This is a genomic window from Parageobacillus galactosidasius, assembly GCF_002217735.1.
Lineage (GTDB): Bacteria > Bacillota > Bacilli > Bacillales > Anoxybacillaceae > Parageobacillus_B > Parageobacillus_B toebii.
This window is the reverse complement of record NZ_NDYL01000001.1, coordinates 977,982-1,035,652: the sequence shown is the minus strand read 5'-3', so window position 1 is coordinate 1,035,652 and position 57,671 is coordinate 977,982. Positions and strand designations below refer to the sequence as shown.

54 protein-coding genes and 9 pseudogenes (1 of these 63 only partly in view) are annotated in these 57,671 nt (G+C 40.7%); 23 read left to right on the top strand and 40 right to left on the bottom strand.

Annotated elements, in window-relative coordinates; all coding sequences use genetic code 11:
- On the top strand, nt 1-150 hold the 3' portion of the coding sequence (locus B9L23_RS05470) for an IDEAL domain-containing protein (protein WP_089097025.1). Its footprint begins 78 nt before the window's first position; only the last 150 of its 228 coding nucleotides appear in the window; the start codon falls outside the window, past its left edge; its stop codon occupies nt 148-150.
- 186 nt (nt 151-336) lie between these two features.
- Nucleotides 337-1,485, top strand: a complete 1,149-nt coding sequence (locus B9L23_RS05465; RefSeq protein WP_089097024.1) for an aminotransferase A — start codon at nt 337-339, stop codon at nt 1,483-1,485.
- Between the two features lie 36 nt (nt 1,486-1,521).
- Here B9L23_RS05465 and B9L23_RS05460 read toward each other — a convergent pair whose 3' ends face one another.
- The 10 genes from B9L23_RS05460 to B9L23_RS05415 all read right to left on the bottom strand — a co-directional run bounded on the left by B9L23_RS05460 (nt 1,522) and on the right by B9L23_RS05415 (nt 11,836).
- Nucleotides 1,522-2,496 carry a quinone oxidoreductase family protein gene (locus B9L23_RS05460; RefSeq protein ID WP_089097023.1) on the bottom strand — a complete coding sequence of 325 codons (975 nt, stop codon included), beginning with the start codon at nt 2,494-2,496 and terminating at the stop codon, nt 1,522-1,524.
- A 27-nt stretch (nt 2,497-2,523) separates the two neighbouring features.
- Nucleotides 2,524-3,282 (bottom strand): 2-phosphosulfolactate phosphatase, encoded by a 759-nt coding sequence (locus tag B9L23_RS05455; protein ID WP_089097022.1) that lies wholly within the window; start codon nt 3,280-3,282, stop codon nt 2,524-2,526.
- A gap of 9 nt (nt 3,283-3,291) precedes the next feature.
- The gene (locus B9L23_RS05450) at nt 3,292-4,347 is read right to left on the bottom strand and encodes a phosphotransferase family protein (protein WP_062753566.1); all 1,056 of its coding nucleotides are present in this window, start codon (nt 4,345-4,347) and stop codon (nt 3,292-3,294) included.
- Nucleotides 4,348-4,467: 120 nt separating this feature from the next.
- Nucleotides 4,468-5,034 carry a TetR/AcrR family transcriptional regulator gene (locus B9L23_RS05445; protein ID WP_062753568.1) on the bottom strand — a complete coding sequence of 189 codons (567 nt, stop codon included), beginning with the start codon at nt 5,032-5,034 and terminating at the stop codon, nt 4,468-4,470.
- Between the two features lie 111 nt (nt 5,035-5,145).
- Nucleotides 5,146-6,765: a long-chain-fatty-acid--CoA ligase gene (locus B9L23_RS05440; RefSeq protein ID WP_089097021.1), complete on the bottom strand. Its 1,620-nt coding sequence runs from the start codon at nt 6,763-6,765 to the stop codon at nt 5,146-5,148.
- Nucleotides 6,766-6,783: 18 nt separating this feature from the next.
- Nucleotides 6,784-7,563, bottom strand: coding sequence for an SDR family oxidoreductase (locus B9L23_RS05435; protein ID WP_089097020.1), 780 nt, complete (start codon nt 7,561-7,563; stop codon nt 6,784-6,786).
- 17 nt (nt 7,564-7,580) lie between these two features.
- Nucleotides 7,581-8,786 carry an acyl-CoA dehydrogenase gene (locus tag B9L23_RS05430; RefSeq protein ID WP_062753571.1) on the bottom strand — a complete coding sequence of 402 codons (1,206 nt, stop codon included), beginning with the start codon at nt 8,784-8,786 and terminating at the stop codon, nt 7,581-7,583.
- A gap of 129 nt (nt 8,787-8,915) precedes the next feature.
- Nucleotides 8,916-9,782, bottom strand: coding sequence for an NAD(P)-dependent oxidoreductase (locus B9L23_RS05425; RefSeq protein WP_015863266.1), 867 nt, complete (start codon nt 9,780-9,782; stop codon nt 8,916-8,918).
- 136 nt (nt 9,783-9,918) lie between these two features.
- Entirely contained in the window at nt 9,919-10,704 is a 786-nt protein-coding gene (locus tag B9L23_RS05420; protein WP_015863265.1) for an SDR family oxidoreductase, read from the bottom strand.
- 571 nt (nt 10,705-11,275) lie between these two features.
- Nucleotides 11,276-11,836 carry a cupin domain-containing protein gene (locus B9L23_RS05415; protein WP_015863264.1) on the bottom strand — a complete coding sequence of 187 codons (561 nt, stop codon included), beginning with the start codon at nt 11,834-11,836 and terminating at the stop codon, nt 11,276-11,278.
- 405 nt (nt 11,837-12,241) lie between these two features.
- Here B9L23_RS05415 and B9L23_RS19905 point away from each other — a divergent pair, with 405 nt between their 5' ends.
- Complete coding sequence (locus B9L23_RS19905) at nt 12,242-12,427, top strand: hypothetical protein (RefSeq protein WP_245842362.1); 186 nt, start codon at nt 12,242-12,244, stop codon at nt 12,425-12,427.
- 130 nt (nt 12,428-12,557) lie between these two features.
- Here the strand turns inward: B9L23_RS19905 and B9L23_RS05410 are convergent, their stop codons facing one another.
- The 4 genes from B9L23_RS05410 to B9L23_RS05395 all read right to left on the bottom strand — a co-directional run bounded on the left by B9L23_RS05410 (nt 12,558) and on the right by B9L23_RS05395 (nt 16,856).
- The gene (locus B9L23_RS05410; RefSeq protein ID WP_169712518.1) at nt 12,558-13,367 is read right to left on the bottom strand and encodes an McrC family protein; all 810 of its coding nucleotides are present in this window, start codon (nt 13,365-13,367) and stop codon (nt 12,558-12,560) included.
- Nucleotides 13,368-13,386: 19 nt separating this feature from the next.
- Nucleotides 13,387-14,898: an McrB family protein gene (locus B9L23_RS05405; RefSeq protein WP_089097018.1), complete on the bottom strand. Its 1,512-nt coding sequence runs from the start codon at nt 14,896-14,898 to the stop codon at nt 13,387-13,389.
- Between the two features lie 195 nt (nt 14,899-15,093).
- On the bottom strand, nt 15,094-15,669 hold the full coding sequence (locus B9L23_RS05400) for a hypothetical protein (protein WP_245842293.1): 576 nt from the start codon (nt 15,667-15,669) through the stop codon (nt 15,094-15,096).
- Nucleotides 15,670-15,833: 164 nt separating this feature from the next.
- Nucleotides 15,834-16,856 (bottom strand): LacI family DNA-binding transcriptional regulator, encoded by a 1,023-nt coding sequence (locus B9L23_RS05395; RefSeq protein WP_089097017.1) that lies wholly within the window; start codon nt 16,854-16,856, stop codon nt 15,834-15,836.
- Nucleotides 16,857-17,212: 356 nt separating this feature from the next.
- Between B9L23_RS05395 and B9L23_RS21340 the strand changes: the two are divergent.
- A pseudogene (locus B9L23_RS21340) lies at nt 17,213-17,383 on the top strand (FlgD immunoglobulin-like domain containing protein); the annotation flags it as partial.
- Between the two features lie 42 nt (nt 17,384-17,425).
- Nucleotides 17,426-17,830: a LysM peptidoglycan-binding domain-containing protein gene (locus B9L23_RS05390; protein WP_281255483.1), complete on the top strand. Its 405-nt coding sequence runs from the start codon at nt 17,426-17,428 to the stop codon at nt 17,828-17,830.
- Between the two features lie 113 nt (nt 17,831-17,943).
- On the opposite strand, the gene B9L23_RS05385 is transcribed toward B9L23_RS05390, so the two are convergent.
- The 3 genes and pseudogenes from B9L23_RS05385 to B9L23_RS05375 form a co-directional block, all read right to left on the bottom strand.
- Nucleotides 17,944-18,816 (bottom strand): IS982 family transposase, encoded by an 873-nt coding sequence (locus B9L23_RS05385; protein ID WP_089097015.1) that lies wholly within the window; start codon nt 18,814-18,816, stop codon nt 17,944-17,946.
- Nucleotides 18,817-19,085: 269 nt separating this feature from the next.
- Entirely contained in the window at nt 19,086-19,538 is a 453-nt protein-coding gene (locus tag B9L23_RS05380; protein ID WP_089097014.1) for a 5-methylcytosine restriction system specificity protein McrC, read from the bottom strand.
- Nucleotides 19,539-19,647: 109 nt separating this feature from the next.
- Nucleotides 19,648-20,442, bottom strand: a pseudogene (locus B9L23_RS05375) (IS982 family transposase); the annotation flags it as partial.
- Between the two features lie 99 nt (nt 20,443-20,541).
- Here B9L23_RS05375 and B9L23_RS05370 point away from each other — a divergent pair.
- A pseudogene (locus B9L23_RS05370) lies at nt 20,542-20,739 on the top strand (helix-turn-helix domain-containing protein); the annotation flags it as partial.
- A 146-nt stretch (nt 20,740-20,885) separates the two neighbouring features.
- Here the strand turns inward: B9L23_RS05370 and B9L23_RS05365 are convergent.
- From B9L23_RS05365 to B9L23_RS05340, 7 genes and pseudogenes are all read right to left on the bottom strand, one after another.
- A pseudogene (locus B9L23_RS05365) lies at nt 20,886-21,239 on the bottom strand (UPF0236 family transposase-like protein); the annotation flags it as partial.
- Nucleotides 21,185-22,364 (bottom strand): annotated as a pseudogene (locus B9L23_RS05360) (ISLre2 family transposase); the annotation flags it as partial. The pseudogenes B9L23_RS05360 and B9L23_RS05365, both read right to left, overlap by 55 nt.
- Nucleotides 22,344-22,911, bottom strand: a pseudogene (locus B9L23_RS20720) (UPF0236 family transposase-like protein); the annotation flags it as partial. The pseudogenes B9L23_RS05360 and B9L23_RS20720, both read right to left, overlap by 21 nt.
- A 145-nt stretch (nt 22,912-23,056) precedes the next feature.
- On the bottom strand, nt 23,057-23,197 hold the full coding sequence (locus B9L23_RS20320) for a hypothetical protein (RefSeq protein WP_167357419.1): 141 nt from the start codon (nt 23,195-23,197) through the stop codon (nt 23,057-23,059).
- 73 nt (nt 23,198-23,270) lie between these two features.
- Nucleotides 23,271-25,373, bottom strand: coding sequence for a heavy metal translocating P-type ATPase (locus B9L23_RS05350; RefSeq protein WP_089097010.1), 2,103 nt, complete (start codon nt 25,371-25,373; stop codon nt 23,271-23,273).
- 18 nt (nt 25,374-25,391) lie between these two features.
- Nucleotides 25,392-25,715, bottom strand: a complete 324-nt coding sequence (locus tag B9L23_RS05345) for an ArsR/SmtB family transcription factor (protein WP_089097009.1) — start codon at nt 25,713-25,715, stop codon at nt 25,392-25,394.
- 90 nt (nt 25,716-25,805) lie between these two features.
- Nucleotides 25,806-26,546: a ZIP family metal transporter gene (locus B9L23_RS05340; protein ID WP_169712516.1), complete on the bottom strand. Its 741-nt coding sequence runs from the start codon at nt 26,544-26,546 to the stop codon at nt 25,806-25,808.
- A gap of 333 nt (nt 26,547-26,879) precedes the next feature.
- Between B9L23_RS05340 and B9L23_RS05335 the strand changes: the two genes are divergently transcribed.
- Entirely contained in the window at nt 26,880-27,371 is a 492-nt protein-coding gene (locus tag B9L23_RS05335; protein WP_089097007.1) for a PCYCGC motif-containing (lipo)protein, read from the top strand.
- 434 nt (nt 27,372-27,805) lie between these two features.
- Here the strand turns inward: B9L23_RS05335 and B9L23_RS05330 are convergent, their stop codons facing one another.
- Nucleotides 27,806-29,089 (bottom strand): cell wall-binding repeat-containing protein, encoded by a 1,284-nt coding sequence (locus B9L23_RS05330; protein ID WP_089097006.1) that lies wholly within the window; start codon nt 29,087-29,089, stop codon nt 27,806-27,808.
- A 239-nt stretch (nt 29,090-29,328) separates the two neighbouring features.
- On the opposite strand from B9L23_RS05330, the pseudogene B9L23_RS05325 reads away from it, so the two are divergent.
- From B9L23_RS05325 to B9L23_RS05315, 4 genes and pseudogenes are all read left to right on the top strand, one after another.
- Nucleotides 29,329-29,945: pseudogene (locus B9L23_RS05325) on the top strand (class I SAM-dependent methyltransferase).
- A gap of 303 nt (nt 29,946-30,248) precedes the next feature.
- The gene (locus B9L23_RS20315) at nt 30,249-30,530 is read left to right on the top strand and encodes a hypothetical protein (RefSeq protein ID WP_169712508.1); all 282 of its coding nucleotides are present in this window, start codon (nt 30,249-30,251) and stop codon (nt 30,528-30,530) included.
- 3 nt (nt 30,531-30,533) lie between these two features.
- Nucleotides 30,534-31,367 (top strand): copper resistance D family protein, encoded by an 834-nt coding sequence (locus B9L23_RS05320; protein WP_245842292.1) that lies wholly within the window; start codon nt 30,534-30,536, stop codon nt 31,365-31,367.
- Nucleotides 31,368-31,721: 354 nt separating this feature from the next.
- Nucleotides 31,722-32,105, top strand: a complete 384-nt coding sequence (locus B9L23_RS05315; protein WP_089097005.1) for a transposase — start codon at nt 31,722-31,724, stop codon at nt 32,103-32,105.
- A gap of 91 nt (nt 32,106-32,196) precedes the next feature.
- Here the strand turns inward: B9L23_RS05315 and B9L23_RS05310 are convergent, their stop codons facing one another.
- The 3 genes from B9L23_RS05310 to ctaG all read right to left on the bottom strand — a co-directional run bounded on the left by B9L23_RS05310 (nt 32,197) and on the right by ctaG (nt 34,887).
- Nucleotides 32,197-32,757, bottom strand: a complete 561-nt coding sequence (locus B9L23_RS05310; RefSeq protein WP_089097004.1) for an SCO family protein — start codon at nt 32,755-32,757, stop codon at nt 32,197-32,199.
- Nucleotides 32,758-33,005: 248 nt separating this feature from the next.
- The gene (locus B9L23_RS05305) at nt 33,006-33,386 is read right to left on the bottom strand and encodes a FixH family protein (protein WP_047819299.1); all 381 of its coding nucleotides are present in this window, start codon (nt 33,384-33,386) and stop codon (nt 33,006-33,008) included.
- Between the two features lie 598 nt (nt 33,387-33,984).
- Nucleotides 33,985-34,887, bottom strand: coding sequence for a cytochrome c oxidase assembly factor CtaG (ctaG, locus tag B9L23_RS05300; protein WP_089097003.1), 903 nt, complete (start codon nt 34,885-34,887; stop codon nt 33,985-33,987).
- Here ctaG and B9L23_RS21645 point away from each other — a divergent pair.
- Nucleotides 34,830-35,084 carry an ATP-binding protein gene (locus tag B9L23_RS21645; protein ID WP_425439777.1) on the top strand — a complete coding sequence of 85 codons (255 nt, stop codon included), beginning with the start codon at nt 34,830-34,832 and terminating at the stop codon, nt 35,082-35,084. The two genes, ctaG and B9L23_RS21645, sit on opposite strands and share 58 nt — an antisense overlap.
- 386 nt (nt 35,085-35,470) lie before the next feature.
- Here B9L23_RS21645 and B9L23_RS05295 read toward each other — a convergent pair.
- A pseudogene (locus tag B9L23_RS05295) lies at nt 35,471-36,316 on the bottom strand (HAD-IC family P-type ATPase); the annotation flags it as partial.
- Between B9L23_RS05295 and B9L23_RS21640 the strand changes: the two are divergent.
- A pseudogene (locus B9L23_RS21640) lies at nt 36,306-36,440 on the top strand (RNA-guided endonuclease TnpB family protein); the annotation flags it as partial. The pseudogenes B9L23_RS05295 and B9L23_RS21640 overlap by 11 nt on opposite strands.
- 115 nt (nt 36,441-36,555) lie before the next feature.
- Here the strand turns inward: B9L23_RS21640 and odhB are convergent.
- The 3 genes from odhB to B9L23_RS05280 form a co-directional block, all read right to left on the bottom strand.
- On the bottom strand, nt 36,556-37,815 hold the full coding sequence (gene odhB, locus B9L23_RS05290) for a 2-oxoglutarate dehydrogenase complex dihydrolipoyllysine-residue succinyltransferase (RefSeq protein ID WP_062677454.1): 1,260 nt from the start codon (nt 37,813-37,815) through the stop codon (nt 36,556-36,558).
- 25 nt (nt 37,816-37,840) lie between these two features.
- Nucleotides 37,841-40,699, bottom strand: coding sequence for a 2-oxoglutarate dehydrogenase E1 component (locus B9L23_RS05285; protein ID WP_089097002.1), 2,859 nt, complete (start codon nt 40,697-40,699; stop codon nt 37,841-37,843).
- A gap of 299 nt (nt 40,700-40,998) precedes the next feature.
- The gene (locus B9L23_RS05280) at nt 40,999-42,972 is read right to left on the bottom strand and encodes a methyl-accepting chemotaxis protein (RefSeq protein ID WP_089097001.1); all 1,974 of its coding nucleotides are present in this window, start codon (nt 42,970-42,972) and stop codon (nt 40,999-41,001) included.
- A 166-nt stretch (nt 42,973-43,138) separates the two neighbouring features.
- Here B9L23_RS05280 and B9L23_RS05275 point away from each other — a divergent pair, with 166 nt between their 5' ends.
- The 3 genes from B9L23_RS05275 to yyaC all read left to right on the top strand — a co-directional run bounded on the left by B9L23_RS05275 (nt 43,139) and on the right by yyaC (nt 44,728).
- Nucleotides 43,139-43,333 (top strand): YbxH family protein, encoded by a 195-nt coding sequence (locus tag B9L23_RS05275; RefSeq protein ID WP_062677478.1) that lies wholly within the window; start codon nt 43,139-43,141, stop codon nt 43,331-43,333.
- Nucleotides 43,334-43,429: 96 nt separating this feature from the next.
- Nucleotides 43,430-44,101, top strand: a complete 672-nt coding sequence (locus B9L23_RS05270) for a GNAT family N-acetyltransferase (protein WP_062753581.1) — start codon at nt 43,430-43,432, stop codon at nt 44,099-44,101.
- Nucleotides 44,102-44,170: 69 nt separating this feature from the next.
- The gene (yyaC, locus tag B9L23_RS05265) at nt 44,171-44,728 is read left to right on the top strand and encodes a spore protease YyaC (protein WP_015863259.1); all 558 of its coding nucleotides are present in this window, start codon (nt 44,171-44,173) and stop codon (nt 44,726-44,728) included.
- Between the two features lie 29 nt (nt 44,729-44,757).
- On the opposite strand, the gene ptsP is transcribed toward yyaC, so the two are convergent.
- The 4 genes from ptsP to glcT form a co-directional block, all read right to left on the bottom strand.
- On the bottom strand, nt 44,758-46,479 hold the full coding sequence (gene ptsP / locus B9L23_RS05260) for a phosphoenolpyruvate--protein phosphotransferase (RefSeq protein WP_015863258.1): 1,722 nt from the start codon (nt 46,477-46,479) through the stop codon (nt 44,758-44,760).
- Nucleotides 46,479-46,745: a phosphocarrier protein HPr gene (locus B9L23_RS05255; RefSeq protein WP_041269604.1), complete on the bottom strand. Its 267-nt coding sequence runs from the start codon at nt 46,743-46,745 to the stop codon at nt 46,479-46,481. The genes ptsP and B9L23_RS05255 overlap by 1 nt, the downstream gene beginning before the upstream one ends.
- Before the next feature lie 100 nt (nt 46,746-46,845).
- On the bottom strand, nt 46,846-48,873 hold the full coding sequence (ptsG, locus tag B9L23_RS05250; protein ID WP_081189163.1) for a glucose-specific PTS transporter subunit IIBC: 2,028 nt from the start codon (nt 48,871-48,873) through the stop codon (nt 46,846-46,848).
- A gap of 271 nt (nt 48,874-49,144) precedes the next feature.
- On the bottom strand, nt 49,145-50,002 hold the full coding sequence (gene glcT / locus B9L23_RS05245) for a glucose PTS transporter transcription antiterminator GlcT (RefSeq protein ID WP_081189162.1): 858 nt from the start codon (nt 50,000-50,002) through the stop codon (nt 49,145-49,147).
- Nucleotides 50,003-50,176: 174 nt separating this feature from the next.
- Between glcT and B9L23_RS05240 the strand changes: the two genes are divergently transcribed.
- The 5 genes from B9L23_RS05240 (at nt 50,177) to B9L23_RS05220 (ending at nt 53,104) form a co-directional block, all read left to right on the top strand.
- Nucleotides 50,177-50,983, top strand: coding sequence for a Cof-type HAD-IIB family hydrolase (locus tag B9L23_RS05240; protein ID WP_081189161.1), 807 nt, complete (start codon nt 50,177-50,179; stop codon nt 50,981-50,983).
- 92 nt (nt 50,984-51,075) lie between these two features.
- On the top strand, nt 51,076-51,837 hold the full coding sequence (locus B9L23_RS05235) for an alpha/beta fold hydrolase (RefSeq protein ID WP_081189160.1): 762 nt from the start codon (nt 51,076-51,078) through the stop codon (nt 51,835-51,837).
- Nucleotides 51,838-51,860: 23 nt separating this feature from the next.
- Nucleotides 51,861-52,076 (top strand): hypothetical protein, encoded by a 216-nt coding sequence (locus tag B9L23_RS05230; RefSeq protein ID WP_089097000.1) that lies wholly within the window; start codon nt 51,861-51,863, stop codon nt 52,074-52,076.
- Nucleotides 52,060-52,356: a hypothetical protein gene (locus B9L23_RS19880; protein WP_141103837.1), complete on the top strand. Its 297-nt coding sequence runs from the start codon at nt 52,060-52,062 to the stop codon at nt 52,354-52,356. The genes B9L23_RS05230 and B9L23_RS19880 overlap by 17 nt, the downstream gene beginning before the upstream one ends.
- Before the next feature lie 109 nt (nt 52,357-52,465).
- On the top strand, nt 52,466-53,104 hold the full coding sequence (locus B9L23_RS05220) for a nitroreductase family protein (RefSeq protein ID WP_015863251.1): 639 nt from the start codon (nt 52,466-52,468) through the stop codon (nt 53,102-53,104).
- Between the two features lie 55 nt (nt 53,105-53,159).
- Here B9L23_RS05220 and B9L23_RS05215 read toward each other — a convergent pair whose 3' ends face one another.
- The 4 genes from B9L23_RS05215 to B9L23_RS05200 all read right to left on the bottom strand — a co-directional run bounded on the left by B9L23_RS05215 (nt 53,160) and on the right by B9L23_RS05200 (nt 56,413).
- Complete coding sequence (locus B9L23_RS05215) at nt 53,160-54,422, bottom strand: ATP-binding protein (protein ID WP_089096999.1); 1,263 nt, start codon at nt 54,420-54,422, stop codon at nt 53,160-53,162.
- Nucleotides 54,423-54,522: 100 nt separating this feature from the next.
- Nucleotides 54,523-54,768 (bottom strand): YueH family protein, encoded by a 246-nt coding sequence (locus B9L23_RS05210; RefSeq protein ID WP_062677461.1) that lies wholly within the window; start codon nt 54,766-54,768, stop codon nt 54,523-54,525.
- A gap of 152 nt (nt 54,769-54,920) precedes the next feature.
- A complete protein-coding gene (locus B9L23_RS05205) occupies nt 54,921-55,670 on the bottom strand; it encodes a glucose 1-dehydrogenase (protein WP_062677462.1) in 750 nt (249 codons plus the stop codon).
- A gap of 119 nt (nt 55,671-55,789) precedes the next feature.
- Nucleotides 55,790-56,413 (bottom strand): hypothetical protein, encoded by a 624-nt coding sequence (locus tag B9L23_RS05200; RefSeq protein ID WP_062677463.1) that lies wholly within the window; start codon nt 56,411-56,413, stop codon nt 55,790-55,792.
- Between the two features lie 174 nt (nt 56,414-56,587).
- Between B9L23_RS05200 and B9L23_RS05195 the strand changes: the two genes are divergently transcribed.
- Both B9L23_RS05195 and B9L23_RS05190 read left to right on the top strand, forming a co-directional pair.
- Nucleotides 56,588-56,782 carry a hypothetical protein gene (locus tag B9L23_RS05195; protein ID WP_012749563.1) on the top strand — a complete coding sequence of 65 codons (195 nt, stop codon included), beginning with the start codon at nt 56,588-56,590 and terminating at the stop codon, nt 56,780-56,782.
- 179 nt (nt 56,783-56,961) lie between these two features.
- Nucleotides 56,962-57,555 carry a cell wall hydrolase gene (locus B9L23_RS05190; protein ID WP_062677465.1) on the top strand — a complete coding sequence of 198 codons (594 nt, stop codon included), beginning with the start codon at nt 56,962-56,964 and terminating at the stop codon, nt 57,553-57,555.
- Nucleotides 57,556-57,671 lie beyond the last annotated feature (116 nt).

The window sequence follows — 57,671 nt, the reverse complement described above, 5'->3', positions numbered from 1 at the left end:
GCGGAAAAAATATTACAACAAGCAATATTCCAGTTTCAAAAACAAAAACTGATGGAAAAGATTGACGAAGCGCTTATGACGCGAAATAAGCCACTCTTTTTAGAACTTTCCGCACAATATAATGAGCTTCTAAAAAAACATGGTGCTTAAGAGGAGAGAAAAATGTTCGAGTGTGAAACGTCTGAGTCATATGGTCAAATAATAAGGTGAGCCACTTCTTCCAAAATTTATTAAAGAAAAATGGAGGCGGCTCACTTTTATTTTTCCCCATTCTCATCCAATCGTCAAACATGATAAAATGTGATCAAACGATGATAACGGAAGGATGAGCAATCGGTGGAACATCTTATACATTCACGTGTAAAAAATATTGAAATATCCGGTATTCGTAGATTTTTTAACATGGTTGCCAACCGTCCCGATTTGATTTCACTAACGATTGGGCAGCCGGATTTTCCCACTCCTGAACATATAAAAGAAGCAGGAAAAGAGGCAATTACAGATAATTTTACAACGTATACGCATAACGCTGGTTTTCTTGAACTGCGCCAAGCTGCATGTGATTTTATTCTTGAAAAATACGGGTTATATTACGATTCTGACGAAGTAATTGTCACCGTTGGAGCAAGCCAAGCGCTTGACATTACATTTCGCACCATTTTAGAAGAAGAAACAGAAGTAATTTTGCCAGGTCCTGTTTATCCAGGATACGAACCGCTGATCCAATTATGTGGAGCAAAACCGGTATATGTCGATACACGGTCGAACGGATTTCGTCTATCTGCTGAATTAATTGCTCCTTACTTAAATGAACGGACTCGTTGTATCGTACTCCCATACCCTTCGAATCCTACCGGAGTCACTCTGTCCGAACAAGAACTTCAGAAAATCGCCGAGCTAGTAAAGGGGCGGCCAATTTGGATTGTCTCAGACGAAATTTATAGCGAACTCGTTTATAATGGCGAACACCATTCGATCGCAAAATGGTTGCGCGAACAAACAATCGTTATTAATGGATTGAGCAAATCCCACTCGATGACAGGATGGCGGATCGGATTCGTATTCGCTCCATCTTTCGTTACAAAACATATGATCAAAGTACACCAATACAGCGTCTCATGCACATCATCTGTGTCTCAAAAAGCTGCGCTTGCCGCCTTAACAGCAGGAAAAAATGACGCGGAAACGATGCGCTCCCAATACAAAGAACGAATGGAATATGCTTACCATCGTCTAATCAAAATGGGACTGGAAGTGGAAAAACCGAGCGGTGCCTTTTACTTATTTCCATCTATCGCCGCTTTCGGTCAATCGTCTTTCGATTTTGCGCTTGATGTTGTGAATAAAGCTGGTGTCGCGCTCGTTCCTGGCAGCGCCTTTTCCGAATATGGGGAAGGATATGTACGCCTTTCTTATGCTTATTCACTAGATACCCTTAAGAAAGGGCTAGATCGTCTAGAACGATATCTCAAAGAAAAACAGTGAGTACTTGTTGACCGTACTCACTGTTTTCTTCTTTCCCTATGGAACAAGGATGAGTTTTCCATGCGTTTTTCGTGATTGAAGAAGACGATGTACTTCAGCCGCTTGCTCGAGCGGATAAACACCGCCAATCGCCAATATCAGTTTTCCTGTTTGAACATAGGTCAATAATTCTTGCAAACTTTGTTGATACAACTCTGATTTTCTCATTATTTGCGGCAAAAAGAAGCCGATGACAGATAAATTTTTTCCCATCAGACGCGCTGGATTCATGCGTGTAAATTGACCGCTCGCCACACCATAAACGACAAGCCGTCCAAATGGAGCTAAACAATCGAGTGTCTGGTGAAAAATATCTCCTCCTGCCATCTCTAACGCCACATCTACTCCTTTTCCGTTCGTATATTCAAGAACCTCGTCCTTCCATCCTTCTTTGGTATAATCGATTGCTGCATCCGCTCCAAGCTGTTTAGCAAGTGCTCTTTTCTCTTCGGTGCTAGCCGTAGCGATAATGTTTCCGGCACGAAAAATTTTCGCAAGCTGAACAGCGAGCGTTCCAACTCCCCCTGCCGCAGCATGAATCAATACCGTCTCTCCTTCTTCTAAACGTCCCATCGTTTTTAAAATATGGTACGCGCTTAATCCTTGAACAGGAAGAGCAACTGCCTGCTGAAAATCAAGTTCATCGGGAATAGGAATCACTCCACGCTCATCTACGTTGACATATTCAGCATACCCACCTGATTCGATTAATGCAACGACACGCTGCCCGATATGAACAGAGGTAACATCTTCGCCGACTTCGCTCACGACTCCAGCCACTTCCGCTCCTGGTATAAACGGAAGCGGAGTCGGAACGACATAATGTCCTTCCCGACGTGCGGTGTCCGCATAGTTTACTCCAATCGCTTCCACTTTTATAAGCACGCGACGTCCGGTTGGAATCGGGCGTTCCATCTCAACCATTTCCAGCACTTCCGGATCTCCATATTTTGTAAATTGGACAACTTTCATCCCTCATTCTCCTTCCGTTAATATTCATTATGAGCACCTCGCTGCATCGTGAATTTCTCCTCCCGATGCCGTTTTTTGAAAAAATGGAATAACAGAGAGCACTCCTTGCTGATTAATATAATCAATGTCTGATTCAAGGCCATGGACCATCATCCATCTTCCGACTCGTGAAGAGGCAAGTACTGTTTTCCCCGCGTTTTCCGTCTTGTATTTTTCGTAAAAGAGCCACGCCGCCATGGCGCTATCGGACAAGTCGCGGGTAGAAACGCCGCATTGAAGCAGGCAAGAGATAAAATAACCAGCACCATAAAAATCTTCTAAACAAAATCTTCCTGATGAACCGGAGCAGATAGCGACAATCGTTTCCGATGCATGCCGTCGGCAAATATGCTCGCTAAGCGCCGGTCCGTTCAGCAAGCTACCGACGTAAAGATGATTGGCGTGCATCGCCTTGCGGATCGCCACCGTGCCATTCGTCGTGGATAAAATAATCGTTTTTCCCGGACAGAACTTTTGCAAAAAAAGCGGTGCCGTAGATCGAAAGCCATCAATCGTCCGGCCTTCGTACTCGCCGACAAGCTCATAGCTCCCGTTTGGAAGCAGGCTCGCTTTTTCCCGGGCTTCCTCGGCATTTCGCACTGGAATAACGGAAGCAGCGCCAAACGAAAGGGCGGCGGTAATCGTGGAAGTAGCGAGCAAAATATCGAACACAACCGCTATTTTTCCATCTGCTAAAGCTGTTTCATCAATATCTTCTTTGCGAAAGACGACATGTACTTTTGCCATGGATTCACCTCAGCGCATTGCTAGCTGCCATGCATGTTGGATGAGTGACTGAACAAATTTTCCAAAATTGCGGAAGCGTTCGTCATTCGTCTGCCCGCAGCGGTAGCGATAATAAATCTGCTGGGCGATGACAGCGAGTTTAAAATAAGCAAACGTTAAATAAAAGTGCATATTCGAAATATCCCGTCCGCTTTTTTCTGCGTATGCCCGAATAAATTCCTCGCGCGTATAAAAGCCAGGATAAACGGTAACCGGCGTTCTGCCAAATCCGTTTTTCAACTGCGGCGGATCGTCCTTTTCAATCCAGTAGCTCATCGCCACAGCCAGATCGGCAAGCGGATCGCCGACGGTGGACATTTCCCAGTCAAACAAGCCGGCCATTTGCGTGACATCATCTTCGGCAAACAACGCGTTGTTTAATTTATAATCATAGTGAATAATCGTCGCTTCGCTGTTTTCCGGAACGTGACTCACAAGCCATTTCGTCAGCGCTTCCACTTCTTTAATCTCATCCGTTTTCGCCCGCTCATAGCGCTGAATCCATCCATGTACTTGCCGTTCCATAAACCTTTTAGGCTTTACCATCTCGACAAGATGCGTTTTTGTATAATCAAGCTGATGTACTTGTACGAGCGTATCCACCATCGTTTCCGAGATTTTCCGACATAATTCTTCTGTCGGGACAATGTGCGCTGGAAACTCCGTATCTAGCACAATGCCATGGCGACGCTCCATCACAAAAAATGGACTGCCAATAATCGATTCATCCTCGCAAAATAATAACGGTTTCGGCGCCAGCGGGAAAATCGGATGAATTTCCGTCAGCCATGTGCTTTCCCGCTTCATATCATGCGCCTTCGGCGGAACGGGGCCAAACGGCGGCCGCCGCAAAACGGCTTCCCACTCTCCGCATGACAGCAAATACGTTAAATTGGAGCGTCCAGCGGAAAACTGTCTCACTTGCAGCGTGCCCTCCGGAAAATCCGGCAATGTTTTTCTCAAAAAATCGGTCAATTTTTCAACAGGCAGTTCTTCTCCTTTACGTACAGGAATGATCGCCGTCATGGCAATTTCTCCTTTCCATTACGAGCGTTTGGCATATTCATCCTTTATCCTTTTTTTACTGACTGGTTAGTATGTTTCAAAAAAGCTACTTGGCATGCAAACACCAAGCAGCGGCACTCTTTACTTTTTCTCTATTCCTTCCAGTAAAATCGAAACCATATGTTTCGCCACTTCGAAATCGCTCAATTTCCCATCCGGCTGAAACCATTGGTAGCTCCAGTTTGCCGCTCCTAAAACGGTCAACGTTGCAATGGAAGGCGGCAAATCGTCACGGAACTCGCCGTTTCTCATCCCTTCTTCTATTAACAATTGCAGATTGTAACGAAACAAATCCCGCTTTTCTACAATTTTCTTTAAATGATCTTCATTTAAATGTTTCATTTCCCGGAAAAAAATACGTGCCTGTCTTCCTTGTTTTTCAATGTTATGAATAAGCATATAGACGATTTCAAACACTTTTTCCTTTATTGTTTTTGTAGAATCCTCTATAATTCTCTTTTGATTTTCAAGCAGTGCTTCAATATAGCGAAGATGGATATCCATTAATAATTCTTCTTTGCTTTTAAAATAGTAGTAAAATGTTCCTTTTGTCACGCCGAGCATATCCACAATATCTTGAATGGAAGTTTCGCTAAATCCTTTTTGTTCAAATAGCATAATGCCTGCCGCCATAATTTTTTCCTTCACGCTCTTCCACCTTTCCTGTCATGTTTATTCCTGCCATTATCATAAAACGGTCAAGCCAATAAGACAACAAGCATGTGACTTGACCGCTTTTGGAAGAACGCACTTCTTTCTTTATTTTGAACGGAGCGCCTCTTCGCGAAGAGCGCGGCGCAAAATTTTGCCGACGTTTGTTTTTGGCAATTCGGCGCGAAACTCGACAATGTGAGGCACTTTGTAGGCGGCTAAATTTTTGCGGCAATGCGCGATAATTTCTTCTTCTGTTGCTTCTTTTCCATCTTTTAATACGATGATCGCTTTTACCGTTTCACCGCGGTACTCATCTGGCACGCCGATCGCCACCGCTTCTTTTACTGCCGGATGTTCGTAAAGCACCTCTTCAATTTCACGCGGATAAATATTGTAACCGCCGGCAATAATCATATCTTTTTTCCGGTCGACGATTGTTACATATCCTTTTTCATCAACCGTTGCCAAGTCACCCGTATATAGCCATCCATCCCGAAGTGCCACCGCTGTTTCTTCCGGCATGTTCCAATATCCTTTCATCACCTGCGGTCCGCGAATAATGAGTTCGCCTACTTCCCCTGGTTTTAACTCTTCTGTTCCGGTGGCAACATCGACAATTTTGTACTCCGTCATTGGCATGCCGATGCCGACCGTTCCCGGTTTTCTTTCCGCAAACGGCGGATTGCAGTGAGTCACTGGCGATGCTTCCGACAAACCGTATCCCTCTAACACGACAGCGCCGGTTTTCTCTTCAAATTCCCGCATCAGCTCGAGCGGCATCGGCGCGCTGCCGCTGTTGCACGTTCTAATGCTGTTAATGCCGTATTGCTCCACCCCTGGCGTATTCGTAATTGCGACATACATTGTCGGCACCCCAGGGAACACAGTCGGCTGCTTCTCTTTAATCGTCTCTAACACTTCCTTCAGTTCAAAGCGCGGCAATAAAATGTTGTTGGCGCCGACATAAATCGCCATATTCATGCCCGATGTCATTGCAAACACATGGAAAAGCGGAATGACGGTTAAATAACGTTCCTTTCCGACCTCATACGTTCCTTTGAAAAATTCAGCACATTGCATGACATTTGCTAAAATGTTTCGGTGAGTTAACATCGCACCTTTGGAACGTCCTGTTGTTCCTCCTGTATATTGCAGAACGGCAACATCGTGCTCCGGCTCGATCGACACCGGCTGTACGCTTCCGCTTCCTTGAGCAAGAAACTGTTCAAATGTCACATCGTTCGTATCTAGGGAGCTAGAGGATAGCGGCTGGAAGCTGACGACGATGGCCCGCTTGATTGGCGTATCTTTGCGCACCGCCTGCAGCCGTGGGTAAAGGGCATCATAAATCACGATCGTTTCCGCTCCTGAATCGGTCAGCAAGTGGATTAACTCGCGCTCCACAAGCATCGGATTTACTTGCGTCACAATCGCGCCGATTCGTAAAATCGCATAGTAAGCGATCACATACTGCGGGCAGTTTGGCAGCATAATGGCAACGCGGTCACCTTTTTGGATGCCTTGCTGCTGCAAGTTCGAGGCAAATTTATTCACCGCATGGACTAGCTCGCCGTACGTAATCACTTTATTATAAAAAGTCAATGCTGGATTGTCGCGATATTGCCTGGCTTGCTCTTGCAAAATATCACATAATGTGATGTTGGGAATATCAAACTGAAACGATACATTCTCTGGATATAATGCCGCCGCTTTCTTTTCATTCATTTTCCCATTCCTCCTTTTTTAAGATCCTGAGGCGTGGCTTCCGCCATCGACAACGATTAACGATCCCGTCACAAAATCGGAGGCCGGAGACGCTAAAAATAATATCGCTCCTTTTAAATCATCTTCTCCGCCAAATCGTCCTAACGGCGTATTTTGCAGCACTTTCTGTCCCACTTGCTCAAGGACGGCTTTGGACATTTTCGTTGGGAAAAACCCCGGTGCGATTGCATTGACATGAATTCCGTATCTTCCCCATTTTACGGCCAAGTCTTTCGTAAACGTAATAACAGCCCCTTTGCTTGTGTTATAACCAATCGTATTTAATATTTCCGGATTCGTTCCGCCAAGCCCTGCGACAGAAGCGATATTGATGATTTTGCCGCTCCGCTGTTTGATCATTACTTTGCCGGCCGCCTGGCTCATGAGAAACGTTCCGGTCACATTGACATTGATGACTTTTTGCCATGCCTCAAGCGGCATTTCTTCTACCGGCGCCCCCCACGTCGCGCCGCTGTTATTGACTAAAATGTCAATTTGCCCAAATTCATCGACCGTCGCTTGCACGACGCGCTGTACATCCTCTGGATTCGTGACATCGCATTTTAATGCAAGCGCTTTTACGCCAAGCTGTTCTAGCTTTTCTTTCACTTGTTCACATGCTTCTACTTTGCGCGAGCATACGACCACATTCGCTCCTGCTTCCGCCAAGCCGATGGCGATCTGTTCGCCAAGCCCGCGCCCTCCTCCGGTAACGATCGCCGTTTTTCCAGATATTTTAAACAAATCTAGTACATGCATGCTATTTCTCTCCTTTTTTATTGATATTGTCGTAATTCCAATTTGGCGATTTGCTCTTTATGCACTTCATCCGGCCCGTCGGCAAGACGCAATGTGCGCGCATTCGCCCATTGAGCGGCAAGCGGGAAGTCATCGCTGACTCCTGCGGCTCCAAATGCCTGGATGGCCCGGTCAATCACTTTTAAGGCAACGTTTGGCGCTACCACTTTAATCATCGCAATTTCTTTTTTCGCCTTTTTATTGCCCACCGTATCCATCATGTATGCCGCTTTCAATGTAAGCAGCCGTGCTTGTTCAATTTCGATCCGTGACTGGGCAATCCAATCGCGAATGACGCCTTGTTCTGCGATCGGTTTCCCAAACGCAACCCGCTTTTGCACGCGCTGGCACATCAATTCAAGCGCCCTCTCGGCCGCTCCGATCAGCCGCATGCAATGGTGAATTCTCCCTGGGCCTAGGCGTCCTTGGGCAATGGCAAATCCTTTTCCTTCTCCCCAAATAATGTTTTCTTTCGGGACGCGGACATGGTCATACGTAATTTCTGCATGGCCGTGTGGGGCATGGTCATAGCCAAACACCGGCAGCATCCTCTCAATTTTTACTCCTGGCGTATCGAGCGGAACAATAATCATCGACTGCTGTTCGTGTTTCGGGGCATCCGGGTTCGTTTTTCCCATGACAATCGCGACTTTGCAGCGCGGATCGCCAGCGCCTGACGACCACCATTTCCGTCCAGTAATAACGTATTCATCGCCATCGCGGACAATGCTTGCAGAAATGTTCGTCGCATCACTGGAGGCAACGTCTGGCTCTGTCATGGAAAAACAGGAACGGATTTCCCCGTTTAATAACGGAATCAGCCATTTTTGCTTCTGTTCTTCCGTGCCGTAGCGGACGAGCACTTCCATATTTCCTGTGTCAGGAGCGCTGCAATTAAATACTTCCGGCGCAATCAACGAGCGCCCCATGATCTCGCAAAGCGGCGCATACTCCAAGTTCGTCAGCCCTGCCCCGTATTCGCTGTCCGGCAAAAATAAATTCCAAAGTCCTTCTTTTTTCGCCTTTGCTTTTAATTCCTCCATAATCGGCGGAACAGACCATCTCGATTCTTGTGCGTTTAGTTGCTCCTTATACACCTTTTCATTTGGATAAATGTAACCTTCCATGAAAGCGCTTAACTTTTTAATCAGCTCTTTGACTTTCGGTGAATACGAAAAATCCATTCTTCCCCATCCCTTTCTATACTAACCGGTTAGTATGTAACCTTATCTTTACTATACCCTTATTTATAAAAATATTCAATATTTTTAGATAAATAACAAAAAAGACATCATCATAAAGATGATGTCTGCTTATTCTTGGATATATCGCTTATATAAAGCTTGCGTGCCACTGTTTTCTTCCCCTGCCTTTGCCAGTTCTTCATACATCGATTTCGCAAGCGCAAGCCCTGGCAGTTGCAAATTCATTTTTTCTGCTTCCTCTAACGCAATTTTCATATCCTTAATAAAATGCTTCACATAAAAGCCCGGCTTGAAATCGCCGGAAAGCATGCGAGGGGCTAAATTGCTCAGCGACCAGCTTCCCGCCGCTCCCTGGGAGATGCTTTCTAGCACTTTAAACGGATCCAATCCTGAACGCTTCGCATAGGCAAGCGCCTCGCAAACGCCAATCATGTTCGATGCAATTGCGATTTGATTGCACATTTTTGTATGTTGGCCAGCACCTGCTTTTCCTTGATGAACAATGTTCGTTCCCAATCTTTCTAAAATCGGTTTACACGCGGAAAATACTTCTTCATCTCCGCCAACCATAATCGTTAATTTTCCTTCTTTTGCGCCAATATCTCCGCCTGAAACAGGAGCATCAAGCGCATAAACATTTCGTTCTTTCGCCGCCTGATAAATTTTTTCCGCAAGCGTCGGAGTAGATGTGGTCATATCAATCACATATGTACCTTCTTTTACGTTTGCCAGTATGCCTTCTTCTCCAAAATATACTTCCTCCACATCTTTTGGATATCCAACCATTGTGATGACAACATCCGCTTCTTTTGCAAGTTGTGCAACTGTTTCTTTCCAAACTGCTCCCTCTTCAATAAGATCGTTCGCTTTCTCTTTTGTTCGTGAGTAAACAAGAAGAGGATAACCTGCTTTTAGCAAATTGCGAGCCATGCTTTTTCCCATCACACCAAGACCGATAAAGCCGATTGTTTTCATTGTCTTCTTCCCCTCCCTGCATTTGAATGAATCATGTTTATCATAACATAAAAAAGTACCTTGGAAATGAACCAAGGCGCTATCTTTCTTTTTTCAAAAGCGGCTGTATTTCGATTGAATTCCTCATCGCACTATATTAAATCGCTTTTACCATCCCGCCGTCAACAATAAGAGACTGCCCTGTGATATATGTGTTTGCCTCTGAAAGAAGGAATGTAACGACATTGGCAAATTCCTCCGGTGTGCCGTAACGGCCAAGAGGAATCATACTTTTCATGCGCGCTTCCATTTCTTCTTTCGAAATTCCTAGTTTTTCCGCATTGATTTTGTCTAAAAATGCGACCCGCTCTGTTGCGATTCGTCCCGGTGCTACCGTATTAATTAAAATGTTGTACGGTGCGAATTCAAAAGCTAATGTTTTCGTCAAACCGACGATGCCAGTGCGGAATGTATTCGATAAAAGCAGCCCCGGAATCGGCTCTTTAATGGAGGAAGAAGCGATGTTGACAATTTTTCCTCCTTTTTTCTTTAAGTACGGAAGCGCTTCCCGAATCATGCGGATATAGCTAAGCAAATTCAATTCAAACGCATGATACCAATCTTCGTCGCTGATCGTTTCAAACGTTCCCGCAGGAGGCCCCCCGGCGTTGTTCACCAATAAATCGATGGTTCCATAAATGTCTACCGTTTTTTGCACAAGACGACGAATATCTTCTGCCTTCGTAATATCTGCTTGAAGGTGGGCGACTTGTCCTTTATGTAAATCACGTAATTCTTTTTCCACCTCTTGCAGCTTCTCTTCATTTCGGCTTGTAATCATGACATTTGCCCCTTCGAGCACAAGCTGACGGGCAATTGCTTTACCAAGACCTTGACTGGAAGCGACGACAAGTGCTGTTTTCCCCGACAAGCGCAACTCCATAGCTTTTCCTCCTCAGTTATACATGTTTTTATTTAAAGTTATTCGCTGCATTTTAGTGATTTTCCTTCTTTCTTGTATAGATTAAAAAGGGGTTGTTCTTTCTTTGCACAAAAAATCCCCCCGGGTAGAATCCAACATCATACCAAATGTTCTTTTTTTTTCGCTGTATACCTGTAGGGGATAATGCCGTACAAATCTCTTGTTCTATCTAAAGAAGTGATACGCTGATATGCATCGTTTTTTTCAAAAAGGCTCTGTTAAATTCTAATGTTGATTTTTAAACCACAGAAAGAAGACCGAAATCAATCGGTCTTTTTTGTATGTCTTGTTCAACTATCGCCATCCGTTAGCCAACCATTCTGCATCTATGCGACACCAACAAATGATGAAGGGATCGTTTAATTAAAATAAGACGGGTTCTTGAGAATGATGCATTTGTTAAAATAGCAAAGGCGATGCCCCTTATTAAGCATCGCTCTCATTAATTGAATAACAAACATACAAAATAGTTCCCTAATTCGCAAGACTAATAATAGCAACCACATTCTTCTTTTTATTACTTACAGTAGTTTTATTCAGCTGCCATAGCATCGGCTTTTGTTACATGTACAGTACCACGTGGATGTTCTGGCGGTGCATATATCGAGTAAAGTTTTAGCGGGATATTACCTATATTGATTACATTGTGCCATGTTCCGGCAGGTATCATAATGGCAGAATCATCATAGACTTTTCTTTCAAAGTTTAAATTATCTTTACTCTTGCCCATTTGAACAATCCCTTGACCTTGTTCAATACGTAAGAATTGATCCACGTCAGGGTGAATTTCCAAACCGATATCTTCGCCAACATTGAGACTCATCAATGTAACTTGCAAATGATTTCCTGTCCATAAAGCGGTACGATACGTATTGTTTTGCTTCGCAGCCTCGTTGATATTAACTACAAACGGTTTTGGTCCATAATCTTTTAACTCAATTTTATCTCTTCCCTTTGATGATTGCAAAAAATCCAATCGTTTTGCATGCCCTATCTCATTAGGAATAGACCAGTAAACAGGCTGTCTTCCATAGTTATACATTGGTACGTTAATATAATAAGGATATGGATACATAAAAGGAACATAGTACATTTTTCTCACTCCTTCGCAGATTTATAAATTATCCTATGCACTATGTTCAAGGAATTTACTTAAATTCAGGGTTATTTATTTAAAGAAATCGTTATTGGTCCAAAACATTGTACTCAATTAAATGGCCCTTTAAAAAAGGGGAACACATATTAGTCATGTATATATGTGTTTTTTTCACTGCCGTCATGGGCATGATCATCTTCATACCGGCTGGGGCCGGCGGCATCATTAATGCGAGTTACCAGCTGAACCAGATGGTGCATAATACATGGTTTGTCACGAGAACATCCGTCGGAAGCCCACTGCTTTAGCTGTGGGAGGAAGGCGGGGTTTATATTTTCAGTATATATTGAATTTTTTGTTCAATATAAGTACACTGGATTTAGAAAGGTAGGTGAATCAAGAATGCTCTGCACTCTCAAGATTAAATTAATGCCAACTCTTGAACAGTTTCATGCGCTGCTGGAAACAATGAAACGGTTTAACCAAGCATGCAACTATATTAGCGAGATTGCTTTTCGCTCCAGAACCTTTTCCAAAACGAAAATCCAGCGGCTTTGCATTGCGAAAAACTTGTCGATTCCTTGGTGATGTGGTAGTCTATTCATGAGACATGAACCTCCTTGAGAATGGTTTGGTGACACATCTATTCTAATCAAGGAATCGGGTTCATGTCTCCTTTTTTGTATGGATGTAAATTTATGTTAGTGAATTTGCTCATCTACAGTAATTTAGCTACAAATTTTTCAAACAACTCATTCATATCTATCAAATAAGAATAATGACTTCGATATTGAAATTGATAAAGTTGGTTTACGTATATTTGTTTCCAAATATAATAAGCTAACTTATGAGCCTTTTCATAGTGCTGATTTAATCGGTGATAAGAGAAGTTCGGCCACTCATAACTAAAATATGGATCGGCTATCATCATAAATTCATCGGCAAGACGGTTAATCTGCCTCATTGTTTGTTTTGTTAAGGAAAAATGTTTCACAACCTCAAGGGCCATTCGAATAACTTGATTCTCTAATATATTCGTATCCAGCTCATCATATCGGCAATATACTTTGGTTGGTGTCATAAAGTTGGTTCTTAAATGCTGCCGAATATCTACCCGCCCACGAAGGCAAGTAAGATTGTCTTCTTCGACTATATATTCCTTCACAATTCCTTTATTCAGAATCATTTCTACTTCTTTTACAAATAACCGTGCAATCATCTCCATAAGTGAATGAGAGTCATACGCTGCCATCGTTGCGTGCTCATAAGATAGAGGCAAATCCTCACAAAACAACAGCATATCGACAACATCATGAAATCCGCGATTAAATTTAGGTTTAATAACTATTCGCACCCTTTCAAGCTCAAGAACTCCTATCCAACTTGAAAACTCAAAATAAAGTCCATTTTTCATTTCGTACCATTTGAATGGAGGAGTAGCAGATAACCTCATCATGTTATTCAAATATTCTTTTTCTTTTTCTGTTAAAACATAATCCTTTATGTTAAGTGAACCATATTCTGCCACTACATATGTCTCCATAGCATTACCCTTTTACAATGTTATTGATAGCATTAATAAACACATCATCTTGTCCAGTAAACAAATCGGTGTTAATTCTCATTTCTTCCACATTGACAAATTCTTCTCCAATTAAGTAAGCTAATTCTTCATAATTATCAAAGCAATATTCTTGCAATAACGGAATAATTTCAAACTCAAATACCTCTTTTAACTCTTCAATTGTTGTGATTTGCTCACCATGTTTCATGAAATACGAGTGACCAATTTGCTTATCACGTCCGCCTTTTTCAATCAATTTTTGATTAATCGCTTTTAAAATCATAGCAGGACTATACGTTAATTCATCAATGACTCCATCAATGACATCGTAATTAGGCAAACACTCGATAAACGCAAATCGTCTTTTCAACGCTGCATCCATCATTTTAATACTACGATCGGATGTATTCATTGTCGCAATAATATACACGTTTTCTGGTATAGAAAACAATTCCTTGCTTTGGGGAAGAACAATTTCTACATTACGTTTGTCTTTTTCGAGCAACGTAATGAGTTCACCAAAAATCTTTGGGATATTGCCACGGTTTAATTCATCAATAATAAAGTAAAAGGGAACCCCTGGATTTTGTCTTGCTTTTTCACAAAAACGCTTAAACACGCCATCTTCCAATTGGAATGATACTTGCCCATGTTTCGTTGAAATTGGTTTAAATCCTTCTATAAAATCTTCATATGTATAAGATGGATGGAACGTACAAATTTCGGCGTAGCCTTTCGTTTGTCTAATGTCTAGCTGATAAAGACTCCATTCAACGTAGCGCCGCGCAGAATACGTTTTACCTGTTCCCGGAGGTCCGTAAAGAATGCATTGTCCCTTGCGTTCTAACACTTTTTGCATCCGCTTAAAAAATAGTTCCTCCGCTTCAGTAAAGCTTGGTGGATTTTCATCATTCTTAACAGAAGGAGGTTGATGAGTTCCTTTAAGCCATTTTTCAACCTCTTTTTCTTGCAGCTCATACACAGTTTTAAATGCCCAATATTTTTGTTCCGGAATTGTTACCGGTGAAAAGTTTTCATCCCATTTGACATGAACCGTATGTTTATGTTTTGGAAGGTCTTCACGGAATTCATAACCTTCGTTTGTGACAGTCCCTATCGCAATGATTTGCGATGTTCCCTTGTTAACCACGATACGATCTCCCGGCTCTAAAGAGTAAAATAACCACACTTCATTTGCTTTTTCTGTAGCTTTTTTTGCGTTATCGCGATAATACAACTTTTGAAATGCGGCTTTAAATTCATGATAATCAGGGTATTTTGATAAATCCCCAACTTCATCCCAACCAATGGAGATATAGTTTCCTTCCTTGCATTCTCCCCAAAATTCCGCATTTCTTCCTGGTGCAACCTTTACATAACGTGTTTTCCCTTTCTTTAACGTATAATAAAGGAAGTTCATCACTTTCACAGGATGCCACATCGATAATGGATCAATCTTTTCAATCGTTTCTTTTAATAATCGGTTTAATGCCACACTATCATCTTTATAAGGTTTCCATTGCTCTTTTGGAACACCTAATGCTGATAAAAATAACTGAATATCCGGAATACTATAAATTGGTAATAGTTTATCTGGATAAAATAGATAAGTGTGAGTAAAATGTTTGTGGGAAAAATTCTTAGAAGTTCCCCGATGAGGGGGTTGGGAACGTAGGTTCGCAATCCCCCCTCATCGGGGCCACCAAGCGAAGCGCGGTAGGATCCCAAGCAGGAAACATGAAAAAAGGACTCTCTCCCTGGTAAGATGTTCATTGACCACACTACAAACAGGAGGAGAGAGTCCTATGAATCCCGATAACAGCTCATACTCAAATTGGATTTTGGCGCCAGATGAAACCGAACCTTGATAGTCCTCACCATAGTCGGCCGGAAGTAAAAAACTGGTAGAGTCTAAGATCCGCAGACGGGTGAAACAAGCGCGATACGTCTCGGTGATGGAAGAGAGTGCCGGACGTTGATGCATCAGGAGAGTAAAAAAGACCTCTTTTAAAAACGCCACGGCACGAGGCGTAAACCGCTGATTCAGTCCTTCATTCGAGAGAGAGCAATCATGCCAGAGCGCCAAATCGGCACACAACCGCTGAAGCGACTGACAGGCGAGCGATCCGTCTCCCCAAGCACATAGCGTCAGAAAGGCTTCCGCTGTTAATGAACGCTGCCGCTGAATGAATCCGACTTTCCGTGCCAGACGGGTCAGTTCTTCAGAGGAGAAGAGTTGACGAATCGTTTTTATCCATGCCTTCATCTTTTTTGCCATCAAAAAAATTTTGTGTATAATTCATTGTATAGTCCTCCTTGGTCTGATGTTAGGTGTTTGTTGACACCCCTGCATCATACCAAGAGGGCTTTTTTCTTTCAAGTCCCCGAAAACCTTTCTAACAGGAATGCTCCTTATTGAAATGTAAACGTTTAGAAAATTAAATTACCTAAACGACAAGATTCCCTAATTTTTAGCTCCGGGGATAATAAATATTTTCGTTTTGGCAAATTTTCTTTAAAATGTATTCGTTCGTACAATAATTGAAATGCAATTTCACCAAGATTCGTCATTGGTCTAGACACGACTGACAATTTAGGTTTTATAAATGTAGCGATATCCACATCATCAAATCCAATAAAAGAAACTTCTTCACCTAATTTCCAATCTAAATCCATTAATGCTTTCAAACAACCAATTGTCATTAAATTGTTAGAAGAAAAAATGGCAGTAGGCTTTTCTTTTAAAGTGAATAGTTCCTGTGTTGCTTTATATCCACTTGCTTCCATAAAGTCACCTTGTTTAACCATGCTTTCATCTAAAGGTATGTTATATTCTTCTAAAGCTTTTTTATAACCTAAAAATCTTTCATAACCAGGTGTAGTTTCCTGTGGTCCACAAATAATAGCAATCTTTTTATGTCCCTGTAAAATTAAGTGACGGACAGCAAGATATGCCCCGTTCACATTGTCAACAAGAACTGTATCCACATCAAAGCGTTTAATCGCTCTGTCTACAGCAACAACCGGTATGCCTTGTTCCTGTAATAATTTAATATGGTCTCCATCTTCATTAGCAGTAGTGATAATTACCCCATCGACCCCTCGTTCAATAAAAATTTTTACAATCTCTTCTTCTACAATTGGAGATTCATTCGTGCTACTAAGGATGGTGTAATATCCTTTTTCTCTAGCTTTTTGCTCAATCCCAGAAATCACTAAAGGAAAAAATGGGTTTTTAATATCCGGTACAATAACTCCAATTGTATATGTTTCTTTTCTTTTCATACTTCTTGCCACTGCGCTACGGATATAACCAAGCTCCTCAATAGCCTTCAGAATTCTTTCTTCTGTTGCTTTTCTTACACCCCCTTGATTATTTATGACTCTTGAAACAGTTGCGATTGATACATTAGCTAGTTTCGCGACATCCTCTATTGTTGGTTTATGCTCCATCAAAAGATCCCCCAAAACAAAATATAAACGTTTACATTTTATTTTTAGAAATATTATTAAATTATGTTGTTATGAAATTACTATTCAATATTTTTATGTAAACGTTTAAATTTATCTCTCAATGAGATATTATCATTCTGAATTATAAAAATCAACAATATTTTTATAATATTAAGAAAATTTAATATAAGGTCAACAACGTTCTCTACATGATGAACAACTTTTTTCGTTATAGTAAAAATGTCATGATAATTTGCTTTGACAGATTTAGGTTAATTCATTTTGCAAATGTAGGCCATATTTTAAGCGGTAATAAGCCAGTTTCATAACATTTTTCACCATATGAAGGAAGTCAATCTACAACTTTATCATTTAACTTAAGTGAAGATTCCTATGTACAAGTGTACGTTAAACATGAATCCGGAAAAGTCGTGCGTGTACTGGATTTTGGTCTTTTAAAAAAGGACTGGAACCATAAAAGCTGGGATGGAAAGGACAATAATGGGGCAGCTGCTCCTTACGGGGCTTACACGTTTGTCTTTCATTTAACAGATCTTGCGGGGAATGAAATGTGGTTGGAAGATCCAGCAAAACGCTCCACTTTGGCTGATATATTCGGAACGACGGTTGCTGAGGCAAATGTGAAAAAAGGACCTGGCGATGAATATGAAACAATGACGATCATTCCATCAGGAACCAAGGTAACCATCGTTGACGAAACAGATCAATGGTATCAGGTAAACTTCTGGCAGAATGATCGAGGATACAATGGATATGCAAAAAAATCAGCCATTGCGACTCGATCGAATCCTAATCCAGGAACAGAAAGTCAAACGATCATTCATACTGTTCAGGCCGGAGATATGTTATGGAAAATCGCGCAAAAATATGGAACGACCATTCAAGCGATTGTTGACGCAAACAAATTAGATCAAAACAAACATTTGTATATCTGTATATCGGACAAAGATTAACGATCCCAACAAAATAATATTTAATGGCCATCTCTGGATGAAAAAGATGGGCCGGTTTTTTAACGATTTTTGGCCCAATAAGAATATAATATACCCGTGGTGCTAGTTGAGTCTTAACGCTCAACTAGCCCAAGAACAACAAGCGAGTAAGCCAGTAAAATACCATCCAGTGCCGTTTCAAATCCAGAAACCGAGTTCGCTCGAATCTCGGTGATCCGATACGAATCGACTAAAATCGAAAACACGGTTTCCACCACTTTACGTTTTCGCTTCATCCACTGTTTCCATGCGTCCGATTGGCGAATTCGCTGATTTTTTCGAACGGGCGTCCAAAAAGCGACTCGGTGCTCTTCGTACAGCTTCTTTTGCAGCTTTTGGCTGATATACCCTTTGTTACCTAGGTTATACAGATGTGGAATTTGCGTCATGACGGTTTCAGCGGCCACCCGGTCGTGACAAGACGCTTCGGTGACGACATATCCCATCGGAAGCCCTTGGTCGGTGACCTGCAGATGAAGTTTCAACCCATAGAAAGCGGTCTTTTTGGAAGCACAATAGCCAATATCGGCAATTCCACGAAACCGTTTGACGCGATGCATTCGAGCTGAATGACACAGCTCGATCGGCAAGCTGTCCACGACCGCATACGCATGGTGTTGCCCGCGCTTGGCCAGCTGGTGCCGAATCCACTTGATCGCAAAGCTAAGCGCCCGGCAGCGACGGTTGTACCGAGAACGTTCAGGGAACAAGGCCTTGGGAAACAAATTCCCAATCACAAACCGATGCCAAGCCCGTTCGGAAGTGAAGCCCAACAACTTTCCAAGGACATGGACGGTGATGATGACTTCGTCTTCCTGTTTCAACAAATGACGATTTCGACGTTGAAGAGGAATCTGGATACTCGATAGTTGAGCCGATATAAAAAGCAAAATCGATGCATATTGTTTTTGAAGTTTGACACGATCTGTTTGCTCTTGCACGTGAATTCTCCTTTTAAATGTTTGGTCGCACTTTCATTTTAAGGAGATCCTCATGCAAGGGCTATTTTTTATGCTTGTCTGATTTTATCTAGCACCACGGGTTATAATATAAATGCAAAAAAAGTTTACGGCTTTCTTATCATCCAATTTTCATCTTAATTTCATATTCCCCTATTTTCTTCTAAACAGTGTAGATAAAAGTTAATTTTTGGAAAAACAACCCCAGAAGCCGCTTAGGCCGCTGGGGTTTGTGCCAAAAACAACTCGTTCATTTTTTACAGTATTAACTTTTCAGCTTGTTTTTGTAAAAACTCAATATCTTTTCTTTTAACCGCAGCCAACACTTTTTCAATAGATACAGGTTTTACAAATAATTTTCCTTGATGGAAGGTTCCAGGCAATAGATCGATGACTTCCTCGCAAGCGTCTTCCCCAGCATATTCTGGATGAACGATGATCGCCTTATAATGATTACTTGACTTTGTGACAAACTGTGCATAAAAGGCAAGTTGATAAATATCTGCGTTCTCCACTTTATATTTGCTATACTGTTTGTATTTTGTATCAAGGACAATAGGATCTTTGTCAGGAAACTCTACTAACAAATCAAGAATGATATCGTGATAACCATCTCCATTTTTCGTAATGGCTTTCTTAAATCTCCGCTGCGCATGTACTTTTGCTGCGCCAGGTAAATATTTTTTTAATAATTTACTGTAGTTGAGCAATTTTCATTACAATAATTACCATGTAAAAAGAGACAAACGGAGTACCCCTTATGCCACATGAAGCTGTTTTTTAACGACATCAATGGGAATATCTTGTTTCGCTGCATCGTGCTCGAATCTCGGTGATCCGATACGAATCGACTAAAATCGAAAACACGGTTTCCACCACTTTACGTTTTCGCTTCATCCACTGTTTCCATGCGTCCGATTGGCGAATTCGCTGATTTTTTCGAACGGGCGTCCAAAAAGCGACTCGGTGCTCTTCGTACAGCTTCTTTTGCAGCTTTTGGCTGATATACCCTTTGTCACCGAGGTTATACGGATGTGGAATTTGCGTCATGACGGTTTCAGCGGCCACCCGGTCGTGACAAGACGCTTCGGTGACAACATATCCCATCGGAAGCCCTTGGTCGGTGACCTGCAGGTGAAGTTTCCACCCATAGAAAGTGATCCTTTTGGAAGCACAATAGCCAATATCGGCAATTCCACGGAATCGTTTGACGCGATGCATTCGAGCTGAATGACACAGCTCGATCGGCAAGCTGTCCACGACCGCATACGCATGGTGTTGCCCACGCTTGGCTAGCTGGTGCCGAATCCACTTGATCGCAAAGCTAAGCGCTCGGCAGCGACGGTTGTACCGAGAACGCTCAGGGAACAAGTCCTTGGGAAACAAATTCCCAATCACAAACCGATGCCAAGCCCGTTCGGAAGTGAAGCCCAACAACTTTCCAAGGACATGGATGGTGATGATGACTTCGTCTTTCTGTTTCAACAAATGACGATTTCGACGTTGAAGAGGAATCTGGATACTCGATAGTTGAGCCGATACAAAAAGCAAAATCGATGCATATTGTTTTTGAAGTTTGACACGATCTGTAGTAAAATGAAAGTGCTCTTGCATGGGGATTCTCCTTTCGAATGGTAGGTCGCACTTTCATTCTACAGGAGATTCGCCAGGCAAGAGCTATTTTTTATGCTTGTTTGATTTTATCTAGCACCACGGGTGGACCGCGGCCACTCAAGGCGTCTGTCGCCCGATGATGAGGATCATATTTTAGCCCTAAGAAAAGAACATCCCACCATGCCCGTGACGGTGTTCTACGAACACCTGATCGAGCAGGGGGAAATCCCAAAAAACCATATCTCTTACTTTACTATATACCGATTGTTGAAAAAACACAACCTTGTCGGGAAAGAAGAGTCAGTCAAGACTTTGTGGGAACTTTTTTGATTCCTGAAAACAGATGTAAGTCATAGGTCAGCGAACCATTTTTTTGAATTTCATCCGTAAGCGCTTTCGGACTCTCATCCCTTGCCATGACAGACCGATATGTATACCTTTTTTTACCATCCTTTGAGTTCAGACAGGGCATGATAGATCGGAGTCCCGGACGATTGCTGTAAATATGGCACGTTATTCCGCGTTACCTCCGGAAGAAGACGGCGGACGCGTTGTTTCGCCTTGTTCACGATCGTCTGTTTGGTAGATGCCGTTTCCTCCGCCGGATGCGACGATTCTTCTCCTAAACGACGTCCGAAAAGACGAATCCCATCCATCCGGGCAATCATTACCTTGAAAAACGCCCTGAGTCCCTTGTCTGTCCAACTGCGGCGGTATTTCACCCGATACGCCAGCTGGCTCATCACGCTTTCAGCCCTCCCCATCGGATACATGCCCGTTGTGTCCACTCCTTGCTCGTCCCGGACGATTGCTGTAAATATGGCACGTTATTCCGCGTTACCTCCGGAAGAAGACGGCGGACGCGTTGTTTCGCCTTGTTCACGATCATCTGTTTGGTAGATGCCGTTTCCTCCGCCGGATGCGACGATTCTTCTCCTAAACGACGTCCGAAAAGACGAATCCCATCCATCCGGGCAATCATTGCCTTGAAAAACGCCCTGAGTCCCTTGTCTGTCCAACTGCGGCGGTATTTCACCCGATACGCCAGCTGGCTCATCACGCTTTCAGCCCTCCCCATCGGATACATGCCCGTTGTGTCCACTCCTTGCTCCGCTGTTCAGTTCCACAAGCAACCCCTCTTCATCCTGCTTCGCCAGCTTTTGCCGAATCGCCTGCCACCGTGGATGGCCCGAGAGGCATTGGCGCAACTCACGCGCCACGTGGAATCGATCCAATTGGAAGCAGACCCGTCCTTTGAAATACTCCCGGCATGCGGTAATCCATGGAGCGCCGTCCCCGTTGATGACAAGAAGATCCCGACACGGATCATAGGCATATTCGTTCATCAAAAATTCCTCGAAGCCTTCCCACACCTCCCTCTTGCCCTCATGGACGTAATGGCGCTGATTCACGAATTCGATCCGTGAGCCGTTGCGCTTCCACCCTTCGTGAACGGTCAGGATTTTGTCTTCCTTGGCCCGTTTTCCCTTCCCTTGGCGAGAGACAAACAGTCCATCGGCCTCCACAAACAGCACCCGTCCATATCGCTGGTCCACCGGGCAGTGCAGCGGAACTTCAGCCTCGAGCACCAACTGGCGGATCGCCTCATGGCTCATCACCGGATACCCGACCATCTGGGCAAGCGTATGAGCCGCTTTGCGATAGGAAGAGCACTCCATAGCCAATCCCACCGCTGTTTCTTCTAGACAAGGGCTGATTGACTGTGATCCATCAAACGCTAAAAAGGAGTCAAGCAAAAACGTGTAACGGTTTTGTTCTCGGTCTAAATAGTAGTTTCGCTCAAAGGTGACTTCGCCAAACAGGGTTTGAATCGTGGTGCCCTTGAAAAACGCCCTGAGTCCCTTGTCTGTCCAACTGCGGCGGTATTTCACCCGATACGCCAGCTGGCTCATCACGCTTTCAGCCCTCCCCATCGGATACATGCCCGTTGTGTCCACTCCTTGCTCCTTCAGCCATTCCCGGTAATCACGGATGCATCCCGGCATCGATTCGATCCGGTGGATCAAGGCAGCCAGCTGTTGTTCTTTCGCTTCGTCCCCCAGCGTGCCGAGGGCGCTGTTCAGTTCCACAAGCAACCCCTCTTCATCCTGCTTCGCCAGCTTTTGCCGAATCGCCTGCCACCGTGGATGGCCCGAGAGGCATTGGCGCAACTCACGCGCCACGTGGAATCGATCCAATTGCCCGGCAAGGATCATAGGCATATTCATTTATCAAAAATTCCTCGAAGCCTTCCCACACCTCCCCCTTGCCCTCATGGACGTAATGGCGCTGATTCACGAATTCGATCCGGGAGCCGTTGCGCTTCCACCCTTCGTGAACGGTCAGGATTTTGTCTTCCTTGGCCCGTTTTCCCTTCCCTTGGCGAGAGACAAACAGTCCATCGGCCTCCACAAACAGCACCCGTCCATATCGCTGGTAATAACCCTCTTCTTGAGGGTTATTTGGCATGCCCAGCATTTGGTTTTCTCTTCATCCTTTGATTGATTTTTCGAACATGCGTATCATCCTAAAAAATTTTATACCGCTAACTTGACGGGTATGGGGAGTCGCCCCGCCCCCCCTCTTACTTAATTTCGTAAGAAACATATGACTTTTATAACAGAACACCTTTAATCTTTCTTGTCATGCTTGCTCTTGATAATACCTTCTCTACTTGAATGCCTTTCTTTCTAAACTTTTCAATGATTTGTTCTATGCTCTTTTTCATTTTCGATTCCTTTTTTTCTGGTTTCATCCGTTTTCCCACCAATGGTTAATCTTTAGCAATTTTATGCGTGTATCAAATACATCGAAAACTTAGATGTATTTTATCTAATTATTACATTATGTTCTTTATTCTCCCACAAAATCGTTAAGCTAATTAAAGTAACTAAAATAGTGGCACCCATATCGGATAAAATAGCAATCCAGAGTGTAAGCAAGCCCGGAATAGTCAGTAATAGAGCTAATAATTTAAGACCTAATGCAAGGGAAATATTTAGTTTGATAATACGATTTACTTTTTTAGCAGTTCTTATAGCGCTCGGTAGTTTTCCAAGATGGTCTTGCATTAAAACGATGTCTGCTGTTTCAATTGCGCTGTCAGTACCTTTTCCCATTGCAATGCCTAAATCGGCTGTTGCTAAAGCAGGTGCATCATTGATACCGTCACCAATCATCGCTACTTTTCCTTTTAACGCTAATTCTTTTACTTTTTCCACTTTATCTTCTGGTAACAGATTAGCGTAATACTCTGTCACTCCCACTTTTCGTGCCACTTTCTCTGCTGTTTTTGGATGGTCACCTGTCAGCATCACTGTATGTTGAATACCCGCTTGGTGGAGCGCCTTAATTACGCTTTTACTTTCTTCTCTAATTTCATCAGAAATTCCGACTAGCCCCATCACTTGACGTTCATCAGCAAGCAATACTAACGTCAAACCTTCTTCTTTCATTTTCTCAATATCGGTTTTCACATTCTCTGTTATTTGTAAATGCGAAATACTTTTCTCATTCCCCACCCAATATCGTTTACCTTGAATACGTGCGATGATCCCTTGTCCAGAAACCGTTTCGATTTCCTCCGGATCATGTAAAGCGACTTCTGTCTCAACCACTTTTTTCATAATTGCCTTGGCCAACGGATGGGATGAATTTTTCTCAATCGAACCGATAATCCGATAGAACTCATCTTGATCCTCTATATAAACCGTTACTTTTTCAACATGGGGCTCTCCTTTTGTAAGAGTTCCTGTTTTATCGAAGGCAATCGCATTAATTTTTCCTAACTGCTCAAGAAATACTCCTCCTTTTACAAGAATCCCATTACGGGCATTTCTTGTAATCCCAGAAACAATCGCAATCGGTGAAGATAAAATTAGCGCACACGGACATCCGACAATCAAAACGGCTAAACCTTGATAAAACCATTTGTTCCACTCAGCACCCAAAAATAGTGGAGGTATCACCATAACTAAAACGGCAACAATCATAATTAGTGGAGTATAATATTTGGCAAAACGATTAATAAACAGCTCCGTTGGTGTTTTTGTTTCCTGCGCTTCCTCGACCAAATGTAAAATTTTTGCTAATGATGAATCCTCATATGATTTTGTAATCTCAATTTTCAAAATTCCTTCGTTATTAATACTTCCGCCAAATACCGTTTCTCCGCTTTCCTTTTCAACAGGTAATGACTCCCCCGTAATGGCAGCCTCATTCACGGAGCTTTTACCTTCCACAACTACTCCATCCGAAGGAATTTTTTCTCCGGGTTTTACTAAAACAATATCTCCTACTTGAAGGGACTCAATAGGAACCACTTTCTCTATGCCATCTTTCAATACTGTCGCTTGCTTTGGAGCCACTTCCAATAATTTTTCCATCGACTTTCTGGCCTTTTCCATTCCAACGCCTTCAAGATATTCATTTAATCCAAAAAGAATGGCAACAACCGTTGCTTCTTTCCACTCTCCTATGGAGATGGCCCCAATTAATGCCACGGTCATTAACGTATCAATGTTGAATTTCAGTTTAACTAAGTTTTTTAAACCTTTCAAAAACGTCTGATATCCGCTAATAGACATGGCAATTAAGTACAAACCGATCACTAGAAAACTGTTTGTCTGCTTCTCAAGGAAAAACGCTATGAAGTATAAAGCAGTCGAAACAATAAGCAAAAACTTTAAATTGACTCCTTGATGATGTGAATGCTCATGTCCATGATGATGAGCCTCAGTTTTTTCAATAAATGCTCCGTCTTCGGATAAAATCTTTTCGACTTGTTTTAAATCAACTTTTTCATCAATTTTTAGTTTTCCTGTATTATAATTTAGTGTTGCTGATTCCCCGTGTTCTAAACTCCGAATTTTCTTCTCGATTTCGGCAGCGCAATGAGCGCATGACAAGCCTTGTATTCGATATTCCTCCATGATAAAATCCCTGCCTTTTTAATGATGTCTCGCGTGATCAATTGTTTGTTTCAGGATGTTCATGACATGCTTATCGTCATGAGAATAATACAGCGTCGTTCCTGCGCGTCGGTATTTAACAAGGCGCAAGTTTTTTAGAAAACGCAATTGATGTGACACAGCTGATTGTCCTAACGACAATTTTTCAGCAATTTCGTTCACTGAATGCTCCTTTTGCGATAGTAAATATAAGATTCTAATTCTCGTCGGGTCACTTAATGCTTTAAACGTTTGTGAAACAATAAATAAGGTTTCCTCATCTAAATCCTTATCAACAGATTGTGTGTATTTAGATTCTTCCATAAAATATTCCTCCTATATTTAATATATGAACATATTCTCATATATTCTACAAAAAAAGTATCATAATATTCTATACACTGTCAAACAATATTAATGAATACGTAATAAAAACATATAGATAAACAATAAACCAAGTAATACATACAGCCCAAACTCATGAAATTTCATTTTTCTTTTGGCTTTCCATAAGATTTCATGGAATGTTACAAATGATAAAGTGCCAATTGCTCCTCCGAACAAGAGGGTATTGAGTTTATAAGAATGGTCTCCAATTAGAAATCCGGCAAAAATGCTTGCACCCAGAACAATAGCCAAAAAAACAGCACTAATTACAAACAATACGGATGAGGATTCTACAAATGCCATTGACCCCATTAAAGCCATTCCTTCAGGGATATGATGTAGAATCAATGCGGCTAACAGTGAAGAAAGAGAAAATGCTTCGGTTTTCATCGTGGTCCCTAACGCCAAACCAGTTGGCAAGTTATGAATGCCAATTGCAACAAGCAAAAGTATAAAAGAATGCATATACTCTAGGCTTCCATTGGCCACATTTAAATTTCTATGTAATAAGTTCTCAGTTATACTCATCGATAAAATACCTGCTAATACCCCTAAGACAATTCCCATCCAGCTGTTCTGAGTAAAACTTTCTGGAAGCAATTCGAATAGAATTAATCCGAGCAACAGACCGCCGCAGAAAACGAAAATCCGCTCTATCTTCATTCCTAAAATAAAACGGAATAAAAAGCTGAAAATCCCCCCCAAGGTAATTCCTAAAAACATAAAAATAGTAATGATGGGAACCATTAATATTGCTCTTTCCCCCATGATGTCACCCTTCCTTTTGTCCATAATTCATTTTTATCTATCTCTATGCATGGATGTAACAAAACATGTCTTATCAACATAAAAACATCCTTTTCTTTCCGTTTTCCCGTAATAAAGTGATTCGAGGCTATAACGGAAAAATTAGATCGATTTTTTACATTAATATTTTCATTTCTTCCGTCTATCTAATATCTCATATTCCGTTTAACCAACTATGTATTGTGTTGTTTCAAACTAAAAAGCATTTCACTGTTTTAAGAAAACTTGTATAATAAAGGTGTGTCTTTTATGAATATATGTTCATTTATTAATCTAGTGTCAGGAGGATGTAAAATGGTAAATTACAAAAAATTTTTCCCTATTACATTATTAAGTGCGCTCTTAATTGTGGGTTGCTCTAATTCGCTACAAGAATCAGAAAACAACAAAAAAGAACATCAACAAACGGGAAGCATGGATATTGTAGAAGAAACAAAAAGTGTCGAGGTTCTACCAAGTTTCTTGAACGATAAACCGAAGGAAATGAAAAACTTATACGCTAGCGCAGCGAAAAACAGAGAATTGCTTGAAAATATTCCGTGTTATTGCGGCTGCGGTAAATCTTCTGGTCATAAAAATAATTATGACTGCTTTGTATATAAAAATCATAAAGACGGAGCAATTGTGTGGGACGATCATGCTACAAAATGTGGAGTTTGCCTAGAAATTGCGGCCACTTCCATTCAAGATTATAAAGCAGGAAAATCAATAAAAGAGATTCGAAAAAAAATTGATGAAGCATATAAAAATGGGTATGCCGAACCGACTCCAACGCCAAACCTGTAATATCTTAATAACGTTGAAGTTTTAAAAGTCCCTGTACTGACTCTTAGATGGAGTACTCTTCAAACTTGTAAGAGTACTCCTAATCTTTTTTATAAAAAACAGCAAGCATGAATCGATAATAAGCAAAAGGAGTTAATTTTATTTTTTTGACATTAGACGCAAGAAAAATTTAATGGAAAGCATACGCTTCAACACCCGCAAAAATAAAATGAGGGCATAGACGATCTGATTCACTCCTTTTGAATAATGCCTCTTGCAACATACCAAGAACTCTTTACAAAAAATATAACAGATTTTTAATGAAAGATATTTTTACTTAAAAATACTCGAATCAATAAAGTTATATGGGATGGGAGAAAAAATTTAGTTTGAACTCACAAAAAACCGTACAGATGCATTTCTGTACGGTTATAAAAAATTTATCCAATTTTTTCTTAATGACTACCATGCCCCTCTCCACTCTTTGGAACAATTTCAAGCTTTTCATCAATAACCCCTTGTGTTTGATACGAAATCAGTTTTTCTGTTCCGGATAAATAAGCATGATTATACGGTCCTACAGTTGGATCGTTTTCAAACGTTGGTTTTAAGGTAGCCATAAGCTCATAAACTTCTGGGGTAAGTTCGCCATTCTCCAGCCAAATAAGCGGCGCATGTTTTCCTAAATGTGAAAAAGGCGCTGCTGCTAATGCCATTTCAGGCGATTTTGTCGAAACAAATGATAAACCGTGTCCCGGATTGTTTAATCCCCAACCGAATCCCGTTTTCTTATCTTTAAAAGTAGCAAATGCAACCGATTGTTGAGTTGGAGTATCTCCTGAAATTCGTGTAACCTTTCCGAATTCTTTTAACTTCTCTTCAACTTCCTTTGATATAATGGATTGAGGACCTAAAATGTAGATATTCGCTTTACCTTTTCGTTTTTTCAATGCTTCCTCTGTTTGTTTCGGAATTTCATTTTGACTAACGTATAAAATCGGTTCTTTCATATGAGCAATCCAATTGGCCGCTGGAATCGTATAAAGTTTTGCTTGTTCCTCAAATGAACCAATGATGACGCTTTCTGGTAATTTTCCAGCTACTTCGGCATACAATTGATCGATTCTTTGTGCTAATTCTGCATAATCGGTTTCATTAATTTGTTGAACTTTATAACGGTTTAGTTTATCCAACTCTTGTTTCGGCAAGTTGCCGATAACAAAAATTTGTGTACCGTCTTTAATCCCAAGCGGATTTAAACGTTGAATTTCGTTCAACACTTGACTTGGAATTGTATTGTTTTTTGTAAATAAAATAGGACCGTTATTTGGATGGTGAACCAGTTTCGCCGCAGCCAACGCTGCTTGCCAATTTTCAAGAGGGGCTAATATAACCCCATTCGGTTGATTTTCTTTATGAGTGGCTGGCCATATCGTTTGTGATACTAATACCGAAAGTTCGACTGGATCATCAGTATTCAAACGGGTAACGTTTTTTGTTGACAATGTAAGAAGATTTTTATTCGCTTCGTCATTGTATACGCCCGGTTCTTGAACAACTATGGCTTTGTTTTCCTTGTCTTTGCTTGCTCCATTCGATTGACTACTTCCATGCTGACTATGATCCATTGATTGGTCTGCTTTTTTTGGATCATTTCCATCTTGTGCGCTACAACCTACCGCAATAATTGTAGACGCAAAAAGTGCAATTAACATTTTGAGAATTTTTTTCGTGTTCATCTAGTCACATCCTCCTTGATTACTATTATTTGCAGTGATTAAACTGTTTAAAAATACTTGTTTAAAGACTCTCAAGCCTTTTCAACATGCTGTATATTTCCTCTTCTTTTATACTATCTTGAATTTGTGCAGATTTTATGGATTTGATTTAGTTTTATTTAATCTGAGTTTAATTTTATTTAGTTTTATTTAATTGACTTAATCCACACTTAAATGCGATGTAAAAAGGAGAAAAGAAAATGAATAACAAATGGAATCGGATTATTTATAAATGTTGGGCTCCTGTTTATGATTTCTTTTTTAATAGAGGTGTGTTTTATTCAGCACGAAAACAAATATTTCATGAATTTCCTTTTGGAGATGATGAGAATGTTCTATTTGTTGGAGTAGGGACGGGTGCTGATTTAGCCTTTTGTCCGTTAGAAAAAATTAATGTAGTTGCTATTGATTATTCTAAAGAAATGCTGGAAAAAGCCAAAAATAAGTATCAGAATGAAAATATAAAATTCATTCAAATGGATGCTCAATCTCTAACATTTCCAAACAATTCATTTGATGTAGTAGTAGCAAGTTTAATCCTAAGCGTAGTCCCTTCCCCTGAAAAAGTGATGTCAGAAATCGTGCGTGTAACGAAGAAAGGTGGACGTATTATTATATTTGATAAATTTGTACCTAAACATAGAGAGCTGTCATTCGAAAAAAAGTAATTCGTCCCATCATCAAGCTGTTGGGTACTGACATAGGTATTTCATTTGAAAAGGTTTACAAAAATACCAAACATGAATGTTACTTAGTTGAAGATAAAGATGTTATGATGAAAGGTATGTACCGAAAAATCATATTAAAAAAGAACTAGATGATTAAAAATGATAAAAAAATGATTCTAATGATGTTTCTTATCTTTTTATGTATTCCATCCATTGGATATGCTCATTGTTACCTATCATCTTCCAATCCGAAAGAAAGAGAAAGAGAAATAGTAACTACACCGCTAAAAACAATTACTCTTAAATTTGAGACAAAAATAGAGAAACTAAGCACAATGCATCTTCTCAATCAAGGAAATGAAATTTCATTCCATAATATATATAATTGTGAAAGACAATCAACTTATCGGTACTTTTTCAACCCCACTTGAGAACGGTTCATACACGATTGTATGGAAAATTGTTGGAGAAGATGGTCATCTCCAACCACTGGCGAAATTCCGTTTGATGTAAAAGTAGCGGAAAACAACACGAAAACACCATCCCTACCATCTTCCCCTATAACGAAACCAGACAGTAGCGAAAAGAATACAGAACTTGAAAAAAGTCAGAAAAAAGAAGAAGATAGTCAAGCAAAAAATACATCTTCTAGCACATGGATTAGAATTTTAATAGTTAGCTTAGGTATTATTCTTATCGTTGGTTTGATATCAATCTTAAAAAAGAAGGGATAAGCATTGCCATTCATTGTTTCGCTTAGCGAATTTTTAAACTATATTTTCTATTCTATACTTGCTGGTCATGTTGCATTATCTTTTGTACCTGATGAAAAAAAGCCAAAAATCATCATTCCAAAACCAATGCTCCTTTTATCTATATTAGGCATCTTCGTCTCGACCTTTGGCCCAGTTTTACAAGTCATTTATTATTTTTCTGATGGCGGCGACTTTTTTAACGAGAAAACTATGTCGATCATAACTGACTTTCAAGTCGGATTAGCTTGGATTTTCATCGGATGGATGGCTACCTTCTTGTGGATGACCGTGTATGTGGAAGGTTCGAAATATTTACAAGCCTTTTGGTTGTTATTGATGATTTTAGCAGTTGGTTACGCTAGCCATGTCGCTTCATTATCATTTTGGACTGGGCTGTTTTCTCACAGCATTCACTTTTTAGCAGTAGCATTATGGACTGGAATTCTCATTCATGTCGCATGGTTTGCGAAAAACTTAAGTAACTGGACGAGCTTTCTAAAATGGTTTACACCATTTGCTATTGGTTGTGTGATAATCATATTAACAAGCGGTTTTTCCATGATGCTCGTTGTAGTAGATATAAGCGATTATATTAATTCTTGGGTTTTGCCTTATGGTCAAATGTTATTATTAAAGCATATCAGTATCATACCTTTACTTGCATTTGCTCTAATAAACGGGATTCTTTTAAGGAGATTGTCAGCGCAGCCTAATCTTAATATTCGAGCTTGGTTGAAAGCTGAAACCATCATTATTACTGTCATATTCTTTTTCACAAGTATACTTGGTACCTCATCCCCCCTCACGATGACATAGATTTTATGGTCAAATCTGAGGGAGCATCCAAGTGGCTTGAATACATAATTGGCAAAACGATTATCACTCCTGTTAATCTAAAACTAATGTTTTCTATTGAAGGATTCTTCTTAATACTCTTTGGTTTTATGTTTTTAGTGATGATATTTTTAAGCTTTTACAAAAAGATGAAGCCGTATTTTGCAGTAGTTTGTGGATTGTTATTTATAGTTTGTACTTATTTTGGTCTAATGGTGAGTATAAAATAATTGGTTAACATAAAGAATTTGCCCAAGGTTGTGATTACCTCGGGCATTAATTTCAATATAGTTGCTAATTTCTCTAAAGGTAGAACGAAGCACGGAATCGTTTGACATGTCACTCGGTTGCTTAGTCAACGTACGGAACATCTTACGGAAGAAGAACGACAAAAAAATACGAGAGTGGTGTCAAGAAGACGCTCCATTACATCGCTTGTACCAATCGCTTCAACATCTTCGTTACGTACTCAAAAGTGAAACGAAGAAGCAAACAGACATTCGCCTTAAGCAATGGTTCGATCATTATCTCTTTAACGATTGTGCTGCAGTAAAAAGTATTGCCAAAACGCTTGTCACTCGACGAGAAGCATTACTTTTGCGTACCCTTTTCTCTTATTCGAACAGCATCATGGAAGGGACAAATAATAAATTAAAACTGATCAAACAACGGGCATTGGATATCGAAACATCCAACGATTTGCATTGCGCGTTCGGTTAGAAACAGGAAGCATATCTTAGTCATAAAAAAGGCTGACTGAAAGGCCGCTTTTAGCGGCCTTTTGAGTCAGTCTCCTTCTTTTTTACCTTTTTTACTGTAAAGCCTTAATATGTTTAATAATCTCTTCATAAGGAACATTACTTATACCGCTGTAATATTTCACGATTTTCCCTTGCTGATCAACAAGGTAAAAATCGGTACCGTGAATCACTTGATCGCCTTGTTTTGGCTTTTGTACAATAGCTTTAAAGTTTTTTCGGGCAAATGTTTCGATTTCTTCCTGACTGTAACCAGTAAGGAAGTGCCAATTTGACAAATCGGCATTAAATTTTTTCGCATATTCTTTTAACTTTTCCGGTGTATCTACTTCTGGATCAACACTAAAGGATACAAATTCGACATCAAGTCCTTCCTCTTTCACCATATCCTGCAACTTCGCCATATTCGCTGTCATTGGCGGACAGACGGTTTCACAGTTGGTAAAAATAAAATCAGCGACCCATACTTTTCCTTTTAAATCTGACAAGCCAAATGACTGACCATTTTGGTCCGTAAATGTAAAATCATCTACCGGCCAATTTTTGGCGTCCGGAATCGTTTTTCCGCACGCGGCTAGCAATACGATGGAAAGAAGAAGCAACATTCGTTTCATCTTTACCTTCACCTATCCTCTCTCTTCGTTCGTATCATACATGATCCTGAGTACTCCGGATCTGATATAAATCGAAATAATCGGCGTCATCTCGACAATATCGATATGCGAATATCCCGTCGCTTCTATAAGCACCTGTTTCAGCCGTTTCAGTCATGCTTGCGTATAGCATGGACAATCGCCACCGCCCGCGAGGAACTTTAGCTTGTCCATAAATTGATAAGCTGAAGTTTCTTTAGTGAGTTTTTTCACTTTACAATTACTTCGTTTTTAGGCATATTATGCATTCCTCTAGCCGTTGTGTGTGAAATGACATAGTACTTCCCTGTTTCTTTAAAGACATAAGTAGCCTTGTATTCACCATTTTTAGCGTGTTTCGCTTCAATTTTTTTATGTTGGTCTTTCGTTTGTCCTTCCTTCCAAATTTCAAATGTGACTTCATCAGCATCTTCTACTTTTTCTGTTCCTTGAGTAACAGTGGCGACTAATTCCACCTCTTTATTGACTTTTATAGTCTCTGGAATTGTTTTAAATTTTACTTCAATCAATTCTGGGGCTTCTTCTTTTTCCTGACTACACCCTCCAAGTACAAAAAGGCTTATTAAAGCCACCCCGAATAACTTTTTCATTTTTAACACTATTGAAAACCTCCTTAAGTAAGTAATGTCTTATATTATTTTACTTCATAAAATGGCTTTGTTCTGTTATGGAATGTGGCTAAAAACCAACAATAAAGAAATTTCCATGCACAATACAATATTATTAAATGAATATATATTCATATATAAAATATCACTGATTGTATGTAAAATATAAAGGCTACAAAATGGCGAATGGGCGAATGAATTGTTGCTATCTGACAGAATAAAAGTGGTTCTTACATAATCTTGGTGAATAGGAAAGGACTAATTAAGAAAATTAGTGTGTAAATTGGAATTTTTTAGCTTATCATTCTCAATTAATATCGACTTTTCACCAAAAGAACGTAAGAACCATAAAAGTACATAAGTCGGCGGCGTAAAAGTGCAGAATAGCCTCCATAAAAAAGAGCCTTGCCAGTTATCCCAATATCGATTACTCTCCTAATGCTGCGCTATGACAATACAGATCGTCCTAATGGTCGGTAAAATTGGCAATGAATATTACCATATCCTGTTCTTCTTTGTGTCATCTTATTATAAGTGTTGATTATCCAGCATTTTACCATTAAAACATTTCGATAAAACATTACCACTCAGAAGGTTGTGACAATGCAGCAGTTTCCAATTTTTCTTTTTCCTTCTCTTTTCGGTACCATTCCCTAAAGGCGAAAAAGAGCATTATGCCATAAATAATTTCTTGAATAATTTTCATTAATATCCCGCCAAGCTGCTGATCGTAAAGAAGCGGAACGGAAAAGAACATCTCTGGTCCTGTTAAATCAAGAGAAGCTAATGTATCGGCAGGAACGCAAAGAGCAAGCGACTTCAACCACATTTGCGGATCGTAATAAGTTGCATATAGCGGTTTCCCCGCAAAAATAATTAAGGCGCACGCCGGAGTTAATAAAGCGCCGTCTGCAAAAATATAGCCTATTTTCTTAAGGCCGCTAAGAGACTGCCAGCCCGGCATTTTATTAAGGAGAGGCCACCACATCATCCATGCAGCGATAAAAATCATCGTGGTAATTACCGCATGATAAAGCGCATTGCTGTTCGCTAAGTCAAAAATAAATGGAACGTGATAAAATGAGAACAAGCTGTTAAATAAAACAACCGCAACAAGCGGCTTTGTCAAAAGCGTTACTGCCGCCTTTAATGGCCGAATTTCGAAAAGCCTCTCAAACAACCAATTTGGTATTCCTAAAATAAGTAATGGTGGAGCCATAAAACTTAATATTGCCATTTGTATCATATGTGCGCTAAAAATCAAACGACCAAGCAAATCAACCGGCGAACCGAGAGAAATATAAAGAAATACAATACCGGTGACAAAATATGCTTTCTGCTTGCGCGTTGGCGGTCCTTCCTTTGTAAAACGAGTTCTCCAAGGCCCAACAATCATAAAATACAGACACGTAATCAACAATAGAAATGCAAGGAAATAAGGACTCCATAACGCAACAAAACCAAACATGCTTAAAGATGCCATCCTCATATCACCTCAATTCTTTCTCTTTTCATTATGATACACACCTATTGTTAAGCGCTATCAATCAACCAGCTTGTACATATGAAAAACTCAGCTTAGTAACGTCAAACTCGGAATTTGGACAGTGGAATACGGTATTCGAAGATAAACGTTTAACCGCCGCCATCATTGATTATTTCATCATGCCCATATTCTGACCTTTAATATAAAAACAATATTAAGTTTATGTCCAATATACATAAACCATATAGAATTCTGTCAATGTACACTTGATATTCCAATTTTACCATAAATATAACAATTATATTATTTTTATCAAAGTAAAAGATAATAAGATTATCTCAGACTGGAAAGCTCGGCAAATAGCCGAGCTTTTTGTCATTGTCATTTTTATTGTCAAAACAACAAAAATTCTTATCTTATTATGTTACTATTGATTCCCGTTAGCCACCCATGCATCGCTTCGCGACATCACAGATGATGGAAGTTCATTCGTTCTTCCATAGGAGTTGATTAAAGAAATATCTTTATCATGAAAAAAGGATAACCAAATGGCATCCCTTACATTTTTTGAACACAAAGTTTATTCTTTAACTTTTAGCAATCGCATGCTGTTTAATGTTACGATTAATGTTGCTCCCATATCGGCAAATATCGCTAACCAAAGTGTTAACCAGCCAGGTACAATTAACAGTAACGCCAATGCCTTAATGCCCAAAGAGAAGGTAATGTTTTGCTTAATAATTGCTAAAGCTTTTCGGCTCAATTTAATCGTATATGGCAACTTACTTAAATCATCAGACATTAAAGCAATATCGGCTGTTTCGAGGGCTGTATCGGTTCCAGCACCGCCCATCGCCACACCAACGGTTGCGGCTGCAAGAGCTGGTGCATCGTTCACACCATCCCCAACCATTGCGACGCTTTGATACTTGTCGCGAAGCTCTTTAATGAAATTCAGTTTATCTTCTGGAAGTAAATCGGCTTTAATATCGGAAACGCCGACTTGTTTTCCGATGGCTTCGGCTGTTCTTTGGTTATCTCCTGTCAGCATCACCGTTTTTTCAATACCGACTTGATGCAGTTTTCGAATAACCTCTTTGGATGATTCTCTTATTTCGTCTGCCACGGCAATTAACGCCAGAATTTCTTTTTCCGTTCCTAACGCCATGACCGTTTTCCCTTGTGTTTGAAGATCTGTAATTTGTTCTTTTATTTTTGATTGGATACCATTTGGAAGAAGTTCTTCAAAAAGACCTGGACTTCCGACATAATACATTTCGTTATTTACTTTGGCTTTTACACCTTTACCTGTAATGGATTGGAATTCTTCAACCGATACATCATTAAAATTCAATCCATCTTCTTCTGCTTTTCTTATAATGGCGGAAGCAAGTGGATGTTGTGAGCCTTTTTCAATGGCTGCTGTAAACAGACCGTCAAGGGATCAGTTTTGTTGTCGAGCTTGTGGGTACGCTGCCCCTGCCGACAACGTGGCTGCGGAAAACATCCGCAGGGCTGCTGTCAACCAGCCGAACGCGGCAGCCAATTAGGCTAGTTGCAAGCCCACGGCTTTAGCCGTTGGGTAGTTGACAGCTGCTCATTATTTCCCATGAACGAAAAAAGAGGCGGCTCCAAAAGCGTTTTTTGGAGCCTGCCTCCTTTTTATCAGCTTTCTAATAGAAGGTCTTCTGGATTTTCGATCAAGTCTTTTACCGTTTTTAAGAAGCCGACTGCTTCTTTTCCGTCAATAATTCGATGGTCATATGATAGCGCCACATACATCATTGGGCGGTTCTCGATTCGTTCTTCGTCAATCGCAACCGGACGAAGCTTGATCGAATGCATGCCTAAAATACCAACTTGCGGTCCGTTAAGAAGCGGAGTAGAGAAGAGCGAACCGAATACCCCGCCGTTTGTAATGGTAAACGTTCCTCCTTGCAAATCGCTTAGCGATAGTTTATTGCTGCGCGCTTTTGCCGCCAATTCAGCAATATCTCTTTCGATTTCGGCAAAATTTTTCCGATCGCAGTCCCGCACCACTGGAACGACTAAGCCTTCGTCCGTTGAAACAGCAACCCCAATATCATAGTATTTTTTCAAAATAATTTCGTCACCTTGAATTTCGGCATTCACATAAGGATATTTTTTCAATGCTGCCACAGCTGCCTTCACGAAGAAAGACATAAATCCAAGACGCACGTCGTGTTCTTCGAAAAATTTATCTTTTTTCCGTTTTCGTAATTCGATGACAGCTGACATATCAATTTCATTAAACGTTGTCAACATCGCCGTAGATTGTGTCACTTCTAATAAGCGTTTAGCAATTGTCTGGCGGCGGCGCGACATTTTTTCACGGATCACTGGCTTCCCATCATCTTGCTTCACTACTGATGGAGTCGGTTGCTGAACCGGTGTTGTTAGGGTTGCTTGTGGTCTTGATTGTTGTTGCGCAAATGACTCCACATCTTGTTTACGAACCCGTCCTAACGGGTCAACGGTAGGAACTTGCGCCAAGTCGATTCCTTTTTCTCTCGCGATTTTTCGCGCCGCCGGTGAAGCAATCGGACGCTGCGTCGGCTGACTAGCCGATAACGGCTGTTTTTCGATTTCCTCTGCTTGCACGTTTGTCGCTTGTAGGTTTTCTGGTGCTGCTTGTTTTGGTTCTTCTTGATTGCTAGGCGCAGCTTCCTGTCCTTCGCCGATCACTGCAATAGCCTGGCCTACTGCGACAGTGTCGCCTTCGTTTGCTAAAATTTGTTGCAATACTCCTGATTCCTCAGCCATGATTTCTACATTCACTTTATCTGTTTCCAATTCGCAAATCGATTCACCTTTTTCTACATGATCACCAGGTTTTTTCAACCATTGCGCAATGGTCCCTTCTGTAATAGATTCTGCTAATTCTGGAACTTTGACTTCAGCCACGTTGATGCCCTCCTCAAATCTTGCATTATTGCTCTTTTTTCGTTAATGCACATTGAATAATACGCTCTTGCTCTTTTCGATGAACGACAGGATCACCTTCTGCAGGGCTTGCCCGTCTGCGTCTGCCAATGTAGCTTACATCTACTCCTTCTGGAGCAATTTCACGCAATCTCGGTTCGACATAACACCAGCTTCCCATGTTTTGCGGTTCTTCCTGAACCCATACAATTTCCTTTACGTTTGGATAGCGAGCAAAAATTGCTTGGAGTTCTTCTTTCGGGAATGGGTACAATTCTTCTACGCGCACGACGTGAAGCCAGTCTAGCCCTTCCATTTTGTTGATTTGTTCTGCCAAATCAATCGTCAATTTTCCAGTGCTTAAAATAATTCTTTCTACTTTTTCACGGTTTTCGCCAAGTCCCTTTTGTTCAAGCACAGGATGGAATTGACCATTCGTAAACTCTTCCGCATCAGATGCCGCTAACGGATGGCGCAACAAGCTTTTTGGCGTCATCAGCACTAATGGACGAACTTCCTCCCGCTGTAAAATACTGGCTTGTCGACGCAAAATATGGAAATATTGAGCGGCAGTTGACAAGTTGGCTACCGTCCAGTTATTTTCCGCTGCTAGTTGTAAAAACCGTTCTAAACGACCGCTTGAATGTTCCGGACCTTGTCCTTCATACCCGTGTGGAAGCAACATAACAAGACCGGATTTTTGTCCCCATTTCGCCCGTCCAGATGAAATAAACTGATCAAACATCACTTGTGCCATATTCGCGAAATCGCCAAATTGTGCTTCCCATAAAACGAGCGTTTCCGGCGCAAAGACGTTATACCCATATTCGTAACCAAGCACTGCCGCTTCTGTCAGCGGACTATTGTAAACAACGAATGAAGCGTTCGCATCGCTAATATGGTGAAGCGGAACAAATTCTTTACCTGTTTTCATATCATGCAACACAAGATGACGTTGGGCGAACGTACCGCGCTGTGAATCTTGGCCAGTAAGACGGATTGGAACACCATCACGCAAAATTGTTGCAAAGGCAAGAATCTCCGCGTGCGCCCAGTCAATTTTCCCTTTGCCGTCAAACACGCCTTCACGGCGCTTTAAGATGCGTTCTAACTTATTAAATACATGGAAATCAGAAGGAAACTGCAACAGTTCTTTATTCAATCGGCGCAATACATCTTTTTCTACCGATGTTTTTACAAATGGCAATTTGCATGCTACCGGTTTCGGCGGATCCATGATAAAATCAAGTTTTGACTCATCTTTTGGAACTTTTTCATACGCGATTTTCAATCGTTCCGCAACTTCTCGTTCCATCTCTTCTACAGCTTCTTTAGTAACAATTCCTTTTTCAATCAACTTTTGCGCATAAAGTTGACGAACGGTTGGATGTTGTTGAATAATGCTATACATTGTTGGGTTTGTCGCCATCGGTTCGTCCATTTCGTTATGACCAAAACGGCGGTAGCCAATTAAATCGATAACAAAATCTTTTTTAAAACGCTTACGATAGGCAAACGCAAGGTTCGCCGCTGCTAAACATGCTTCCGGATCGTCGGCATTCACATGCACAATCGGTATTTCAAAACCTTTTGCAATATCAGATGCATATTTCGTAGAACGAGAATCATGGCTTTCTGTTGTGAAACCGATCATATTATTCGCAATAATATGAATCGATCCGCCTGTCTGATATCCTTGCAAACGGCTTAAGTTTAGTGTTTCGGCTACAATTCCTTGCCCAGGAAATGCCGCGTCTCCGTGAATCATAATAGCAAACGACGAATCGGTATCTTGAGACGGCACGCCCGCGTTCGTGCGATCCTCTTGAGCAGCACGCGTAAACCCTAAAACAACAGGATTAACCACTTCTAGATGGCTTGGGTTGTTTGCCAATGTAATTCTCATCGTATGCTCATTTTTGTTTCGAAGACGGCGAGCTGCCCCTAAATGATATTTCACATCTCCCGTCCAGCCATATGTAATCGCTACCGATCCTTCCGACGGAATGAAATCTTTGCTTTCCGCATGTTGGAACTCAGCAAAAATCATTTCATATGGCTTTCCAAGGACGTGAGCAAGCACGTTTAAGCGGCCGCGATGCGCCATGCCGATATTAACCGCTTTCACTTCTTCTTCAATGGAATTGCGGACAAGTTCGTCTAATAGTGGAACCATCGAATCTAATCCTTCGATCGAGAAACGTTTTTGGCCGACAAACGTACGATGAAGGAACTTTTCAAACCCTTCCACTTCCGTAAGGCGGCGGAGCAACGCCACTTTTTCCTCGTTTGTCAGACTTGGGTAATATGCTCCTGATTCAATTTGGGTAATTAACCAATTTCTTTCTTCTAAGTTATGTACTTGTGAAAATTCGAAAGCGATTTTATCCGTGTATATTTTCCGCAAATGGTTAATGGCATCCAATCCATTTTTCACATGCGCAGGCGCATGCGGACAAATAAATGCGACAGGAATTTGTTTTAAATCATCTTCCGTTAAATCAAATTCGCTTAATTCAATACGGTGCGTATCTTTATTTTGGGTATTTAATGGGTTGATATCTGCTGCTAGATGGCCATAATGGCGAATTTTATCAGCTAGTTTTACAGCAGCAACAAGTTTGCTGAATATGGTTGGATTCTCAGGAAGCCGGAACGTTTGATAAGTTTTTGCGACACTCCCACTATGCTCAAACCGTTCTGCTTCCGTTGTCGGTGCTCCCCACTCCTTAAACAATTGTTTCAATTCGGGATCTACGCTGTCCGGATCCTCTAGATACTGCTCATACATTTCCATCACGTATCCAAGGTTCGGGCCATAAAATTGACTCCATGGTTCTGCGTAGTGCATCGTTTGCTTTGTCATTATGAAAAACCTCCAACTATTTCATTCATTTGGGATGATTGCGAGCCGGCTTCGCACGCATAGCGTAAATACGAAGCGGAGATGATACCCGCTCACATCCATGTTCCCAAATAGACAAAGAAATAACGTTATAAACGTTTTCAATCTATATTTTAACATTATTATTCATTAAAATCGATGATTAAAAACTAAAAATCATCACATAATACTTATTTTTTTAAATTGAGTTTAAAAACATAAGAAAAAAAGCGGCAACACATATGTATTGCCGCAGAATGATCAAATGGAATAAGCAAAGACTATAGTTTAAACTTTTCGACTAATTTTTGTAACTGCCGTCCCATGTCACTTAATTTTTCTGCCGATTCCGTCACTGTACTCAATGCTTGCAGCTGATCATCAGCTGATGCTGCCACTTCCTCTGTAGCTGCTGCAGATTGCTGAGCGATGGCAGAAATATTTTGCATTGCTTCGATCACAACATCTTTGCTTTCGTTCATCCGGTTTGCTTCATCTGTAATATTAGCAACAGCCGCCGTTAATTCTTCCATCATTGCCGTAATTTTTACAAATGAATCCCCTGTTGTATGGACAGATTGTTGCTGTTGTTCGTACATATCTTTAGAATAACTAACCGCTTGCATCGCTAGATCGACTTGTTGTTGAATCATAGCGATCGTTTGACGAATTAGCTCTGTTGCTTTTGCTGATTGTTCCGCTAACTTACGCACTTCTTCCGCTACAACGGCAAATCCTTTTCCATGTTCTCCTGCTCTTGCCGCTTCGATGCTGGCATTTAAAGCGAGTAAATTCGTTTGTCCAGAAATAGCGGTAATCGTTTGGATCACTTCATCAATTTGTTTCATTTTTTCTACTAAGTCGTTCATCACTTTTTCAACCGCCAATAGTTCTTTTTTCGCCTCATCCGATTTTAATTGCAGCACATTTAAATTTTCAAGCCCGTTATAACTAGCTTCTTTTGTTTCATTCGATAATGTTTGCATATTTGCCGCCGATTGCGTAACTGTTTCAATCTGCTTCGAAAGCGCTGTAGTTCGTTCATTGATCGTATCTAAATCGCTTGCTTGCTCTGTCGTTCCTTTCGCAATATCGTTAATGGCGCTTGCAACTTGTTCGCTTGTCGCCATTGTTTCCTCAGAAACAGCGCTGAGATGATCAGCGGAAGCCGCTAGTTCTGCTACTGATTCATTGACTTGGTGGATCAGCGCCCGCATTTGTGAAATCATCTGATTAAAATGATTCGCTAATTGTCCGATTTCATCTTTTGATTTTACTTGAACGTGCACCGTTAAATCGCCTTCCGCCACTTTTTCCACTTGGTGTTGAAGTGCAACTACCGGCTTAACGATGGAGCGGGCGAGAAAATAAATAGCGATGATGCCAATAAGTACAGCCACAATCGTAATGATCATCATTTTTGTGGCAATCGATCGACTGACAGCAAATAAATCTTTCTCTTTATATACGGTGCCAACTTTCCATCCTAGCTCAGGGATAGTCGTAAAATACATAAGGCGCTTTTCGTTTTCAAGCGTATATGTATATAAACCACTTTTATTTTTCAACATATGTTTGACAGCAGCGTTTTTCGACATATCTTTTCCTTTATATTGCGGATGCACAACGGCAATTCCATTTTGATCAACTAATACTGGATATCCATGATAGCCAACATCAATATTATTTACAATTTTTGCAACTTCATCTAATGTCATATCAATTCCTAGTACAGCAACAACACGACCACCTTCTTTTACCGCCTTGGCCAATGTAATAATATTCTTTCCCGTTATTGCATCGACGTAAGGCTCTGTCCAAACTACTTTGTCCGGATTTTCTTCCGCTTTTTTATACCATGGACGCGATGTTGGATCATAACCGTCAGGCAACTCAGCTGCCGGCGTCGTATACATTTTTTTATCAGCCGTTCCAATATAAGCAAGTTGAACATTTTCGTGGATTTTTAAAAACGTGCGAAATTCTTGGTCAAGCGCTGGCCATGAATGGCGATCTTTGATCATTTTCGCTACAACAGGTGATTCACTAAATTGCAGCAAACTATTTTCCTCGCTTTGAAAACTGTCACGAACATCCCCAACCGCCCTTTTTATAATGGATTGCGCACGTTTTTCAGCATCTTGCTGGATCATTTTTTTCGTTTCAACGACCCCGACAATCTGGGTAACCACTAATGAAACAATCATTAACAATGCCATTAATACGATGAGTTTCGTCCGCAATGTTTTGAACACAGCCAGTTTCTCCCCTTTATGTATCTCGTTTTTTGTCGAACCTTGTATTATTATAAAAGGGACTATCGTCGTGCGTCTATAGGAGCAAATTCTTATAACAGTATAATACGAACGGAAATGGAACAATATAAAACATATCCTGTTTGATAAAAAGGTAGTGAACGATATGGGGGCGATGGAGCGAGATGGCTATATATTCGACATCGAATATAGCGTCATTCATCAAAAAGGAGCATTGCACGTATACCGGGATGGAGTGTTGGTTGATGAATTAACATTCACTTTTGCAGGAGAAAAGCCGAACGAACAACAAATCGAAACATTAATTGATGATTATATGGAAAAGCGAGGGATTTATTAACAAAACTGCTGTGGAAAACAGCAGTTTTTTCTTGCCGTTCCTGCCATAACTCCTATATGATGTTAAATAATAGATTTATAAAAAAGGAGGAGAACGATGTACCGAAAAGAACTGTATGTATTTAACGGTGATGTTCCACAAAAAGCAATCATACGAAATTATACAAAAAATGATTTTTCGCAATTAATTCGCGTTCAACAAGAAAGTTTTCCCCCGCCGTTTCCATCAGAATTATGGTGGAATGAGGAGCAGCTCACCAATCATGTTTCACTATTTCCTGAAGGAGCACTCTGTGTGGAAGTAGACGGCCGTGTTGTCGGTTCCATGACGGGATTGCTCGTTCATTTCGACCCGAGACATCCATCACATACGTGGGAAGAAATAACGGATGGCGGCTATATTCGCAACCATCGTCCCGATGGAAACACATTATATGTTGTCGATATTTGCGTCTCCCCTAATTATCGAAAACTTGGGCTTGGAAAATGGCTGATGCAGTCGATGTATGAAGTTGTCGTCCGCTTGAATGTAGACCGTCTTCTTGGCGGAGGGAGAATGCCTGGTTATCATCGGCACGCTGATCGTTTATCAGCAACACAATATCTCGAAAAAGTATTGAAAGGGGAACTAAAGGACCCTGTCATTACATTTTTATTGCGTTGCGGCCGTACACCGCTTCAAGTGATTGAAAACTATTTAGAAGATGAAGAGTCGCTAAATTATGCAGTGCTGATGGAATGGCGCAATCCATTCAAACATCATGGATAATTCAAGAAGGATTTACTTGCTGTCATCGCGAATAAGAAAAGGAAGGATTATGGAAAGGAACGACTTCTAATGCAGCCAATTTTCTATGATAACCCGCTAGCTCCTTTGCTTATTCGCAATTATCTTTTTTCATCTATTCCGGAATACGTTGATCACCTTGTCGTTTTATGCATTGGCAGCAATCGCATTAATGGCGACAGTCTAGGACCGTTTGTCGGAACACTTTTATCCGGTCTTTACCCAAAACATATGACTATTATTGGAAATTTAAAACAACCGGTGGATGCGACGAATATAAAAGAAATTGTAAAGCAATTCCCTGCTTCACCTTCGACATATACGCTAGCGATTGATAGTGTTGTTGGCATTTCCGACTACATTCATACCATTGTCGTCCGTAATGGAGCACTCACTCCAGGTTCTGCACTTGACAAAAACCTTCCCTCTGTCGGCGATATTAGCATTATGGGGGTAATGATGGAAGATTGTGAAGACATTGCGACACTTCCATATACGAATTTACATATCGTTTATCAAATGGCAAAAGCAATCGCTTTAGGAATTTCACTTACCGTACGGCAGCGATTTGGATATGAATCAACATCTTCTATTCTTATAAACAATTAGCGGTGGAATGCATTCCACCGCTAATTGATTTATTCTATATGGAATGTTTGTTTCACAAATGCAACTACTTCTTCCGCTGTGCTCATCGAGAGGACGGTTTCTTTAAAGCGCGCCGCTTCTTCTTTTGATAATTTTTTCATTTGCGAACGTGCGCGCAAAATAGAAGTTGCGCTCATACTAAACTCGTCGAGCCCTAAACCGAGCAAAATCGGAATGGCGATCGCATCGCCTGCCATTTCGCCGCACATTCCAGCCCATTTTCCTTCTTTATGCGCAGCATCAATGACGTTGCTAATAAGGCGCAAAATCGCTGGATTGTACGGTTGGTAAAGATATGAAACGCGTTCGTTCATGCGGTCTGCTGCCATCGTATACTGAATTAAGTCATTGGTGCCAATGCTAAAGAAATCTACTTCTTTGGCAAATTGGTCGGCAAGTACAGCTGCCGCCGGAATTTCCACCATCATGCCGACTTCAATATCGTCAGCCACTGGTACACCCTCGCGCTGCAATTTTTCTTTTTCCTCTAAAAGAATCGCCTTCGCTTGACGGAATTCATCAAGCGTTGCAATCATCGGAAACATGATTTTCAAATTGCCATATACGCTCGCTCTCAACAAAGCGCGAAGCTGCGTGCGGAACATGTCCTGCATTTCTAAGCAAAGACGAATGGCACGGAATCCTAAAAACGGGTTCATTTCTTTTGGAAGATCCAAATATGGAAGCTCTTTATCCCCGCCGATGTCAAGCGTACGAACAACAACAGGTTTTCCTTCCATTCGTTCAAGCACTGTTTTATACGCTTCAAACTGTTCTTCCTCTGTTGGCAGTTCGGAACGGCCCATGTATAAAAATTCCGTGCGGTATAATCCGATTCCTTCGGCTCCGTTTTCGAGTACTCCTTTGACATCATCTGGTGTACCGATGTTAGCAGCTAGTTCCACATGATACCCGTCGCTTGTCACTGTTTTTTCATGTACAAGTTTTGCCCATTCTGCTTTTTGCGCTTCATAGCGAGCGCGTTTTTCTTCATATTGTGCGAGCACCTCATCCGATGGATTGACAATAACCTGTCCATCCAATCCATCGATAATCACAACATCACCATTTTGAACTTCTGCTGTCACTTGTTTCGTACCGACAACAGCTGGAATTTCCATCGATCTCGCCATGATGGCAGAATGGGATGTACGTCCTCCGATATCGGTTGCAAACCCTTTTACGTATTGGCGGTTTAATTGAGCTGTATCGGATGGAGTTAAATCTTCGGCAATAATCACAACTTCTTCGGAAATAAGGCTTGGATTGGAAATCGTAACTCCAAGTAAATGAGCAAGTACACGTTTCGTTACATCGCGAATATCAGCGGCGCGTTCCTTCATATACTCATTATCCATTGCTTCAAACATGGAAATAAACATCGTCGCCGTTTCGTTCAACGCGTATTCCGCGTTCACTTGCTCTGTCTTAATTTTTTCTTTGACTGGATTTAATAATTCTGGATCATTTAATACAAGCAGGTGAGCAGAAAAAATCGCAGCTTTATCTTCCCCTAATTGTTGCAAAGCATGTTGCTTGATGATTTCTAGCTCTTCTGTTGCTTTCGCCACTGCTGCTTCGAAACGTGCAACTTCTGCCTGCGGATCGGAAACAACTTTTTTCTCTACAACAAAATCAGGGGTCTCTAAGCGGTATGCCTTTGCGATGGCAATACCGCTCGATGCAGCAATTCCTTGAATGGTTTTTATCATTATTGTGCAAGACCCTCTTTAGATAATGTTTCCGTTAATGCTGCCATTGCTTCTGCTGCATCTGCCCCTTCCACAGTAATTTTAATCTCAGCGCCTTTTGGAATTCCTAAAGACATAACGCCCATAATCGATTTTAAGTTTACCGTTTTTCCGTTGTATTCTAAATGAATATCGCTGTTGAATTTGCTTGCTGTCTGTACAAGTATAGTTGCTGGACGAGCGTGAATTCCAGATTCTGAAGTTACTGTAAACACTTTTTCAGTCATTGTCGTCATTCCCCTTTTCCTTATTTTTTCGTTTGTCATAATATCAAATAATAGTAACTACATTCAATTAAAAAAATCTTTAATCAGAAAATTCGCCTTGTTAACTAATTTCAACGATGCGATCTTCTCCTTTTGTTACTGCACCTTGCTTTTTGACATGAATACTTTCATTCGGCTGCAAGTTCGTAAAAATAATTGGTGTCACAATAGAAGGAGCATTATTTTTCACATACTCTAAATCAACGCTTAAAATAGGCTGACCTTTTTTCACTTCGTCTCCTTGATTAACATGAGCTTCAAAGCCTTGGCCATTCAATTTGACCGTATCAATACCAAAATGGATTAAAATTTCATGCCCACCAACAGACTCAATACCAATCGCATGTTTTGTCGGGAATACATTCACAATTTTTCCATCAACAGGAGAAACCACTGTTCCGTCTGTTGGCATAATCGCAAAACCGTCACCCATCATTTTTTGTGAAAAGACTTGATCTGGCACTTCAGAAAGTGGAACGATTTCTCCCGAAAGCGGTGAAGCAATTGCCTCCACTTGGGCCGATTCTTTTGTTTCTTGAACCGCTGTTTTTTGCGGCTCTTCCTTCACTCGTGATGGAGCGCGGCCTTCCATAATATCTTTAATTTGTCCTTTTAATATATCGGATTTTGGTCCGAAAATCGCTTGTACATTGTTTCCGACTTCCAAAACGCCCGCTGCGCCTAACGCTTTTAAGCGGTCTTTATCAACTTGTTTAATATCGTTGACCGAAACACGCAAACGTGTAATACACGCGTCTAAATGAGCAATATTTTCTTTACCGCCAAGCGCCGCCAACACTTCATATGGAAGATCGTCCGCTTCTGCTTTTACTGTTGACTCTTCTTCTGTCGCTTTTTCACGTCCTGGTGTTGCTAAATCCCATTTGCGGATCGCAAAGCGGAATCCGAAGTAATAGATGACCGCAAATGCTAATCCGACTGGAATGACAAGCCACCATGCTGTCCGGTTCGGCAATACACCGAATAGCAAGAAGTCAATAACCCCACCGGAGAAAGTCATCCCAATTTTTACATTTAATAAATGCATAACCATAAAGGATAATCCCGCAAAAATCGTATGAATCGCAAATAACGCTGGTGCAACGAATAAAAAGGAAAATTCAATTGGTTCCGTAATCCCTGTTAAAAACGAAGTTAAAGCGGCTGAACCCATAATACCAGCTACCACTTTTTTGTTTTCTGGACGTGCTTCATGATAAATCGCAAGCGCCGCTGCTGGAAGGCCAAACATCATGAATGGGAATTTTCCTGTCATAAATGTTCCCGCTGTTAATGCTACACCATCTTTTAATTGCTCGAAAAAGATTTTTTGGTCGCCACGCACTACTTGTCCGGCCTTATTGACATATTCGCCAAATTCAAACCAGAATGGCGCGTAGAAAATATGATGCAATCCAAACGGAATCAGCGCACGCTCAATAATCCCGAAAATAAGCGCTGCTAATGCCTTATTCGCGTCAATCATATTGTGGGAAAACGCATTTAAACCATGCTGAATCGGCGGCCATACCCATGTCATAACAATTCCAAGCAATACCGCAGATGCCGCTGTAATAATTGGCACAAATCGTTTTCCGGCAAAAAAGCCAAGATACTGCGGCAATTCAATGTTGAAATACTTATTATACATATAAGCAGCCAATATACCGACAATAATACCGCCGAATACGCCAGTTTGTAATGTCGGAATTCCTAATATATTCGCAAATGCCGGATTGTCGCCGACCATATCCGGCGTAACGCCTAATATCACGCTCATGGTGATATTCATAATTAAATAACCAATAATTGCAGCAAGTCCGGCAACCCCGTCACCGCCGGCTAGTCCAATCGCCACCCCAACCGCAAAGAGGAGCGAAAGGTTCGAAAACACAATGCCGCCTGCTTGTTCCATCACATTGGAAACAAGCACGACCCAATCTGCTTTTAAGGCAGGAATTTTATCCGTTAAAGCCGGGTTTTTTAAGGCATTACCAAAAGCAAGCAAAATTCCTGCCGCCGGTAAAATCGCCACTGGCAACATAAGCGCTTTACCGACTTTTTGTAGCGTACCAAATGCTCTTTTCATTTTAATACCCTCCTTTTTCTTTGTATATAAGTTTTGCAACAAACGTTATGTTCATGTACGACAAATAGAAATTGTTTTGCTCTTTTCTTAAAAAAGAACATGCTAGACATCAGACTTGTTGACAACATGCAAATAAAAACGAAAGGCATGAGCAAAGAAGGACAAAAATAGAACGCTTACAACAAGAGGAATAGTGACCCCTCTTGCCTGTCCTATTTTGTCTTCTTTACTCATGCCTGATCGAATCAGTAACACGTAAAGCGAGACAAATTTATTCTATTGTTTCTGTTTCCTTTTTAGCAAGTCTTTGCAGATGCATTGTCAAATAAACCGCTTCTGCGTCGTCTACTGGCATTTGTAACGTTTGTTGCATCACTTTTATTAATTTCCATGCAGTATTATAGCATAGTGGATACGCTTCTTTCAAGATTTTCGACAATTTTTTTGGTTCTTCGACTTTTTCTCCTTTTTTTATGCGTTCAATTGCGTAACGCAAATGACGGACAAACCGCAAATAAGGAATGCTGTTGCGGTCAATCTTGATATTAAGCTGCTGTTCGACAATTTGAATGAGTTTGGTAATTAATTGTGAATGCTGATTTATTTCAGAAAGGCTTTGTTTCGAAATTGCGCTGTGAATATGTAGCGCGATAAACCCAGCTTCTCCTTCCGGAAGCTCGACTCCTAATTTTCGGTTAATCATGTCGACAACTTCACATGCAATTTCATATTCTAGCGGATATAAGCTTTTCGTTTCCACTAAAAACGGATTCTTTAAATCAAGGCCTTGCCTTAATCGCTTTAGCGTAAACGAAATATGATCAGTAAGTGCAACGTGAATATGTTCATTTAACGGAGCGTTGACTCGCTGTTTAATGTGCTGGATTACTTCGTTCATCAGCCCGATAAATTCTTCGTCAAGCTCCGGCAGCAATTTCTTATACTGTTCTTGTTCCCGCTCATTTTTTAAAATGAACCATTTTTCAACGGCACTTTGTTCAATATAATCCCCTTTTTTCTTTCCAAATCCAATCCCTTTTCCGAGCAATACTACTTCATCATACGTTGGATGTGAAGCAATTAACACGTTATTATTCAGCACTTTTTCCACACGAAAGGACTCTGTCACAAAGCCCCACTCCCTTAATAAAACGTTTGCAATATTATCATATTACGCAACGATCTCTCAATCGTCAATGAATAAATATGGATTTTTTCTTAACAACGAAATGTGAGTATATTCATTTTTCTCCCCCTATAATGAAAAGCATGTTACAATTGGGAAGGAAAGGTGGGAACAACATTGATTAAACTGATTGTCAGCGATTTGGACGGAACGCTGCTTGGATTGGATAACCACGTTAAAAAAGAAGATAAACTCGCCATTCAATTAGCAGTGGAACAAGGAATTGATTTTGCAATTGCATCCGGCCGAATGGATAATGAAATTTTAGAAGTGTTGCAAGAATTGGAACAAAAAGCGCATCGTATTAGTCAAAATGGTGCGTTCATTTACACAAAAACGAATTTGCCGCTTCATGCAGCGACTTTTTCCCCGCAGCTAGCGCAACAAATTTATCGACAAGCAAAAGAATTGGAAGCGATTGTACTTGTTTGCAATGAAAATACATATTTTATTGAAGAAACGAACGAAAATACAGCGGAAATAGAAAAACGTCTATTTTATGGGCTATATGAATGTCCAAACATCCTTGATTCCATCGGCAAAGATATTCATCCGTCGAAAATTACTGTATTAGCAGCAAATGAACAAATTGTCGAATTCGAACAAAAAATAACGCGTCAGTTTGGCAATCACATCGATACGTTTATTTCAGAACCGAACTGTCTTGATATTATGCCAAAAAACATTAGCAAAGGAAATGCGGTTCGCACTTTAATGGAACATCTTCGCCTGCAGCCGAATGAAATCGCTTGTTTCGGCGATGCGTTTAACGATACTCCAATGTTTCGTCTAACCCCTTACAGCTTTGCCATGTCTCATGCTCATCCTAATGTAAAAAAAGAAGCACAATATGTGATCAATTCAGTAAGTGAAGGGATACACATGATTCTTAAAAACATTCCTACACCAAATATGATGCAATAAGAGCTGGCTCACTAAAAAACGCCAGCTCTTTTTTCATATTTTTCCCTATTTAGATTCATACTATGAGTAGTCGTGCAAACAGGAGGTTTACTATGCCATATATTGTAGAAGATGGCGTTCGTCTTTACTATGAAGAGATGGGGAGCGGTACACCAATTTTATTCATTCATCCACCTGGAATGGGTCATATCGTTTTCCGTCATCAACAATCTTTATCAAGCCACTTCCGCATCATCATGTATGATATGCGCGGCAATGGGAAAAGCAGTCCGTCGAATCGTCCGATTACGATTCCGCTGCTAGCTGATGATATTTGCCGCTTGCTCAATACACTTCACGTAAAGCAAGCGATTATTTGCGGCTATTCTAACGGTGGATCCATTGCGTTAGAATTTGCCTTACGCTATCCTCATAAAGTAAAAAAGCTCATTTTAATTGGCGGATTCTCTGAAGTATGTACTGCTTTATTGCGTTATGAATTCTTGCTTGGCATTTATGCAGCAAAAATCGGCGCTATTTCTTTACTTGCAAACGTATTAGCCAAATCGCATGAAAAAAATAAAAAAGGACAACAAGAAATAAAACAATATGTGCGATTGGTCAATAAAAAAGATTTAGTAAACATGTACGAAAAAGGGTTAACATATTCCTGTACGGAGCGCCTTCCATTGTTGCGCATGCCAATCCTTCTTATTTATGGCGCCAGAGATTACTATATGCATCCATATGAGAAGCTGTTCAGGAAAAATGTACCCCATGCGAAAATCATCTATATTGAAAACGCACGCCATCAAATTCCAACCAAACATCACTGCGAATTAAACGGGATTTTGAAGACATACTGTATAACGTAAAATGGAAGAAGGGAGGAAAAACAATGTCAAAAAAAGGGCGGCAAAATAAAGTAAGCCAAGAAGTAGCTAACCCAACCGTTTCTAAAGCAGAGGCGGAGATGGCAAAAGATAGTGTTGATACGGCAAAACAAGCGAAAAAAATCGTTCGTGAAAGAACAAAGGAGGCACATCATTCGCCTCCTTCATTTTTGTTACTCCGCCTGTATAGCGGCTTGCTTTCGCATGAAAATCGCCTTTAATAACGGAGGTGCGCATTGCTACAAGAACTACTACACAAAAACAGTAAATAAATCAGGCGACAACAGCTTTGTCTTCAATCCAATTCCAGCAATAATCAGTGTTGCTTCACCACGGGAAACCATTCCGGCGACAACAGAAAGTAAACCATTCCAAGAAAACCTAGCGAATTTTGCTCCCAACGCGGCACCGGCCAGTTTTGTTAATACGGCCAAGCACTTAATCCAATCATTAGCTAAATATGCCAGAGTGCGCCAAAAAATTCGACGGCTCCCACGATAAAAAAATTGACAAAAACAAAAGATAAATTTACGATGATAACAAACTATTTTAGTTACAAAAAGTTAGTTAATTATCCTTTTAAATCGCATAATAAAATGGAGGGAACAACATGGGAAATGCTATTCATACACCCGCAAAAGACTTTTTTACTGTCATTAACGAGCGGCAATCCACACGAAAATACGACCCGAATGTTTCTATAAGTAAGGAAGAATTGCGAGAAATCATTGAATTGGCGGGAAAAGCACCGTCAGCATGGAATTTGCAGCACTGGCATTTTGTTATTATTCATGGAAAAGAAGCGCAACAACGTTTATATCCAATTGCCTATCACCAACAACAAATTGTCGACGCTTCTGCTGTCATTGCCGTATTAGGTGATTTAGAAGCAAATAGAAACACCGATGCAGTATATGATCCGTTAGTAAATGAAGGGGTAATGTCTACAGAAATAAAAGAAAGAATTGCCCAACAAATTGAAGCAGCGTACAAAAATAAAGAATACGTTCGTGACGCAGCATTTAGCAACGCCTCGCTTGCAGCCATGCAGCTTATGCTAGCTGCGACGGCAAAAGGATGGGCAACTTGCCCAATCGGCGGTTTCAACGCTGAACAATTTAAACAAGAATTTCATATTTCTGACCGCTATATTCCAGTTATGCTCATTACAATCGGAAAAAGCATCGCCCCCGCCCGCCGTACAACACGGTTGCCTATTGAAGCAATTACTACTTGGGTAGAACGATAATTCGGACGCCCGCTTTGTTCAGCAGAAATGAAAAAAGATGACCAATGTCGTTTGGTCATCTTTTTTCATAAGCTGGAAAAGACAAATGCACGGTTGTCCCTTTGCCAACTTCGCTCTCTATTTCGATCGTTCCTTTATGTTCCTGCACAATTTTCATGCTTGTTGTTAATCCAAGTCCCATTCCTTTTTCTTTTAATGTAAAAAACGGTTCACCAATTTTTTGAAGCCGTTCTTTGGAAATACCGATACCTGTATCAGAAATCGTAATATGGATTGTTTGATTTTCCTTCCATACCCGCAGATGAATCGTTCCTCCATCCGGCATTGCTTCAATGGAATTTTTCATAATATTAATAAAAACTTGAATGATTTGGTTTTTATCCCCATAAATACATGCTTGTGGTATGTTGTTTTCTAACGATATATAAACATTGTTTAATGTTGCTTCATGTCCAATTAAATTGACCACATATCCAATCACATCGCTAAGAAAAAACGGTTTATAATCATGGCTTTGCGGTTTCGCCAACACTAAAAGCTCACTAACAATTTGATTAATCCGCTCCAATTCACTCAATACAATGTTAATATATGTGTCGTTCACTTGCCGGGTTTCTTGCATGACTTGTATAAACCCCTTCATCGATGTTAATGGGTTGCGAATTTCATGAGCGATCCCTGCGGCAAGTTCTCCTAACACAGATAACTTTTCTTTTTTTAGAAGCAATGCTTCCGCCAGCTTTTGCTGGGTAATATCGCGGCCAATCGTTAGCAATCCTTTTCGTGCTCCGTTTTCCTCAAAAAGCGGAACTTTAATGACATCAAATGTTTTGGTTTCACCATCAGGAGTTTGAAATGATTCTTCACTGCGAGTTAATGTTCCTTTTTCCCAAGTTTTTTTATCCGATTCGATACAGCCTTGAAATGCCTCTTTAAAAAACGGAACGATTTCACCAAGTTCGCGATCTGTTTTCCCTTTATACTCCACGTTCTCTAAATGGTAAAGCCGTCGTCCAAAATCGTTTACGCGCAGCCAACGGCCTTCACTATCCTTAAAACAAACAAAATCAGGCATAGAGTTAATCAACGTAGAAAGCTGTTGCTCATTCTCTGCCGTTTTTTGCAACTGTTCGCTCTTTTTTAACATCTTATAAAGAAAAATAGCAGAAAGAAGAATAAAAACTCCGCCTTTTGCCGTACTAATCATTAAATACATATCGCGGTGAAAATGAAAGAAATGAAGTATGATATCGGTTACTATAATCCAACATACGCTAAATAATAAATAAAACATAATAATCTTCGATTTTGTGAACACGCATCATCGAACTCCTAACTTGCGGAATCATATTGAAAAAGCGGCGAAGCTAAAAAGAGCCCCACCGCCTTCTCATCCGCTGTGGTTTTACTATAATCATTTACATTTCGTGCACCCAATATAACAATTTATTTACAAGCATTTCTACATGTTCTTTTGGAACTGCTTTTGTCAATGATGATACTAACCGTTCTTTTAATGTTTCTGTTTCTTCTTCATAGCGGATCAAAAACGACCACTCAAGATCAGGAATGGCTACCACAATATATTCTTCTTTTTTATTTTCGTAAATGTAAACATTTATGGGCGTCCGTTCATCGAATAATACTGCTTTGCGAATTTTCATCTTGATACCCCATCCTTTATAGCATCTTACATTTCGTATATTTTAACAAATCAATGTCCACCGTTCAATTCAAATCGGTTTATAATTTTTCTTAGAAATGGATATTTATGCTTATTATTAAACAAAAGATGAACTTGATAATTATGTAAATTTTACTCAGCATAAATCATCTTTCTCGTCATTCCACCGTCAATGACAATATTTGCCCCTGTAATAAAATCATTTTCATCATCACACAAATAAAGACAAGCGCGCGCAATGTCTTCCGGCTTGCCGACACGCCCAGCTGGATGCTGCGTATGATCGATTTCCCGCAACTGTTCATAATCCCCTGTTTCAATCCATCCTGGACTGATGGCATTCACACGAATACGATCATCGGCAAGCGAAACGGCTAAAGCATGAGTCAACGATAAAATTCCGCCTTTCGACGCGGCGTATGCTTCCGAATTCGGCTCAGACATAAGCGCCCTTGTTGAAGCAATGTTTACAATCGCTCCGCCTGTTTTATTTTTGCGCATATATTTCGCGGCTTCACGTGATCCAAAAAAGACGCTTCGCAAGTTTGTATTCAGCACATCATCCCATTCTTCCACCGTTAACTCATATGGAGATTTCCATCTTGACACACCCGCATTATTAATTAAATAATGCAAACAACCATACGTTTCAAACGTTACTTTCATAAGGCGCGCTATTTCATCTATTTTTCGAACATCGGTTGGAACAAAACGAGTTTCGAGTCCTTTTTCCCTCAACGCTAAAGCGAGTTTCTCTCCTGCTTCTTCCGCAATATCAGCAATCACGACATTCGCTCCTTTTTCCGCAAACATCGTAACAATGGACTTTCCAATTCCATTTGCTCCTCCAGTTACGATAACCACTTTTCTTGAAAAATTCATCGTTTTTCAGCCTTTCTCTTCGTTTTTTTCTAACAAAAGTATACCATCAAAACTGTTTATAGTTATCTATTTTCTTCATCAAAAAAAGACCGCAGCAACATAGCGGTCTTTTTGGATGTTTACCGATATGGAACATAAGGAGCTGAGAAAAATGGACTGTATGGCGCCGCTCCACCGTAGTAAGGAGCTGGTGTATAATACGCTGTCGGCCCTGGCATTATTGGACCGCACATAGGAAATGGAACGGTTGGAGCCATCCCTGCGACCGGAAACATTGGAGACGGTGCAAACGTTCCTTGAGTCAGCATTGTCATTGGTGCAACAGAATCAGGATCTTCACTCATTGGATCTGTATCCCCCATCGTCGGGTTCGGTGCATTTTCCATCCCAAGCGGCATCGTTTGTGGTGCCATATCCGGGCCATCAAAACCGTCATCTGCAAACGATGGCATTGGCATTGCTTCTGCCATCGGATACGGACAGCACCAGGTCACAGGAGGACAGCCGCACATTGATGGAAAAGGATAGACAGCAATTGGCATTGGTGCAACAGGCATTTGCGCAGCAGGCATTTGTACAGGTGGCATTGGCACATTCTCCATTGGTGCAGCTGGCATTTGTACATTTTGCGGTGCATTGTTTTCTGGCCACTGCATGTTGTTCTCTACTCTTTCTTCTTCATTATGATTATGGTCCTGTTCATAAAAAAATGGATCATCCTTATACGAATTCCAGTGACTCATATTCCTCTCCCCTTCATTTTTTCATTAAGGTATGATTATGATACATACCCATCCATATTTTATGTGAAAACAAGCAAAGGGTGTTTGCCTTAAAAAAAATGGGTATTTATCCTAAAACACTATTGCGGTACCATAATATTTGTGACAACATTCATCGGTTGAGGTGAACAAACGGTGGATGAAAAATTAGCCGCTAAACTTCTCGATGAATTGCGCAATGGAACAATTTCAGAACTACTAGTAAAAAAAGAAGATTTTCTCACGTTTCGCAACGTTCTTGTAAAACAAAATGATTTTAAACATTTCCGTGGCATTGCTCAGCGAGGAGGAAACGTCATTTACCATTATCTCGAAAAACCTCGAAGCTAATCAATTAACGCCGATTTTCCAGTGCGAAAATCGGCGTTTTTTCTGTGCCGAAAAAATTTCCATACCCCCTATGAAACTAGCAATATCAACGGAAAACGCAATTTTCCAACATTTAGATGATGATAGAATCAAAAATCCTTGTTACTCTAGTAGCGAGTTAACAAGAAGGAGGGAATTTTATGAAAAAGATAAGGAAGTGGATGCTAGCATCCATTTTTTGTAGTGCATTTTTATTTGGAGGCCATGCTGCTAGTGCAGCTACAACTCATACAGTAAAACCTGGAGAAACGCTTTGGAACATTGCAAAACAATACGGCGTACCATTAAAACAGCTACAAAAACAAAATGATAAGTATACAGATCTATTATTTCCTGGTGAAAAGTTAGTTATTCCTAAAACAACGATTTCTGCAAGTGAAAAAGATTTATTAGCCCGTCTCGTTCACGCAGAAGCAAAAGGGGAACCATATGCAGGAAAAGTAGCCGTAGCAACTGTCGTGTTGAATCGAGTCGATCATCCTGATTTCCCAAATACGATTCGCGATGTTATTTATGAGCGCTCTGGCGGCCATTATGCATTCACGCCGGTACAAAATGGAACGATTAATCAACCGGCAGACCGTGAATCACGTCGCGCCGTTGAAGAAGCACTTGCTTTTCGCGGTTTAGGAAATGGTTCAGTGTACTTCTATAATCCAAAAACGGCGAAAAGCAAATGGCTGCGCTCTAAGCAGGTCACCATTGTCATTGGAAATCACGTATTTGCCAAGTAAGAAAGGAGCTTTGTCACAAGCTCCTTTCTTTATTAAGAAATGATAAAAAAAGAGACAAAGCCCCCTTTACTTAAAAAAGAAAATAAGGCAAACTATAACAAACACAGTAAATAAAT

Bases quoted from the DNA above. Each gene is read 5' to 3' on its own strand.
- B9L23_RS05460 (WP_089097023.1), bottom strand. From the start codon at position 2,496: ATGAAAGTTGTCCAATTTACAAAATATGGAGATCCGGAAGTGCTGGAA.
- B9L23_RS05455 (WP_089097022.1), bottom strand. From the start codon at position 3,282: ATGGCAAAAGTACATGTCGTCTTTCGCAAAGAAGATATTGATGAAACA.
- B9L23_RS05450 (WP_062753566.1), bottom strand. From the start codon at position 4,347: ATGACGGCGATCATTCCTGTACGTAAAGGAGAAGAACTGCCTGTTGAA.
- B9L23_RS05440 (WP_089097021.1), bottom strand. From the start codon at position 6,765: ATGAATGAAAAGAAAGCGGCGGCATTATATCCAGAGAATGTATCGTTT.
- B9L23_RS05435 (WP_089097020.1), bottom strand. From the start codon at position 7,563: ATGCATGTACTAGATTTGTTTAAAATATCTGGAAAAACGGCGATCGTT.
- B9L23_RS05430 (WP_062753571.1), bottom strand. From the start codon at position 8,786: ATGGATTTTTCGTATTCACCGAAAGTCAAAGAGCTGATTAAAAAGTTA.
- B9L23_RS05425 (WP_015863266.1), bottom strand. From the start codon at position 9,782: ATGAAAACAATCGGCTTTATCGGTCTTGGTGTGATGGGAAAAAGCATG.
- B9L23_RS05420 (WP_015863265.1), bottom strand. From the start codon at position 10,704: ATGGAGTTGCGCTTGTCGGGGAAAACAGCACTTGTCGTCGCTTCCAGT.
- B9L23_RS05415 (WP_015863264.1), bottom strand. From the start codon at position 11,836: ATGTACTATGTTCCTTTTATGTATCCATATCCTTATTATATTAACGTA.
- B9L23_RS19905 (WP_245842362.1), top strand. From the start codon at position 12,242: ATGCTCTGCACTCTCAAGATTAAATTAATGCCAACTCTTGAACAGTTT.
- B9L23_RS05400 (WP_245842293.1), bottom strand. From the start codon at position 15,669: ATGAAGGCATGGATAAAAACGATTCGTCAACTCTTCTCCTCTGAAGAA.
- B9L23_RS05395 (WP_089097017.1), bottom strand. From the start codon at position 16,856: ATGGAGCATAAACCAACAATAGAGGATGTCGCGAAACTAGCTAATGTA.
- B9L23_RS05390 (WP_281255483.1), top strand. From the start codon at position 17,426: ATGTGGTTGGAAGATCCAGCAAAACGCTCCACTTTGGCTGATATATTC.
- B9L23_RS20320 (WP_167357419.1), bottom strand. From the start codon at position 23,197: ATGAAACCAGAAAAAAAGGAATCGAAAATGAAAAAGAGCATAGAACAA.
- B9L23_RS05350 (WP_089097010.1), bottom strand. From the start codon at position 25,373: ATGGAGGAATATCGAATACAAGGCTTGTCATGCGCTCATTGCGCTGCC.
- B9L23_RS05345 (WP_089097009.1), bottom strand. From the start codon at position 25,715: ATGGAAGAATCTAAATACACACAATCTGTTGATAAGGATTTAGATGAG.
- B9L23_RS05340 (WP_169712516.1), bottom strand. From the start codon at position 26,546: ATGGGGGAAAGAGCAATATTAATGGTTCCCATCATTACTATTTTTATG.
- B9L23_RS05335 (WP_089097007.1), top strand. From the start codon at position 26,880: ATGGTAAATTACAAAAAATTTTTCCCTATTACATTATTAAGTGCGCTC.
- B9L23_RS05330 (WP_089097006.1), bottom strand. From the start codon at position 29,089: ATGAACACGAAAAAAATTCTCAAAATGTTAATTGCACTTTTTGCGTCT.
- B9L23_RS20315 (WP_169712508.1), top strand. From the start codon at position 30,249: ATGGAAAATTGTTGGAGAAGATGGTCATCTCCAACCACTGGCGAAATT.
- B9L23_RS05315 (WP_089097005.1), top strand. From the start codon at position 31,722: ATGTCACTCGGTTGCTTAGTCAACGTACGGAACATCTTACGGAAGAAG.
- B9L23_RS05310 (WP_089097004.1), bottom strand. From the start codon at position 32,757: ATGAAACGAATGTTGCTTCTTCTTTCCATCGTATTGCTAGCCGCGTGC.
- B9L23_RS05305 (WP_047819299.1), bottom strand. From the start codon at position 33,386: ATGAAAAAGTTATTCGGGGTGGCTTTAATAAGCCTTTTTGTACTTGGA.
- B9L23_RS21645 (WP_425439777.1), top strand. From the start codon at position 34,830: ATGCAAGGAAATAAGGACTCCATAACGCAACAAAACCAAACATGCTTA.
- ctaG (WP_089097003.1), bottom strand. From the start codon at position 34,887: ATGGCATCTTTAAGCATGTTTGGTTTTGTTGCGTTATGGAGTCCTTAT.
- B9L23_RS05285 (WP_089097002.1), bottom strand. From the start codon at position 40,699: ATGACAAAGCAAACGATGCACTACGCAGAACCATGGAGTCAATTTTAT.
- B9L23_RS05275 (WP_062677478.1), top strand. From the start codon at position 43,139: ATGGGGGCGATGGAGCGAGATGGCTATATATTCGACATCGAATATAGC.
- B9L23_RS05270 (WP_062753581.1), top strand. From the start codon at position 43,430: ATGTACCGAAAAGAACTGTATGTATTTAACGGTGATGTTCCACAAAAA.
- yyaC (WP_015863259.1), top strand. From the start codon at position 44,171: ATGCAGCCAATTTTCTATGATAACCCGCTAGCTCCTTTGCTTATTCGC.
- ptsP (WP_015863258.1), bottom strand. From the start codon at position 46,479: ATGATAAAAACCATTCAAGGAATTGCTGCATCGAGCGGTATTGCCATC.
- B9L23_RS05255 (WP_041269604.1), bottom strand. From the start codon at position 46,745: ATGACTGAAAAAGTGTTTACAGTAACTTCAGAATCTGGAATTCACGCT.
- ptsG (WP_081189163.1), bottom strand. From the start codon at position 48,873: ATGAAAAGAGCATTTGGTACGCTACAAAAAGTCGGTAAAGCGCTTATG.
- B9L23_RS05235 (WP_081189160.1), top strand. From the start codon at position 51,076: ATGCCATATATTGTAGAAGATGGCGTTCGTCTTTACTATGAAGAGATG.
- B9L23_RS05230 (WP_089097000.1), top strand. From the start codon at position 51,861: ATGTCAAAAAAAGGGCGGCAAAATAAAGTAAGCCAAGAAGTAGCTAAC.
- B9L23_RS19880 (WP_141103837.1), top strand. From the start codon at position 52,060: ATGAAAATCGCCTTTAATAACGGAGGTGCGCATTGCTACAAGAACTAC.
- B9L23_RS05220 (WP_015863251.1), top strand. From the start codon at position 52,466: ATGGGAAATGCTATTCATACACCCGCAAAAGACTTTTTTACTGTCATT.
- B9L23_RS05210 (WP_062677461.1), bottom strand. From the start codon at position 54,768: ATGAAAATTCGCAAAGCAGTATTATTCGATGAACGGACGCCCATAAAT.
- B9L23_RS05205 (WP_062677462.1), bottom strand. From the start codon at position 55,670: ATGAATTTTTCAAGAAAAGTGGTTATCGTAACTGGAGGAGCAAATGGA.
- B9L23_RS05200 (WP_062677463.1), bottom strand. From the start codon at position 56,413: ATGAGTCACTGGAATTCGTATAAGGATGATCCATTTTTTTATGAACAG.
- B9L23_RS05190 (WP_062677465.1), top strand. From the start codon at position 56,962: ATGAAAAAGATAAGGAAGTGGATGCTAGCATCCATTTTTTGTAGTGCA.